Source organism: Kribbella sp. NBC_01245 (assembly GCF_036226525.1).
Classification (GTDB): domain Bacteria; phylum Actinomycetota; class Actinomycetes; order Propionibacteriales; family Kribbellaceae; genus Kribbella.
In genome coordinates, this window is the sequence record NZ_CP108487.1 from 6,698,498 (window position 1) to 6,756,168 (window position 57,671).

Consider the following 57,671-nt stretch of genomic DNA (forward strand, 5'->3'; position numbering starts at 1 on the left):
GACATGGGCATCGAGCTCACCCCGGCCGCGAAGGAACTCGCTGCCGACCGTGGCTTCGACCCGGTTCTGGGCGCTCGCCCGCTGCGTCGCGCGCTGCAGCGTGACGTGGAGGACGCGCTGGCCGAGCGGATTCTGTTCGGCGAGCTCAAGGCCGGTCAGATCGTGGTGGTCGACGTCGCTCCGGAAGGCACCAAGAGTGCCGACGGCGTGACCGAGTTCTTCACCTTCACCGGCACCCCGAAGCACCCGGCCCAGGACGCCGATCTGGCCCTGACCGAGCTCACGGGTGGCTCATCCACTGGAGTCCAGGACACCTGAGTCTGGGTTTTCAGTACGTCGAAGGGCCCCGCGCTTTCGTAGCGCGGGGCCCTTCGTGCGATCGCCATTGGGCGCGCTAGCGGGTTCCGGCCAGGTGGTGGCGAGGTTGTCCTGACCGGCCGATCCCTGTCGTCGGCTATCGACTGGCCCACGCACGGCATCGAGCACTGAGACCGCTCGCCGCTGCTCAGTCCTGAAGCCATCAAAGGGGCCGCAATTACGTAGCGGCACTACGCATACAAGTGAATGTATGGGCTCGCTGTATGAGTTGTATCTGTTACTCCACGTTGCGCTCGGACAAGGTTAGTGGCGTTCCGAGACGTGCTGGGGGTGACTCGGATTGGCCTCCAGATTGGCGTCTCTCCGCCCAACCTGGAGGTACACATGTCTGCAATCGGCAGACGCAGTCTGCTGGCCGTAGCGGCTATCACACTGCCTATGTTGATCCCGCTCTCGGCTATCGGCGGCGCGGCTGCGCCGAGGTCAGAGGCGGGGATCAAGATCATCAGCTCCGACATCTTCCCCAAGGGGCAGACCGGCCCCGCAGGCACGAAGGGAGGATTCGTCGTACTGGCGGACTCGTCCGCTGCCGATCGGCTACGGCTCAGTCTGGACGGCCAGGCGCTTCCTGAGCGCAACTTCTCGATACTGGGCAAGACCATCAGTACACGGTTCGAACTCACCCCCACTCCGGGCGTTCACAAGCTGTCACTGACTGTGGTCGACAAGGCTGGGCAGGCCGGTGAAACCGAGGAATACAGCTTCGCTGCCAGGGCCGTTCCAGTGCTGCCGACTGGCAAGTCTGCGGCTGCTGAAGCGCCGATCGTTGTCGGGGGCCGGTTCGTCGAAGCGGATGGCTCGCCTGCGGTGAATCTGCCAGTGGCGGTTCATATGGTGCTGGCTGCAGTCGGCAAGGAGCAGGCCCCGCTTGCCACGGCGACTACGCGAGCAGATGGCACGTGGGAGGCGCAGATCGTTGATCTCCCGGCCGACGTGGAGAAGCTGGCCACAGAAAACAATGGCGTTCTGAACCTTCAGGCGCGGGCTTCCGGGGTCGCCACGAATCCTTCCACCGGTCAGCCGCGGGCCATGTCGGGGGTCTCGGCGTTCAGTACCGGTACCGCCACGGCCGGTGCTGGGCTGACTGAGGCTGCCCTCAGAGCGCGGCAGTCTCCGGTAGTCAGCTCGCCGCTGTTGCCGGTGCTCGACGAGGCGGAGCTTCCGCCGACTCCAACTGGGCCTGATGCCGAGTCCGTCGAACAACGGAGCCCGCTGACCACACAGGAGAAGGAGTACTTTGAGCCGACGTACTTCGAGTTCAAGGCTGCCTACGGGGATGAAAAGCCAAGGCCACCGAGAATCCCCGCATCGTGAACGGGGTCGATTACACCAGCCTCCCGGTGGTTCCAGAGCCTGCGGCGCCAACGAGAACCGTCGCTGCCCCCGGTGACCAGTGCTATACCGTGCCTTCCCTTGTGACCCAACGGCCGCGGGCGGCCGCGGGGTACACCAAGGCGCTGGAAAGCCATGCTTACCAGGACGCATTCGGCACGGTTCTCTACATGAATCAGGCCAGCACCAACGTCACCTACGGCGTCAGCCAAAACGGTGGCAGCTCCTGGGCAGTGGGCGGTAGCAACAGTGTCGACAACAAGATTTCATGGGCAAGTGGCTTCGAGCTGCGCGGCCCGCACTTTTCGCGCGAGTAGAAGATTCCGATCATTTACGCGTGGCTCAACATCTACAAATGCGTATGGGACAAGGGCTTAAAGAAGCTGAAGTATCAGGAGAGCGCCATCGTGCCTGAGGGCGCCAGGATCCCCAATGGTGGCAAGAACGGAGAGCTTGGTGCCGATGTCTCCAGCGATGATGGCTGGTACGGCTACCGCGACGCGCCGTACAAGTTTGAAGTGGTGCGTACCACTAATTACGAGGCCTACCGTGAGAGGGCGCTCACATATAGTGGTGCCGTCAGTGTCTATGGCTTCTCGGTGGCAGCCACGACGATCAAGGCGGTCAGCCGCTCCCAGCGGATCGATGCCGGCAGTCAGAACTTGCGACATATGGTTTTCGGTCACTCGCCGATTAGCGGCGCCATGAAGGTCTTTTACAGCTACTGACGAGAGGCCAAAAATGCCTAAGCGACTCGTGCTCGTCGGAGCCGCTGTCCTGATCGCGGTGGCGGCGACGGTCTGGCTGGTGCTTCCGTCCGGCGGAGGTGTCGGAAGGGAACTCGCTGGTGGCGGTGATGCCCTTGAGACGGAAGGCAACGGGCATCGTATCGGGTTTCGCAGTGCCAAGACCGGTGAGGAGATCTACTTCCTGTCACCTGCTCCGGTCAATCTCGGCGATCGCGACATAGTTTTCAAGTCTGCCGCGCTCGCGACAGTACCTGCTGGGATCGAATTCGTAGATGCGCGCGTGTACAGGAGATCGGAGTTTGATGCGGTCCCGATCAACTGGTCATCGAGCATGGGTAGCCCGGGCAGCGATCCCCGGCGTAAGCGCTCGTCATCAATTGAGGGCGTTGAACTCAAAGCCGGGCAGACAATGGACGATGTGGTTCTGGTGCACGTTCGCGTGATCGGCTCGCAGCGGCCACTTGAGATGTCTGGCATCAGGTACACATACAAGTACCGTGATGGCGATAAAGAGTGGCAGCAGGTTGTGCCGGTGGATCTGTCCATCAAGGGCTAGGTCGCCATACAGAACGAGGGCGGTTCCGGAGTCAACCGGGCCGTCCTCGTACTGTGAAGTCGTCAGTGAGGCCGGTGCGCTTAGAGATGTCACCTTGATGGATCCGGCCTAACGGAGGTTCTTGCTCAGCCCTGGTAGCAGGTGGTGCAGGTGCCGCGGCGGCGGAAGTAGTACGCCGCGGTGGCCAGGCCGAGCGAGGCGCCCCACAGGGGGAACGGGAACACCAGGATCCACTTGACGTTCTCCCAGCCGCTGGCGCCTGCTTCCCAGGTCAGGTCGACCAGCGACGGGCTTGCGACCAGCAGCAGTACGGTGGCGATCGCGCCGGGGATGACCGCCGCCTTGATCGGAACCGGCCGCTTCGCCAGTACCGGCATCCAGCGCGGCCAAACCTCACCCCACGGCCGGATCAGGCCGAGCGTGACGAGGCCGGAGGTCAGCGCCACCAGGCCGAGGCCGAGCCCGAACAACCGGATGCCGGGGTCGGCGTCCAGCTCCTCGGCGGTGAAGCCGATCGGGTTCGGCAGCAGCCAGGTCATCCGCAGTAGCGCGTACGGCATCGGGCAGAGGACCGCGACGATGGTGGCCCAGAATCCCCAGCGTCGGGCGACCTCCGGCTGGGTCCAACGTGCGCCGGGCCGTCCGCAGGCCAGGCAGCGTTGCCACGCCTCGCGGGATCCACGGATGGCCAGGATCGCCCAGGCGGCGCCGAGCGCGAATACCGCGAAGACGAACAACGGCCGGGTGCCGAGCTTGGCGGGCACCCCGGCCATTCCCTCGGCCAACTGCCGGAAAGCGGCCCAGTCGAACAGGCCGATGGTCAGCTGCGCGATGACGATGGCCAGGGCGGCCGCACCGACGAGGAGCCGGGTGGCGCGTTGTCGCCAGGCGCCGACCAAGAGGAAGACGACGGCGGTGGGGATACCGAGCAGGACCAGCAGGTAGCCGGTGATGACCAGCACGGACATGTCGGAGGCGCCCAGACCGAACACGAACGCCTCGACCGCTGCGAAGACCAGCAACGGCCGGTACGCCGATGGGCTCCAGTCGTGCCGCCGGAATGCCAGTGCCGCGGGGACCCCGAGCCAGCCCAGCACGGCGAGTAGGCCCGCGCCCAGGTCGTTCGGCAGATGCGAGAGCAGTGACGGCATCGCGTCGGCCGAAGCGCCCAGCGGGTAGTCCCACCAGCCGAAGGCCCAGAAGGTGCCGAAGACGCCGAACAGCAGGGATATCCCGGCCACGACCAGGGGCAACCACCCGGATCCCGTGTCCGGGCGATGGACTTCCACCTGGCTCTGCGTGCTCGTCACGGTTGTTCCTCCCGCCTGGGCGGTTGCGACGACCTCAGCGTCGTGCTGGCTCAACCGGCCCTGCACTGCAACTCTCGCGGGATCGGGCCGGGGCGGGATCGGCCTTGCGAGGGGACTGCCTCACTCGTCCGGGTGAGTGACCGCTGACGGGAGGTCGAGGGGGCGCTCAGTGCGGGTACGGCGGAGGCGGGTGCGGGCGTGCTGGAGTTCGGCCGGCTCGGGTGGTCGGTCCGGCCGGTGGCGTTCGGCGAGCAGGCGGGCCGTGCAGGCGAGGATCCAGAGCAGGCCAACGCTGAGTGCGGCCGAGGGGCCTGGGCCGGACCAGCTGTCGATGCCGGCGGGCAGGCCGTTCTCCTGCCAAGCGAAGCCGGTGAAGACTAGGGCGCTACTGGCCGAGACGCCGAGCGGGACCCAGCGGCTGCGTAGGTACCAGGTGGCGATCGCGGCGGCGATACCGATCAGCCAGGTGATGCCGAGGAGCGGGTACTGCTCGATGCCGAGGCGCCAGACCTGGAGACCGAGGCGGCGGCTGTAGGTCCAGGGCAGCAACAACGTCCAGGCGGCGACGAGGGTGATGCCGATCAGGATCCAGTCGAGCCGGCGTCGGTCCGCGTGGTCGAGGCGCTGTCCCATTTCGGCGATCTGCTCGGGCACGTCCTGGTCGGGCAGCTCCGGCCGGTTGGCTTTGTCGTTGCCGCTGTTGCCGCTGTTGCCGCTGTTGCCGCTGTTGCCGCTGTTGGCTTTGCTGGCGGGCGTCATCGGGCCGCCTTTGGGGCGACGCGGATGACGTCGTCGCCGTACTCGAAGTAGAGGTTCGTCCCGATCTTGGTGACCCGGTCGGCCGCCTGCGGGAGGCCATCGCCGGGTCCGGCCATTACGGTCACCCGGCCGATCCCTTCGACCCGGTAGAGATGGCTGCCGTCGTACCCCCACAACCGGCCGTCGGGTCCGCCGAACCACGACCCGGCCGCCGACCAACGCTGCGGCGGGATCCGGTTTTCCACGGCCGACCAGATCGACCATTGCTCGAGGCCGGGACCACCGAACAGTTCGATTTGCCGGCCATCGGGTGTCAGCGAGATCAACCGGCCTTGCAGAACGATCCCCGCAGCTCCGGAACTGGTGAGACCAATGACCGGCTTGCTGGGCCTGTTCTCGCTGGACGTGACCGGCACCTGCTTGGTCCGGTTGGAAGGCCCGTAGAAGCCGTACCGGTCCTCACCCATCGGCGCCACGAACCGATCGCCGTACGCCGCTGCTGGCGCGTCTTGCCTCCCAGCAGAGGCTGGCACCGGGTCCTTGATCGTGCGGGCTGTTCGGGATCGCGGTGGCAGGTGCACTGCCGTGAAGCCGCGTGGTCCCGCAGTCTCGGACCGCTGCGCTGCACCCCACCACAAGCCGCCCTGGCCATCTGGAGAGACTCCCACCGCGTTCTGCGGGTATCGCATCCGCACGAGCTTCCCGGACGCGTCAAGCGCCAGCAGGCCCCGTAGCGCCAGCTCACGCGCACGCCCGGGCTTGCCGGCGATGTCGACTGGTGCCACCACTGTCGGGATATCCCGCACCCGACTCCCGCTGTACGTCGTACCGGTGGCTGGGCTGTGTGGGCCGGTGCAGCGTTCTGACGGAGGTGGTGCCGGCTTGTACCGGTCTGCGGCCTCTGCGGCTCGGGTGATCTCGAGGATCTGGTTTCCTCTGACCGAACGGCTTTCCAGCAGGACCGAGCCGTCGGGACGCGCCTCTAGGTCTTCCACCCGCTCGTTGACTTCGGGAACGACGCGAAGGACGCCGTCGGTCGTGAGCACCGCAGCCGGGATGGTCTTGTCACCGGCGATCCAGACGTTCCCTGCGGTGTCTACTGCGAAGGCCGACGCACCGATGCTTGAGCCGGCGAGGTCCGCACTGAGCGGACAGCCTTCGGGTGCGGTGCCCGTGAGCTGTTCGACGGGACTGCCTGGCCGCTGCACGGCAAGACCGTGGGTGCCCGTCCACCAGGCCGCCGTACCGTTCGGGGCCGAGGCGAGCCTGGTGTTGCGAGACCCGGGACCTAGATCCAGGGAGTAGCGGTCGAGGACCAGCCCGGGACGTAGAGCGGCCAGTGGGACTCGCCAGGTGCCGTCCGCGCCCCACATCACCACTGTGCCGTCAGCGCTGCGCTGTAGGCGGATCGTGCCGTTGCCCTGCGCTACCCGCTCCACGCCCGGGGTGACGTAGTAGCTGCCGTCGGCGTTCTGGTGTTGCAGGCTGAGGTCTGCGAACGGCAGATCGAGTGGGACTGCCAGTAGGGCCCAGCGTTCGTTGTTCTCGATTGGACCGGTCAGGAGCAGCAAGCGGCCGCCGGAGATCCCGATAAGCGTCGGCGGGCTGTAGCCGTGGCTGAGGCTAGTCCTGGGCAGTGCGAGGCCGTCGCGTACTGCGAAGACGGTTGAGGTATCGGAGCCGGTTCGGCCCATCAGCCAGACGCCGGGTTCGCCGTCGAGGCTCCACGCCATTGAGGTCAACGCGCTGGAGGTCCCGAGCGAGACGCGCAAGCCCATCGTGTCGCTGAAGAGCCCGCCTCGCAGATTCAGCAGGCGATGCGGAATGCCGTCACGGGCGTCGGGCTCGAAGGCCGGGCCTGTCGGCGATGGGGCTAGTAGGCCGGTAGTGGTGGCCACGACCGCTGCAAGCGCTACTGCCACGGCCTGGATCTGCCACCCGCTGCTGGCTCGTCGTACGGCTTGGACGAGGCTTGCGACGCCGAGGGCTGTCAGGGTTGCACCGAGGGCTAGAGCGAGCCAGGCGCCGATGCCCGGGCGGTAGCCGACGCCGTCGGGCAGACGTTGCGGGAGGCGCAGTACCGCCACGAAGAGGCCTGCGAGGGTTGTGAGGCCTGTGGCGGTTGCACCTGCCATCAGGATGCCGTGTTGGGCTCGACGGATTAGCGGCGAGCTAACGGTGGGTATGGCGGCCGCGATCGTCGCAAAGGCCGTGGCGGCGACTACGGCGGGCCAGCCGCCGGTGTAGGTCATCTCCCAGAGCTGGAACCGCGGCAGGCCCGCCTCGTCGCCGGCAGAACCTGTAGCCATCGGATCGACCAGCTCGCGCCAGGGGAGCACGGTGGTCAGCAGGAGCAGCCCACACGCGGTAGCGGCTAGTGGAGCCAGTCTGAGGACGTGTGAGGACTTGAGGGCGCTGAGGATCTTCTGGAGGTGCACGAAGGCCGCGTGCAGCTCTGCCTGGTTCAGCGGCTCGGGGTCTTCGTCGGGCTCGGGGTCCTTTGCGAGCAGGGGCGAGAGGTGGTCTTGGTGGCGAGCCCAGATGATCGCGGTGACGGTTGCGACGAGTCCGAGCGTCACGGTGCCGACGATCGCGGGGGAGGTGCCACAGCCGGTTCTGCCCTGCGTGACGAGCCCTGCCCAGGCAAGGACGGTCAGGATGCCGAGGACGATCGCTGCCCAGCCCCTGAGGCGCAGACGCTGCATACTCCGCTCGGGCAGCATCGTGTCCAGCAGAACTGCCGTGAGGATCATGAGCGGCAGCAGTCCGGCAATGAGTCGCCCGATGGTCGGATCCGACGACGCTCGCCACAGGTAGCAGCTGTTGGTTCCGGAGCCCGGAAGAAGTATTGCGACCATGAGCCCGACAGCGCAGGCCATGAGGATCCGTGGCTGCCAGACCGACTTCCTGTCCTGGTGACGTTGTCTGAGCGCCTCGAGCCGCAAGAGAGCGTCCGCCGCCTGCTGTTCGGTAGGCAGGTTCCGCAACGGCATGACTAGAACCTAACTCGTCAATCGCACTGCCGGTGGGGACACCGCCGTGGTGCGCCTCCGCGCTGGATAGGCTCACCAGCAGAGTCACCTGCCCGAGGAGATGGATGAACGTCGAACAGGCCTTCGCTGAGGTGTCCGCGCTCGCGGCCCGGCAGTCGGGGCTGGTGGCGATGGCCCAGGCGGAGCGTCTTGGCGTCGAGCGTGCCGCGCTGGACGATCTCGCCCAGGCGGGTCTGCTGACGCTGCTCGACTGGGAGGTCTACGAGGTCACCGGCTCGGCCTTGCCGCCGCGCTTCGGTTACCCGTACGCGGCCTGGCTGGCGTTGCGCCCGGCGGCGTTCGGGTGGGAGCGGGCGAAGGACCGCACCAAGGACGCGGTCATCTCGCACGAGTCGGCCTGCCGGCTGCTGGGACTGGGCGCACCGAGCATCGGCGGCATCACCTTCACCGCGGCGGACCCGCTGCCCGAGCCGCGGTCGACTCGCGTGGTGGTCGCCGTACTTCGGCCCGACGAGATCACCGTGCACGAGGGCCTGCCCGTCACCACGGCTCACCGCACGCTGCTCGACCTGACCCGCGATCACACCGACCACACCGAGCTGCGCCGGGTGCTGACCGACGCGGTCCGGCTCGACCTGGTGGACCTCGCCGCCTTGTACGCCGACCTGGTGCCGCTGAGCGAGAAGTACCGCTTCCCATCGGCTGGTCCCGATTTCGTCCGGTACTTCCTGCCCGAGCTCAACCTCGCCGACCTGTCCATTCGCAACCTCCGAGCCTTCGCCCGGCTGGTGCTACCCGACCAGGTCGAGCGAACGGCGGCAGCGCTCGAGCAGGCCCTACCCGGCGTCGACCGGGCCATCCTCGACGACGTCGCGGCCGAGCTGGCCGGGAAGGTGGGACCGGCATGACGGTGTCCGATTTCGAGCAGCTCTACTCGGCCGCGTCCCGGATGCTCGGCGCCCAGGGCTCACCGACCTGGCACGAAGACCGCTGGCCGGCCCAACGCCGAGTCACCTTCACCCAACTGGAAGCCGAACTAACCAAAGCCACCTTCCGCCCCGCCGATCCTCTGGTCCAGCCCGGCGATCCGGCTGCCGCTGGTGTTGGTGTTGGCGCTCAGGGTGGTGACCGCGTTGGCGATCCGAACCACGATGAGCCGGTACTCGTCGCTGATCCGGCCGACGTGGCCGATCCGGCGCTCGGCCTGGTGACGATGGGCGCGCGCTTCCCGGAGGCGCTGCTCTCGCTGGCGGCGTACGTGAGCGAAGACCCCGACGGCGTGGACGAGCCGCTGGTCCTGCCCGGCCTGCTGCACACCGCGATCACCGGCGCCGTCGACGAACTCGCCGCCCGGATCGCCCCCGGCCGCCCAACTGTTGCCATAGGCAACGAAGGCGCCGAGGCGGCCGACGCGCTACGCGAACTGGCGAACAGCCTGCGCACCGCACTAGGCCTCCCACCCGGCGTACCCCGCCGGATCCTGGTCAACGCACACCCCGTCGCCGCCGACGCCGCCGCACACGAACGCCTCGCCGCCTTCGCGAAAACCGCCGCGGACGCCGTACCGGCACCTGACGAACTCGGCGACGACTTCTCCGTCCGGTACGACGTAGCCGTCGCGGCAGCCGACCTACGCGCCCTCATCGCAGGCGAAGACGTCCCCGCCTGGCGCGAGCGCCAACCCGGAATCGACCCATCGCGCCATCTCGTCACGGCCTACCGCTGGGAAGGCGCCGACGGCCGCCCGGTCGACCTCGCCGACTGGGCCGCGGAACTACGCCAAGCCCTGGCGACCTCGGAAGCCCCCTGGCGCCCGTCCCCCGAGCACCCCCTCCCGACGGAATCGGCCGACCGCAGCTGGCTCCTCTACCCGAAACGCCAAGCCCTCGTCACCGCCGACCTCCTCGACGAACTGGCCGCTCGCCTAACCCCCGGCACCACCACCGGTCTAATCCACTTCACGTCCTACCCCCTCCACCACTACCTCACCCACACCCTCCGCACCCCCACCACGGAGCTCTAACTCCTCCGTTCATCGGTCCCTTGTGACGCGGCGTGTCGCGCATCATCGGTCCCTTGTGACCAAAGGCGAGGGCCTACCGCACTTTGCATTCATTCGTCGGAATCCGCCCTCAGCCGTCGCCTGCCTGTGTGGGGTCCGCTGAGCTGTGAGGGCGGATTCCGACGAATGAATGCAAAGTGGAGGGTGCCGGCCCGCCGTTGTGGGAGACCGTGCGTTGGTCACAAGGGACCGATGAATGCCGACACGCCGCGTCACAAGGGCCCGATGAACGGGATACAAGGGAGGCGGCGGCGTGGCGCGGTTGGGCGAGCGGGAGGGAGGGGTTAGCGGTCGAGGGTGCGGTCGGGGGGGTTGGGCGCGTTGCGGTGGGTACGGTCGGACTCGCCGGCACCCGGGCCAGTGGCGGTGGTTTGGGTGGGGGCGGCTGAGGGGGAGCCCGACTGGAGGAAGCGCGCCATGTCTCCGGCTTCCGGTGCCTGTTCTGGTGTTGGCTCGGTCTTCACGGAGTGGCCGGCTTCGGCGCTTTGGGTGGGTGCGACGGTTGTGATTGTGGTGGGGCGGCGGGTTACGGGTAGGACGGCGCCGTTGGCGCCTTGTTGGGTGGAGACGTTGGCGCCGGGGTGGGCTTCGCGGGCGGCGGCGAGGAGGGCCTTGGCGCTGTTCTCGCGGGTGTAGTTCTGCAGGACGCCCTTGAGTTCGCCGGCCGCCTCCCGACGGTTCGCGTAATCCCCGCGCAGATCCTGGATCGCGCCGGCCCATACCTCAACCCGCCCGGCCTGGTCATTCCGCAGACCTTGATCCGGTACGACGCTCGCCGCCCCCAGGCGCTCGGGGATTCGGTTGCCGTCGGCAAGGAACTGCCCGACACCACTCTCGGCGTTCACCAACACCGGTACGCCGTGCGCGGCCGCCTCGGCGCCCACCAACCCGTACCCCTCGATCTTGGACGGCATCACCGCCGCGTGCGCCCACCGGTAGTCGCCGAGAAGCTCCTGCTTGTCCGGCGTATACGGCAGCAAATGCACAACTCCGGGCCGTCCGACGATCTGGTCCGCACGTTGTTGCTCGGCCTGCAGCTGATCGGGTTTGACCCCGCGCACGCGCAGCTGGATCGGCACCCCGCGATCCGCGAGTTCCTTCGTGGTGGCGAGCAGATCGTCGTACCCCTTGATGGGATCGCCCACCCGGCCACTGAACAGCAGGTTGAAGTTCTCGCCCGAAGGCGGATCGCCCACCTCGCCCAGCGTTTCCACACCCGGCACCAGCTCGTGAAAGCTCGGCGGGACCCGCGCGCCATCGGCCATCTCGGCGCCGACGTTGGTGAGCAAGGGGCCGACGCCGACGACGATATCGGCGTTCTGTACGACGGCGGACTCGATCCGGTGCGACTCGATACCACGTTCGACTTGGCCCTGCACCTCGCCGTACTCGCGAGAGGGCATGTGCATCACGTGCGCCAGTTGGGCCGTGGGATACCAGCGGTTGCGGATCAGCATCGCCTGGTAACCCGAGAACCGGGCATGCCCGATGACCAGGTCGAACGAGCCGCGGTCGATCGGCATGCCGGGAATCTGGTCGGGCGTGCCGTTCGTGGCGACGTCGAGCAGTTGCACTCGCGCGGATTGGCCGTCGGGCGTGATCGAGACGATCTTCGCCTCGCCGTGCTCCTCGGTCTCGCCGACCGTGAGCAGGGTGACCTCCGCGTTCTCCAGACCGGCGAGGGCCTTGGTGAGATCACCACTCGCGACGGGCAGACCGCCGAGGCCCGCGCTCCGGCCGCTGGCGTGCGCGACGACCAGCACACGCTGCTTCGGCAGTTCGGGCCCGGACACCTGGACCGAGGTCGTCTGGCCGGTCCATTGCCAGGCGTCGGGGTCCCACTTGCCGGTGGCGACCTTCGTCCGGTCGAGCAGCGGATCGAGGAAGGCCCGGGCGACCGGCTCGGCCTCCGCGAGGGTCTTGAACGGCAGACCGGGCGTCGCGCCGGCGTACTTGGCGAAACCCTCGGTCCAGGCCGGGTTCGGCCGGTAGTACTTGTTCGGCGGGCGCAGCGGTTCGCCTTGGGAAATGCGCCAGCTGAACTCTTCGTGCAGCATCGCCTGGACGGTGCCGGCGTCCCATTCCTCGTTCGTCGCGATCATCATCACGTCGACCAGGTCCTGCACCCGGTACGGCAGGTCGCCGGTCTGGCAGGCCCATTGCCCCTGCGTACGCGGCAGGCAGTCGTCGCACTTGGTCTGCTCGGTCTTGACGCCCTGGGTGTACATGCCGGCGACCTTGTGCGCCAGCGTGTCCGTCAGCGAGATGACTCGCAGCCGCGGGTTCTCCCCGCTCGCACCGGTGGACATGATCTGCTCGGGGAACTTGATCAGCTCGGGCTCGGCCCACATCGGCCGGTCCCGCGGCGGCGCCAGATCGACGCTCACCTCACCGATCTCGCGCCCGCCGATGAAGGCCTTGTGCTTCAGCCGGGCGCCCGCGCCGTGCTGGAGCTCGCCGTCGTACTCCAGCTGGAAGGTCAGATGGTCGTCCAGGTCCAGCTCCAGCGCGCTGGTGTAGTTGCCGACCATCGTGTCCCGCGAGGCGCCCGGCATACCGACCATGTCGATATCGCTGGTGGAGCGGCCGTTCTCCCACCGCGCGAGCAGGGTCTGACCGCCCTTGACCATCCAGGCGTCGGGATTGGCCGTGAACTGGCGGGCCATCACCCGCTGCAGGACGAACTGCTGGAATTCCGCCTCCGAGCTGGTGCCGCGGCGCTCAGCGGTCTGGCGGACGCGCGCAGTCAGCTCGCGGTAGAACGCGGCGGCCTTCAGGGGATCACTGCTCATACCCGCTCGGTCCTCCCGACGATCTCCGCGGCGAGCGCGCGGACGGTCTCCTCACTCACCCGATCACCCGCGGGCACCGCGGCGAGCGCAAGGGCGAGGGCGCGCGCGGTCTCGGTCACCCGATCGCCGAGTACGACGGAGGTGAACGCGCGCTGGTTCCGGACGGACAGGCTCGACGGATTGAGCTCGGGCAGGAAGTACCCTGCGAACTCCGGGCCCTCCGGCGGGAACTCGTGGTGCTCCGCCAGCGGCACCAGGTCGTCGTACAGCCGCGCCAGATCGACGGCATCCCGCAGTACGGCGTCGGTGAGCGCGCCTCGCACCTCGCCGTGGTCGGTGTGGCTGCGCACGAGGTCGAGAATGGTCCGGTGCGGCGTCGTGACGGTCACGCCGCCGAGCACCATCACGTCCTCGGCCGGGAGCTCGGCCTGGTTGACCTCGATGGCTCGCGGAAACCGTCCGGTGGGCGTCGTCGGCGTCAGGAAGGTGGTGGTGGGAGCGGCGACCGCGCCCAGGCCGTGCAGCCGGGCAGCGGAGCCCTGGGAGAGTACGGCGTCCGCGGCCGGGCGTTCGGCGGCGAAGCGCGCGGGTTGCAGCGAGAGCCAGGCGGCGTACGGGTAAGCGAAGCGCGGAGCGAACGGGCTGGACGTGAGTTGGTGGACGTCCCAGTCGAGTTCGAAGAGGAGACCGACGCCGGCCAGACGTTCGAGCTCGGCCCGGTCTATACCAATCCGGGCCGCTTGTTCGCCGGTCACAAGGCCGGACTGCCCGGCCGCCAAAGAGGTGAGTTGCTGAAGCACCTCTAGTGGTCCGTGTTCGGGGTGGTTCACCGCTCACCGGCGCCCAGGCACGCACCTCGCTGCGTTGGAGAAGCAGCCACGATAAAGAGCATCGAGGCAGCTTCTCCGCCTTGCGATGCACGCACCTGGACACCGGTGAGCGGCAAACCACCCCGAACACGGACCACTGACATCGAACTCCCGTCTCGACCCCGCGGAATTGGCTCGGGAAACCCTACTCCGGCAAACGTTCAAGACACGCGGGCCGGCAGTGCCTACGTTCGCCGTATGAATGTTCGCTCGCAGCCGATGATCGCCGTGTCCGACGTACCGAGGAGCAGTGCGTGGTACCAGCTGGTCCTGGGGGTTTCGAGTGGTCATGGTGGGACGGAGTACGAACAGCTGCGGTCTGACGGTGTGCTGGTTCTGCAGCTGCATCGCCTCGAGACCGAGCATCACCACGGGACGATCCGGGATCCGGGCCTGCCGGTTGGGAACGGCGTTGCGCTCTGGTTCGAGGTGGACGATCTGGACGCCGCCGTGCGACGTGCCGAAAAGGCGGGAGTGCAGGTCGACAGGGCGCTTCATCACAATCCGATGGCAGATCACCGAGAGCTTTGGCTTCGTGACGCAGACGGCTATCTTGTGGTGCTCGCTGATCAGGTCGCTTGACCTGACCCTGTGACCGACCCTGGCAGGGACATTTCGGCGACTGGACGGCGTGGGAAGTTGCCATCTCCCGATTGCGGGATCACCCGTGGCGACTTGGCTCGTTGTAGGAGCGTGAGTGCGCATGGTGACCCCGGGCTGTCGTAGATGGGGCCGTTGATGGAATCATCTCTTCGCATGGACGCCCCGCGTCTGCCTATGACCCAGGAACCGGTCGTTGACGCCGGTTCCTTTGGCGTGCGGCAGGCAGGCGGGGTGCTCGAGCGCGCTCAACGGATAGCGGACACCCTGCGCGAGCAGGCCGAGCGGGAGAACGACGCCGCCCGGGAGAAGGCCGACCGGTTGATGGCGCAGGCGGAGCGGGTGCATCGCGATGCCGAGGCGGCCGCGGCGAAGGTCCGGGCCGACGCGGACGCGGACGCCGAGCACGTGCGTGCAGAGGTCGCGGCGGAGATCGCCCGGCTGCAGGCGGCGGCGGAAGCCGAGATCCAGCAGATTCGCGGCGAAGCCGAAACGTATTCCGACAACATGCGCGAAGAGGTCGCGACCAAGATCGCGCGGATGCAGACGACCGCGGACGCCGAAATCCAGCAGATTCGCGGCGAGGCCGACACCTACGCCGAGCAGGCCCGCGCCGAGGCGGACGCCTACTCCGGCGAGACCCGCCACGCCGCCGACACGTACGTCGAGCAGGTGCGCGCCGAGGTCACGGCCGAGATCGACCAGTTGCGAGCCGAGGTGATCGCGGAGGTCGCGAAGCTGCGGGCTGACGCGGACGCCGAGGTCAAGGCGCTTCGGGCGGAGGCAGCGGCCGAGGTCAAGCAGTTGCGGGCGGAGGCGACGGCCGAGGTCGAGGCGTTGCGGGCCGGCGTCGGGGCGGAGGCCGACCGGGTCAAGGGCGAGGCAGCGGCGGAGGCCGCGAAGGTCCGGAAGGACGCCGAGGCGGCCGCGAAGCAGTTGCAGCACGAGGCCCACGCGATGCGGGCCAAGGCCGCGCAGGACCGCGAGATGGCCAAGGAGACGGTCGAATCCGCGAGTCGCGAGGCGCAGGAGCTGGTCAAGGACGCAGGGGAGCAGGCCGCCCTGGTCTCGCAGGCGGCGCTCAACACCGAGGCCGAGTTGATCGCCCGGGCAGAGTCCGAGGGCGCGGAGCTCCGGGCCGCCGCGGAGCAGGAGGCCGAGACCGTTCGTGAGCGGTCCCGGATCGAGATCGCCGCGGCCCATGCCGAGATGGAGCGGTTGCGGGGCGAGTCGCTGGCGGAGGTGGACCGCCGGACCGCCGAGCTCGAGGAGACCGAGCGGGCCCGGCTGGCCGCGATCTCGGTCGAGGTCGAGCGGATCCGTGCCGAGGCGACCGCGGAGCTGGCCGAAAAACGAGCCGAGGCCCAAGCGGAGAACGAGCGGCTGATGGCCGACGCGAAGGCGCAGGCCAAGCTGGTGATCGACGAGGCCGAGGCCCAGCGTCGTACGGCGGCTGCCGAGGCACGTCGCATCGTCGACGAGGCGAACGAGAGTGCCGAGGGCCAGCTGGCCGCCGCCGCGGAGCAGGCCAAGGCCTCGCAAGAGGCGATCGAGAAGCTGCTGGTCTCGGCCGAGCAGGACGCCGAGGCCACCCGCGAGGAGGCCCGCACGCATGCCGGGGAGATCGTCCGCCAGCGCCGGGCACACCTGCGCCGCGTGGTCGGCCGCACCACCAGCCGGCTGAAGGACACCCAACTCGCCATCGCCGCGGAGAATGCCGAGCTGACCGCCCGGGCCGAGGCCGCGTTGACCGAGGCCCACGCCGAGGCGGAGACCGCGCTGACCGAGGCCCGCGATCACGCGGCCCGGATCAAGGCCGAGGCCGAGGCGATCACCGAGGGCGCGGCCGAGCGGGCCGAGGCCGCCGCGAAGGAGATCGTCGACCGCGCCAACCGCCGGCAGACCGAGGCGGAGTCCAGCGCCCGGGTGCTGCGCGAGCAGGCCGCGGACGATCTGGCCAAGGCGCAGCGGCAGTCCCATGACCTGTTGCGCAAGTCCCGGGCGGAGGCGATGCAGATCGAGGCACAGGCCCGTGCACACGCCGACGAACTTCGCGCCCAGGCCCGAAAACACCTCGCCGACGCCGAGGCGAGGGTCGCGACGCTGAACCAGCGACGCGACGAGATCACCAAGGAACTGACACAGTTGTCCGGTGTGATCGAGGCACTCGCTGTCCCTGGACTCCATCTTGGTGGTGGAATGTCGGGGCAAGAGGGTTCCACGGGGGAATGAAAGACGAGGACGTGACAGCCGGATCCTCGTCAGTGACAATGTGTGATCCACCCACCCACCGAAGTGAGCATCAGAAGACATGAGCAGTGAAGCGCCAACCCCCTTCCGTACCGTTCTGCGCGGCTACGAGCCGGCCCAGGTGGACCAGCACGTTCGTGAGCTGACCACCTCGCTGACCGCGCTGCAGCAGCAGTCCGAGCAGCTGCAGCGTCACGTCCAGGAGATGCAGGGCCGCCTGGACGCCGCGGAATCGGCCGTGGTCTCCGCCCAGGAGGACTCGCGCGATAAGTCGCCCACCTTTACCGAGTTCGGCGAGCGGGTCGCGAAGATCCTGTCCCTCGCCGACGACGAGGCTCGTGACCTCGTCACCCGTGCCCGTTCGGACTCCGAGGGCATCATCGCCGACGCCGAGGCGCACGCGAAGAAGGTCCGCAAGGAGGCCGAGCAGTACTCCCTGGACTGGAAGAGCGAGGTCGACGCCGAGGCCGCCCGCATCCTGGAGGAGGCCCGTACGCAGGCCGACGACATGCGCGACGAGGCCGAGCGCGACGCGACCGCCCGCCGCAGCGAGGCTCAGGCTCTGTACGAGCAGGAGCGCGCCAAGTCGGCCCAGGCCGCGGCCGCCTTCGAGACCACTCTGGCCGAGCGCCGGGGCAAGGTCGAGCAGGAGTTCGCAGCCCGGACGGCGCTGGCCGAGCAGCAGCTGGCGGCGGTCACCGACCGTGCGGCCCAGGTGCAGCGCGAGGCCGACCGTTCGCGTTCCGAGGCGGAGCGCCTGGCCCAGCAGCAGCTGGCCGACGCGAACCGTCAGGCTCAGGAGATCGTCGCCGCGGCCAAGGACAAGGCCGAGCGCATCCGGGGCGAGTCCGAGCGTGAGCTCGCCGCCGCGACCCAGCGTCGCGACAGCATCAACGCCCAGCTGACCAACGTCCGGCAGATGCTGGCCACGTTGTCCGGCACCCCGGCGTTGCCGCTCGACCTGCTCGACGACGAGCCGGCCGACGCGAGTGGCTCGAAGAAGAACTAACTGTTTTCGGCGGCCGCTCGATGAGCGGCCGCCCAGCTCACTGCGGTAGGCGGAAGCGGGAACGCGCCAAGGGCTCCACCAAACCGTCGGCCACCAGGCCGTCGAGGGCGCGCTCCCGCTGGGCCGCGTCCGGCCAGGCTTCGTCTAGGCGAGCCTTGCCGACCGGACCAGCCGAATCCCGGAGTACGGCGAGCAGCCGTCCCCGGGCCTGGCGATCCGTGCCGTCATAGGTCTGGCCCTTGCGGGGCGGCCCGTCATACGCGGGCCGCCCGGCCAGCGACCAGGCGCAGCGCTCGACGATCGGGCATTGGTCGCACTTCGGCGTGCGCGCGGTACAGATCAGCGCACCCAATTCCATCGTCGCGACCGCCCATTTCGCCGCATTCTCGAGCGGCATGGCCTCTTCGGCCCGGCGCAGATCCGCCGCGGTCGGGCTGATCGACGGCTGTGCGTCGCCGCCGAGGGCCCGCGCGAACACCCGTCGTACGTTGGTATCCACCACGGCATGCCGCTGGCCGAAGGCGAACGACGCGATCGCGGCCGCCGTGTACGTGCCGACTCCCGGCAGCGCGAGCAGCTTGGCGTGATCGCTCGGGACTTCGCCGCCATGGTTCTCCGTGATGGCCTTCGCCGCCGCATGCAGCCGCAGGGCTCGTCGCGGATAGCCGAGTCGTCCCCAGGCGCGGACGGCCTCTCCGGGCGGTTCCGCCGCGAGGTCCTTCGGGGTGGGCCAGCGGTCGAGCCAGATCTCGTACACCGGCAAGACCCGCGCGACCGGCGTCTGCTGCAACATGAACTCGCTGACCATCACCGCCCACGCGCCCGCGTCCGGCGTACGCCACGGCAGCACGCGCGCGTTTGCGTCGTACCAGGTCAGGATCTGGTCGTGGACGCTCGTGAGGGTTTGAGATGCGCTGGAGCGCGGCGAGTCGGGCATGGCGTCACGATCCTGCCATCTATCGTGCTGCCATGAGCAGCCTGCTCCGTCCGGTCGGGCATCTGCCGGCCAGCGTGTACTGGTTCCGCCGTGGGTTGCTGCTCGTCGCCCTCTTCGCCCTCGTCTTCGTTCTACTCCGCGTCATCGGGGGTGGCGGCGGTGGGGAAGACCCACAACAGGCCTCGATGACTCCCGGCGCTGGCTCCGGCACGAACACTCCGACGACAACCCCTTCGAGCGGTACGACGACCCCGGGCGAGGTGGCTCGGTGTGCCGGGTCGGACATCCGGATCGGCGTGGCGCCCGCGACGCGGACGATCCTGGCCGGAGGCACGCTGAACTTCGGGATCGTCATCGGCGCACTCAGTGGTTCGTGCAAGGCCGAGATCGACCCGACCCGGTTGACCTTGACGGTGATGTCGGGCAACGACCGGATCTGGACGAGCGCGCACTGCCAGAAGGCGGTCACCAAGGCCACGACCGTGCTGGCCGACAAGACGGACTACACGGGCAACATCCGCTGGGACGGCCGTCGCTCGGTCGCCGGCTGCACCCCGGGCCAGACGATCGCCAAGCCCGGGACCTACACAGCCCAAGCGGAGTACGACGGCCGCGCCTCGGCGATCCAGGCCTTCCGGATCAGCTAGTCCTTGCGCATGTGCAGCGGCCGTTCGAACCAGACTGCGGCCACTAGACCGACTACCAGCACGATTGCCGGCAGGTAGAGCGATTGAGCCATTGCAGTGCTGAAGCCGTCGTGGAGATTCTCAGGCAAGTGCATGCCAAAGCCTTCGGCTGCAAGCTCCGTAGTGCCTAGCTCGGTCGCAAGCCGCGACTCCATCAGCACGGCGATACCCGCGCTACCAAGCACTGCACCGACCTGCCGAGTGGTGTTGTAGACCCCGGCGCCTGCACCCGCCTGATGCATCGGGAGGTTCCTAGTCGCCGTACTGCCGATCGGTGCCCACATGAACCCGTTAGCGACGCCCAGGAGACCTATAGGCAGCAGTAGTTCCCAGACTTGTGCCTGCGGAGTCATGACCTGTGCAAGCCACACCAGCGACACCGGGAAGCAGGTCAGCCCAATGCCGGCCAAGTACCTCGGGTGGACCTTGTCGGTCAGCTTGCCCACGAACGGCGCAAGGGCTCCGGAGATGACGGCCATCGGCACCAGCAGCAACGCCGCCCGCGTCGGGCTCAAGCCGCGAACGGACTGCGCGTACAGCATCAACGGGAAGGTCATCGCGGTGATCGAGAAGCCGATCGTGGTGATGGCGATGTTGGCCAACGAGAAGTTCCGGTCGCGGAACAGGCTCAGCGGCAGCAACGGCTCGCGCGGATTGCGGCTCTGCCAGAACAGGAACAACGCGATCACGACCAGACCGGTGCTGATCAGGGCCCAGACCGAGATCGGCCCGGTGATCGTGCCCCAGTCGTACTTCTGGCCTTCCTGGATGCCGAAGACCAGGCAGAACAGGCCGACCGTGATCAGCGCGACGCCGAGCCAGTCGAAGCGATGCTCGTTCGTCGGCAGGTCCGGCACCAGCCGCATCGCCAGCACGAAGCCGATCACGCCGACCGGTGCGTTGATGAAGAAGATCCACTCCCAGCCGAGGCCGTCCACCAGCACCCCGCCGAGGATCGGGCCGACCAGCGTCGCGACACCGGCGACGGCGCCCCACAGGCTCATCGCCCGGCCGCGCTCGTCCGCCGGGAAGATCCGGGTGATCACGGCCATCGTCTGCGGCGTCATCATCGAGGCGCCGAAGCCCTGGAAGACCCTGGCCACGATCAGCATCTCGATCGAGTTGGTCAGCCCGCACCAGACCGACGCCGCGGTGAACACGACTAGGCCGGTCAGGTAGAGCTTCTTCGGCCCTACGCGATCCCCGAGGCGGCCGGTGATCAGCAGCGGCACGGCATACGCCAGCAGGTAGGCGCTGGTCACCCAGACCACGTTGCCGACGTCGGTGCCGAGGTCGACCAGGATGGCGGGGGTCGCCACCGACACGATGGTCGAGTCGACCAGGATCATGAAGAAGCCGAGCACCAGCGCCCAGAGCGCGGGCCACGGCCTCAGCTCGGGTTTGGCGGCTTCGGTATGGACGGCCATTCCCCGAACCTAGCTCTCGATCCGGGCGAATCCAGCAGCTGGTGGTTAGACGTAGCGCTCGAGGATGCTGGATTCGGCCAGCCGGGAGAGGCCTTCGCGAACCGTGCGGGCGCGGTTCTCGCCGACGCCGTCGACGGTCTGGAGGTCGTCGATACTGGCCGCGAGCAGCTTCTGCAGGTGGCCGAAGTGGTCGATCAGGCGGTCGATCACGGCACCCGGCAGGCGCGGGACCTTGGCGAGCAGGCGGTAGCCGCGCGGCGTGACGGCGGCGTCGAGTTGCTCGGCGCCACCCAGTTGCAGGGCTCGCGCGACCTGGCCGATATCGAGCAGGTCGGCCGCGCTGACCGCGTCGAGCTCGTCCAGTACGTCCTCGGCGGTCTTGGCCTTCTTGCCGGTCGCGGGCGGCAGGTAATCCCGGACGACGAGCTCGCGCTCGCCGGCCACACCGGCGACGAGCTCGTTGAGCTGCAGGGTGAGCAGGCGGCCGTCGCTACCGAGCTCGATCACGTAGCCGTCGATCTCGGCCGCGATCCGGCGGACCATCTCGAGCCGTTGCGCGACGGCGGCGACATCGCGGACGGTGACCAGGTCCTCGATCTCCAGCGCGGACAACGTGCCGGAGACCTCGTCCAGGCGGAGCTTGTAGCGCTCCAGCGTGGCGAGGGCCTGGTTCGCGCGGGACAGGATGGCGCCCGAGTCCTCCAGCACGTAGCGCTGGTCGTCGACGTACAGCGCGATGATGTGCATGGACTGGGATACCGAGATGACCGGGAAGCCGGTCTGCCGCGCGACCCGGTCCGCGGTTCGGTGCCGGGTGCCGGTCTCGTCGGTGTGGATCGACGGATCCGGCATCAGGTGCACGGCGGCCCGCAGCATCCGGCTGACGTCGCGGTCGAGGATGATCGCGCCATCCATCTTGCTGAGCTCGCGCAGACCGGTCGCGCTGAACTCCACGTCGATCTCGAATCCGCCGGTCGAAATCGAGTCGACGGTCTTGTCATGTCCGACCACCAGCAGCGCGCCCGTCCGGCCGCGCAGAATCCGCTCGAGGCCTTCGCGCAGCTCCGTTCCAGGGGCCACGGCCGCAAGGGTCGCTCGCATCCGGACGCCGGTGCTGTTCTTCTCCGAGGAGTTCGCCACGGTCACCGAGTCTATGCGGCCTGGCGCCGCGCTGTGACCGGCCCGCGCCCGTTCAGCCCGAATCATCTGCTTGTTTGCCGCTTGTTCTTGGTCCTGTGGTCGCTGTGTTGCCCCACGTGGGCAGGGGAATTCGCTGGCTGGGAGCCGCTCGACCATGTCACTGTCGCCGGGTGAATTCTCTTGCGAAAGAACTGCTGGCGGCGTACGACGACCAACTTCGTAGCGGGGGTTCTGCCGATACGCCGAGTGATGCGGACGGTCCGGTGCTGCGGATCGACTACCCGCAACGGGGCTTCGTGACCTATCGGTCTTTGGAGGGACTCGACGGGGAGGAGCTGGATGCGTTGATCGCTCGGCAGCGCGACTACTTCGGCGAGCGCGGCAAGTCGGTCGAATGGAAGACGCGTGGGCATGACCTGCCGGCGGATCTGCCCGAGCGGCTGATCGCGGCCGGGTTCGTACCGGAGGAGCTCGAGACCGTGATGATCGGCGAGAGCCAGGCCGTCGCGGATCGGCTCGCGTCGGTCGAGTTGCCGGCTGGTACGACGCTTCGCGCGGTGACCGAGCGGGCCGACCTCGATCGCATCGCGGCGATGGAGTCGGAGGTCTGGTCCGACGACTGGGGCTGGCTCGCCGAAGACCTGGACTCGAAGATCTCGGCCGACCCGACAGCGATCGACGTGTACGTCGTGGAGGCGGACGGGGTCGTCGTCTCAGCCGCGTGGGCGGTGCACCTTCCTGGCACGGACTTCACCGGGCTCTGGGGTGGTTCGACGCTGGCCGCGTGGCGGCGCAAGGGCATCTACCGCAACCTGGTCGCTCGACGCGCCCGCCGTGCCGTCGAACGAGGCCACCGCTACCTCCAGGTAGACGCCTCCGCCGACAGCGCCCCCATCCTCGAATCCCTCGGCTTCACCCCCGTCACCACCACCACGCCGTACATCTTCACGCCGTAGACCAACTTCTGCCGCGAGTGGTCACATCTGGTCCATCACGCCGACGCCTGCCGGACCGCCGCGCGGACCAGATGTGACCACTCGCGGCAGAGAACGGGTCAATAGGGCCCGATGAACGGTTAGGGGCAGCGGACTATTTGGCCGGCGTAGGAGAGGCCGCCGCCGAAGCCGAAGAGCAGGACCGGGGCGCCCTTGGGGATTTCGCGGCGTTCGACGAGTTTGGACCAGGCGATCGGGATGCTGGCGGCCGAAGTGTTGCCGGACTCGATCACGTCTCGCGCGATCACGGCGTTGACGGCGCCGAGGCGCTTGGCCAGGGGCTCGATGATGCGCAGGTTCGCCTGGTGCAGCACGACCGCGCCGAGGTCTTCCGGGGTGATGCCGCTCTTCTCGCAGACCTGCTTGGCGATCTTCGGCAGCTGGGTGGTGGTCCAGCGGAAGACGCTCTGGCCTTCCTGCGCGAACGTCCCGTCGCGGCCCTCGATCCGGACCGCGTCCGACATTTCCGGCACCGAACCCCAGACCACGGGTCCGACCTCAGGTTCCTCGCTGGCGACCAGCACCGCGGCACCGGCGCCATCGCCGATCAGGACGCAGGTGGTGCGGTCGGTCCAGTCCGTCCAGTCGCTGAGCTTCTCGACCCCGATCACCAGTGCCTTGGTCGCGGCACCCGCGCGGATCGCGTGATCGGCCGTCGCGATGGCGTGGCTGAACCCTGAGCAGGCGGTGTTCACGTCGAGTGCGGCCGGCGTACTCAGGCCGAGCCGGGCCGCGACCCGTGCGGCGACGTTCGGCGAGCGGTCGATCGCCGTACACGTGGCGACAACGACCATGTCGATCTCGGTGGCGTCGAGCCCGGAGTTGGCGAGGGCCTTCTCGGCGGCGCGGGCGGCCATCTCGTCGACCTGCTCATCCGGCGCGGCGATCCGGCGCTCGCGAATACCGACGCGACTCTGGATCCACTCGTCGTTGGTGTCCACCATCGTGGCCAGCTCGGCGTTGGTGAGCACCCGGTCGGGCTGATAGTGGCCGAGGGCAACAACTCTGGATCCGGTCATGTCGCACTGCCTTCCACTGGGTCGACTGGCAGTCTACTTGCCAGTACGCCCTGCTGGCGCGGCCTGTCTCATCCCCTGGCCGTGATCAATGGCACGCGCTCATCGGCTCACTCGCCGGCGCCGGAGCGGGGGTCAGCTGGTGATCCCGGCGGCTAGGAGGGCGCTGCGGATGTCGGCGGCGGAGAAGACCTTGAGGCCGTACTTGGCTTGGATGTCCATGGGTTTGAGGTCCTTGCCGCGGTTGGGGGTGTCGGCGGGGACGATGGCCTTGGTGAAGCCGAGGCGGGCGGCTTCGGCCAGGCGTTTTTCGAGGCCACCGACGCGGCGGACCTCGCCGGCCAGGCCGACTTCGCCGATCGCGATCAGGCCCGGGTGGATGGCCTTGTCCATCACCGACGAGGCGACCGCGATCGCGACGGCCAGGTCCGCGACCGGCTCGGTGATCTTCACCCCGCCAACGGTCGCGACGTACACCTCCATGTCGGACAGCTTGATCCCCGCGCGATTCCCGAGCACCGCGAGCACCATCGCGACTCGGCTCGACTCCAGCCCCGACGTCGTACGCCGTGGTTGCGGCGCTCCGGACGGCCCGACGAGTGCCTGCACCTCGGCCAGCAACGGGCGCCGACCCTCCATCATCACCGTCACGCACGTCCCAGGAACGGGCTCGGCATGACGGGATACGAAAAGCCCGGTCGGGTCGGTGACCTCGACGATCCCGGTGTCGACCATGTCGAAACAGCCGACCTCGTCCGACGGCCCGAACCGGTTCTTGGTCGCTCGCACCATCCGGAACCCGGAATGCCGGTCGCCGTCGAACGCGAGCACCACGTCCACCAAGTGCTCCAGCATCCGCGGGCCGGCGATCGCGCCTTCCTTGGTGACGTGCCCGACCAGCACGATCGCGATGTTCCGCTCTTTCGCGAGGCGGACCAGCGCGCCGGTCACCTCGCGGACCTGGGTCACCCCACCAGGCGCGCCATCGACCTCGGGATGCGCCATCGTCTGGACCGAGTCGACCACCAGGAACGTCGGCTGGACCGCGTCCACCTGGCCGATGACCGAGCCGAGGTCCGTCTCGGCGGCAAGGTACAACTCGTCGACCAGCGCGTCCGTCCGGCCGGCCCGGAGACGGACCTGGGCGGCCGACTCCTCACCGGAGACGTACAACGTGCGTTGGCCGCGACGGGCCGACTGGGCCGCGACCTCGAGCAGCAGCGTCGACTTGCCGACCCCCGGCTCGCCGGCCAGCAGGATGACCGCGCCCGGCACCACGCCACCACCGAGCACCCGGTCCAGCTCGCTGATACCGGTCGGGCGGGACTCGGCCTCGACCGCGCTGACCTGGCCGATCGGCATGGCCGGGTGGGACACCGCGCTCGCGACCACCCGGTTGGCCTTCGGCGCACCGATCTCCACCACCGTGCCCCAGGCCTGGCACTCGCCACAGCGGCCGATCCACTTCGCCGCCGTCCAGCCGCACTCCGTGCAGTGGAAGGGCGATCGCGTTGTTTTGGTCGCAGTCTTGGCCATGCCCGACAACCTAGAGGACGCCACCGACATTCTCCGGCAGCCCGTCGAGAAGCCCGAAAACTCAGTACTGACGGGTCCAGAGGTTGATCGCGTAGTCGACCTCGACGCCCGCGTGTTCGGCGATGATCCGCTCGGCCAGCTCCGGTTTGAACTCGATCCGGACGACCGCCTCGAAGTCCTCGCGCCGCTCGAACCGCCAGCCCATGTCGAGCGCGTGCCGTTGCCAGCCGCGCGACGACCAGAACCGCTCGACCTTGACCGGGTCGATCATCGGATAACCCTCGCGGAACCACCGGCCGAACGTCGACCGCCCGGCGTCATTGTCGATCACGAACGCCGTACCGCCGCGGCGCATCACGCGGTCGAGCTCGGCCAGACCCGGTTCGCATCCCGGGCCGAAGAAGTACGCCCAGCGCGCGTGCATCACGTCGATCGAGGCGTCCGGCACGGGTAGGGCCTGTGCGGTCGCCTGCCGTACGTCGACGTTGCCGAGGCCTGCCGTCCGGCGGCGGGCGGCCGCGGCGAGGGTCGCGTGCGGCTCGATCCCGATCACCTGACGAGCGGTCGTCGCAAAACGCGGCAGGTGGAATCCGGTGCCACAGCCGATGTCGAGCACGACGGCACCGGCCCAGTCGTGCAGTTCGCGCATCGTCGACTCGATCACGCCGCCGGGATCGACGGCCCGGTTCTCCACCTCATAGACGGCCGGGTGATGCCAGATGTTCGGGCTGGGGATCCCGCCCGAGCTGACGTCAGCCCGCACTGAAGGAAACTTCACGGCTGGAACCACGACGGCGGCTTCATCGTGATGAAGCCCTGCGAGGCCGGGAACTTGTCCGGCTTGGTCCCGATCTGCACCCAGTCATTGAGCGCATCGACCGCCGTGAGGATCTGCCCCGGGCTGAACTGGCAGTGGCCCTTACCGGAGGTCCAGGCGTTCGCGAGCCACTGCTGCGTCCCGGCGGTATCAACGGTCTGGTTGTAAGCCTGAGAACTCGCCGGCGCGATGAGCGCGTCAGTCCTGGTCCCGAGCAGTAGCACCGGCCGACTGATCAATCCGCTGAAGTCCGCGTACTTCTCGGCATATGGCCGGCCGGCGCCGGGCGCGATCCGCAGTGCGCCCATTCGCTCGACCGTGTCGTTGATGAGTTTGTCGCTCACGCCGACCGCGTGCAGGTGCTGGCGGTCCTTGGGGGAGACGCCGTAGTGATGGTCGAGGTTCTGCCCGACGGGACCACCGGCACGCCGCTCCAGGTCGGCGCGGGTCTCGGTCGCGAAACCCCAGACCCGGGTCCACCACTCGGCGCCCTTCGGAATACCCGCGAGGATGCGGATCAGCTCGAAGTTCCGCGGGCCGTCCGGTTCGCCGTACTGCTCGGTGAGAGTCGGTTGTACGTCTCGTTCGAAGTCGAGGTCGTCCCGCACGTCCGCCGGGGTGCCCCACTCGGACGGCCAGCCGTAGACCGCGTCGTAGGCCAGCGACAGCGCCAGCATCGCGTCGAACGTCCGCGACGTACCGGCGCCGACGGGACAACCCGCCAGCACGCCGTCGTACAGGTCGTTGCGCTCGAGCTCGCTCAAGGCGATCACCGAGCCCATCGAGAAGCCCGCCATCAAGGTCGTCTGCGGTTGCCCCACGACAGCCTTGAAGTACTCGAAGAGGGCGCGCATGTCGTCGATGCCCTCGGCAACGGCCCAGCCGTCCTGCCGGTACGCCGAACCGGCGACGGCATAACCGTTCTCCAGCATCAGGTCCTCGGCTTTGTCGCTGAGGAACGCCGACACCTCGCGGGGCGCGCCACGGGCCTCGGAGGTGTTGCGCAGGCCGTGCGCGTAGAGCACGAGCGTGCCGTTCCAGTCGGCCGGCACGCGGATCTCGTACGCCGCGCCGCCGAGCACGCCGTTCAAGTCCTGCGCGGGGCGCTTGTCCTGCCCGGGTTTGGTCGGGTCCGGGTTGCCGTCGTCACCGGTCAGCGTCGGCTGCGGCGCGGGGGCGACCGGCGGCGCGATCACCAGCGGATTGGCGAACGTACGCCCGAGGAGGAAGAGCAGGACCAGGACCAGCACGACCGCGATTCCGGGCACGACGACGCGCAGACGTGACATCGTCGCCTTCCCATCGGGCCCTAGGGGCGTTCGGGTCCATAAGTACTGCTCCAGCAGGTCCCGACGCCTCGCGCGAAAGACCGGCAACTCCGGGTGAACCGGTGCTGCCTATCAGTCATATCAAGTGGCCGGCTGGAACCGAAGCGAATGATATCCGCCCGTAATCCCCTCGGGCCAAACCGCGGGCGCGGCTTGTGGATAACCCGACATCAACCCATCATGACGCGGTTATGGCCGACGGTGGTTTGAGGGCGGTCACGGTCAGTACCGCGACCGGGATGAGCAGCAGGGCGCAGAGGCCCGCGAGCCAGTGGAAGCCGAGGGCGTCGAGGACGGGTCCGGCCCCGATAGCGGCGATCGAGGCGGACAAGCCCATGGTCAGATCGGACAGCCCCTGGGCCGAAGTGCGGATGTCGGCCGGCACGGATTCCGACATCAGGGCCGAGCCTGCGACCAGGCAGGCCGACCAGCCGAGGCCGAGCAGAACCAGGGCCGTCGCCGTCAGGCTATGAGCCGAATCGGGCGCGAGTGCCGCGACCAGCATGGCGGCGGCGAGGACGGCGAGTCCGATCCCGATCGTGCGGATCCGGCCGAGGTTGTCCGCGAGCCAGCCCATCACCGGGGACAGTGCGTACATACCTGCGACGTGCGCGCTGATCACGAATCCGACGATCGTGAGCGAGGCGCCGTGATGCCGCAGGTGGACCGATGTCATCGACATCACACCGACCATGACGGAATGAGCCGTCGCGATGGCGACCAGGCCGAGCCGGGCCGGCGGATTACTGAAGACCTGGCGGAAGGTGATGCCCAACGGCTGACGCGCCATCGGAACGGCCGCAGCCGTCGTAACCCGGTGCAGGCGGCGTAGGCCGAGCCAGACGACTACGAGGCTCAGAGCGAACGCTGCCACGGAGAAGATGTACGGCCCGGCCAAGGCGGTAATACCGACAGCTGTGCCGAGAGAGCCGCCCACGCCGGTGAGGTTCGGCCCGACGACTACACCGATCGTGGTGGCCCAGACCACGACCGAGAGGGCTCGAGCGAGATGCTTGGGATCAGCCGCGTCCGTGGCTGCGTACCGGGCCTGGAGGTTTGCAGCCGACCCGCTGCCGAAGAGGCATCCACCGAGGAGCAGTAGCGCCAGCGAGTCCGTCTGAGCCGCGACGATGCTCAGGACGGCTCCAGCCAGTGCGATGGCATAACCCGCACTCAGCGACGTACGGCGTCCTTTGGCGCGGGCAAGCCTTGCCATCGGTACGGCGAGTGCTGCGGCGCCAAGCGTCATTGAAGTGGCCGCGAATCCTGCCATCGACGTGGAGCCCGAGATGTTCTCTGCGAGTAGTCCGGAGACAGCGATTCCACTGGCCACTGCAACTCCACCGAGCACGTTGCTCACTACGAGCACCCGCACAGTCTGTTGCTGTAGCGAACCCGGCGTCAGTGCCGGCAGGTCGGGTGGAGGCATATGGGCAGTCACCCCGCCACCTTCTCACCGCCTCGCTTCCACGGCAGCAGGTTTAACCAGACACGAATCTCGTCACGGCAGGAAAGAACAGCTCCGGCACTTCCAGATGCCCGAAGTGCCCGGCATTCGCGAATTCGGTCAGCTTGGCGCCCGGAATCGCCTCGGCCATCTCCCGCGCCCAACGAGGACCACAGATGAAGTCGTACTCCCCAACGAGCACCAGTGTCGGTGCGGCGATGGCCGGCAGGTCCGGACGGATATCCCACGCGTCCGGCTGCCGATTCGCGTCGTACGTCAGGTCCAATGCGGTCATCCACTCGGTGAGCGATTCCTTGATCACCTCGAAGTCCGCGAAGTAGATGGGCAGGATGCCAGCCAGATAAGTGAGGAACGAGGCCTTGTCGGTGGGCGGCCGCTCGAAGGCCGCGAGCACGGCCGGCACGTTCGGATCACCGGCACGCCGTTTCGCCCACTCATCGGTCTGCAGCAGCCGCTCGGCAAGGAGGTCCGCCCCGGACGTCGGTGCTGCGTCGTACAGCACGAGACCGTTGAGCAGCTCCGGGTGGTCGTGCGCGAGCTGCAGTCCAACCATCCCGCCATGGGAATGACCTAGGAATGACACCTTCGGACCGAACTCGCGCGCGATCGCCGCTGCGAACGAGGCGTACCGCGGCATGGTGTACCGGCCGTCGGGCAGCAGGCCGGATTTCCCGGTGCCGACGGGTTCGACGTACACCGTCGTGAACTGCTCCTCCAGCACCGGCATGCGCAGGTACTCCCAGTGGATGCCCGGGCCACCCGAGTGCACCAGCAGGACCGGGCCTTCGCCGGCCACGTGGTAGCGCTGCAGGACCTCGTCAACGGTGATCTCGTGGCTGACCAACTCCGCCATGGCGGCTCCTTCGTCCGGAGGCTGAGTGCCTGCCGTCATGATGCCAGGGGCAACGAACTCCGGAGGGTGGACCTGACCTGGTAAGGAACTGGTCTGGATCGGTAGGGTCCACGGTGTACTTGCCGCGTTGTCGAAGCCTGACTGGAGTTCGGTATGTCCGACCTGATCGCGATCATTCCCGCACCGCGAGAGCTCGTCCGTGGCGAGGGGTATTGGACCTCCGCCGACCCGATCGGTGACGCCCTTCGCACGGTGGTGGAGAACCTGCCCGACGACGAGTACCGGATCGACGTCACGACCGACGGCGCCCGCTTGTCGGCCGGTTCGGACCAGGCGCTGCGGCATGCGGAGCAGACGTTCGCCCAGCTGGTCGGGCCGAACGGCGTGCCCGTGGTGAGCATCGCCGACGCCCCGCGGTTCGCCTGGCGCGGCATGATGCTGGACGTCGCCCGGCATTTCATGCCGAAGGAGTTCGTGCTGCGCATCATCGACGCGCTCGAGCTGCACCGAATGAACAGCCTGCACCTGCATCTCACCGACGACCAGGGCTGGCGCGTCCAGATCGACGCCTACCCGAAGCTGACCGAGGTCGGCGCCTGGCGGCCGGAGACGATGATCGGCAAGATGTCGCACGGCCAGACCGAGTTCGAGTACGACGGCACTCGGCACGGCGGCTTCTACACCAAGGACGACCTGCGCGAGATCGTCGCGTACGCCGAAGAGCGCGGGATCAACGTCGTACCGGAGATCGACCTGCCCGGCCATATGCAGGCGGCGATCGCGGCCTATCCCGAGCTCGGCAACAACCCGGACAACCCGATCGGCGTGCGTCAGGTCTGGGGCATCTCGGACGACGTGCTGAACGTCAACGACGCGACGGTCGACTTCGTTCGCACGGTGTTGCGCGAGGTGCTCGACATCTTCCCCGGCCCGTATATCCACCTCGGTGGTGACGAGTGCCCGGCCGACCAGTGGCGCGAGTCCGAGGCGGCGCAGGCGAAGCAGGCCGAGCTCGGGCTCACCGACGCGGCCCAGTTGCAGGGCTGGTTCACCGCGCAAGTGTCGTCGGTGCTCGCGGAGGACGGCCGCCGCCTGGTCGGCTGGGACGAGATGGTCGAGACCGACTGCCCGAAGGACGCCGTGATCATGGCCTGGCGTGGTGCCGACCGTGGCGAGATCGCGGCCAAGGCCGGGCACGACGTGGTGATGGCCCCGCACGAGTCGGTCTACTTCGACTACTACCAGGCCGACCCCGAGACCGAGCCGCTCGCCATCGGTCACTTCACGCCGCTGGAGAAGGTGTACGACTTCGAGGTGGTCCCGGCCGGGCTCACCGCCGAGGAAGCGGCCCGCATCATCGGCACCCAGTGCCAGGTCTGGACCGAGTACATGGAAGACGAGGACCGCGTCGGCTACATGCTCTTCCCCCGCATGTCCGCCTTCGCCGAAAAAGCCTGGGGCTCCCCGAAAACCCCCTTCCCCGACTTCCTCGCCCGCCTCCAAATCCACCTCCCCCGCCTAACCGCCCTAGGCCTAAACCACCGCCCCCTCGACTAACCTCACCCGGCTTACCTTCCTCGCAACCCTCTCGCGAGGTGCCTTGTCGTGTTTGCACGCGCGCGACACAACAAGGCATTTCGCGGAAGGGTTATCCGGCTCTACTGCCGCATCTGTGGGTCACCAACACCGCCAACGCCAACGACAGTCGGACGCGAAATGCGCCTCCTGTGGACAACCTTTCCGCGAGTGGTCATCCCTGAAGGGGTGGGGTTGTGCAAGGGGCTGGTGGGTGCGTGTTTTGTGGGGTTCCGGTCGGGTTTTGGGCAGCGTGGTGTGCGGCCGGGGTCAGGGCCGGCCGGAGGCCGCCCGGAGGGCTTGGTCTTGACGCTGGTCGTAGACCATCGCCAGCCTTGCTGTGACCGGAATGCCGGTATAGGGGTTGTGGGTCGGTTCTCCATCCCTTGTCTTGTGCAAGGGTCCGGCAGGTCGGGTTGCTCGACTGCCCTGTCATCCCTTCGCCCCGCAGGTCTTGGGGGCATGGAGTGGTTCGGCCCGCAGCGCGCGAGGTCAATCACGTACAACGACCGTGCCCTGGATCACCGGTTCGGGATCGGGAGGTCTGACCACTCAACGACCCTGCGTGCGCTGCGGTCGAGCTACTCATACCGGGTCCTGGCAGCGGGCCAGCGCACGGATCTCGTGGTCGCGCAGCCCGTAATAGACCAGGGTGAGTAGTTTGCGGGCCGCGGCGACCTTGGCGATGTTGGTACCGCGGCGTTGCTCGATGCGGTGCCGGTCGGCAGCGATCTTGGCCACGGTGGCGTGCTGCACGGCCTCCACCGCTGCCCACCGCACCAGCCGGGAGCCCTGCTTGCTGATGTGACCGCGGTGAACGGTCGTGTCGGACTCACGATGCCGCGGGGTCAACCCTGCCCAGCTGGCCAGCGCGGCGGCGTTGGCGAACCGGTGCACATCACCGATCTCGACCACGAACACGGCCGCGAACGTCGGCCCGACACCAGGCAACTGCTGAATCACCCGATACCCCTCATCACCGGCCAGCCGGGCCGCAATCAACGCCGCGAACCGGGCCTCTTCCCGATCAAGATGATCGATCAGATCCAGCAGCGACCCGACCCGGACCGCATACGCCGCCGGCAACCGGCACCCCGCCAGCCATTCGCGCCCGGCGACACCGAACAGGTCACTCACCCTCGCCCCGAGACCATTCTTGGCCAGCACCGCATGAACCTGCGCCTTCAACCCCGACCGGACCTTCACCAGCTTGGCCCGATACCGCACCAGCTCCCGCACCTCCCGCACCGGCGGCGGCGCGATCCACGCCTGCGGCAACCGCCCCATCCGCAACAAATCCGCCAGATCGAACGCGTCCCGGACATCGTTTTTCACCCGCCGGTACCTGAACCCTTTCACCCCCAGCGGATGCGCCAAATACACCTCCGCACCCGCCGCCCGCAGCTCGTCCACCGCCCAGTACCAGCCATACGTGGCCTCGACCACGACCCGCGGCACCGGACCCGCCAACCCGATCTGCTCGCGCAACACCTCACGGTCATTCACAATCCGGACCCACCCCAACGACTCACCAGACTCAGACTGACGAGCAATCACCGAACGCCGCCGATGCAGATCAATACCCACAACCTGCCGACCGTCGTACTCTGCACACATAAGGGGCCTCCTTCCCCACTCGTGCAAAACCTGCACACCGAGCATCACTCGGAAACCACGACGGGCGGGAGGCCCCGCCCCTTCATCGCATCACGTCATGACGCGACCACTCGCGGAAGAGTTGTCCCCAAAAGTCGTGAACGCTGTGCGGATTTGCGGACGCCCAGGTCCACGCGGTGGCCGTCTTCGTCCCGGCTGGGCCTGTTTCGCGATATCGCGTGGACCTGGCGGTCCGCGCGCGACCACCAGTGCAGGTCGACGGGCCGGCCAAACTCGGAGCGGATAGCCTGGCCGGCCGCCTCCCGCTTGCCACGCCTCGAACCGCTGCCGATCCGTGGGGGTGCGCACGCGGTAGCGTCGGGTGGGTCGAGGAACGGGGTGTGGGATGAGTGTGGTTGGGCCGTTGGATGCGATGTTTTTGGTGGGGGAGTCGCGGGAGCATCCGATGCACGTTGGTGGGTTGATGGTGTTCGACCTGCCGGAGGGGGCGGGGCGGGACCACTTGGCGCGGTTGTATCGGGAGATGGTGGATCCGGGGCTGGCGGTGAATCCGATGTTCGGGCGGCGGATGCGGCACAGCCTGGGCAATCTCGGGTATTGGTCGTGGCAGCAGGATGACGAGATCGATCTGGAGTACCACGTCCGGCTGTCGGCGCTGGCGCGTCCCGGCCGGGTGCGGGAGTTGTTCGAGCTGACGTCCCGGTTGCATGGGACCTTGCTCGATCGGCATCGGCCGTTGTGGGAGATGCACCTGATCGAAGGCGTGCAGGGACGGCGGTTCGCGGTCTACAGCAAGGTCCACCACGCCATGCTCGACGGCGTCAGCGCCCTTCGCTGGATGCAGGCGACGCTGACCGATGACCCTGCTCGCCGGCACATGCCCGCCACGTACGCGTTGCCCTCCCGTAAGAACGACGCGGCGCAAGCAGAAAGCCTGGTCAACGCCATCGCGAAGGCTGGTGGCGGTATCGGCCGGGCGTTGACCGATCTCGCCGGGCTAACGCCGACCGGCCTGCGCGGGTTGGCGCACACACTGCGAGCGGAACATGCGGCCGTCGCGTTCCAGGCACCGAAGACGATCTTCAACCGGCCGATCACCGGTGCCCGGCGATTCGCCGCACAGTCTCGGCCGATCGAGCGGCTCTCCGCCGTACGTGCGAGCACCGGCGCCACCCTCAACGACGTCATGCTCGCCATGTGCGCAGGGGCCCTGCGCAACTATCTGCTCGACCTCAATGCCCTTCCGGATAAGGCGTTGACGGCGATGGTGCCGGTCTCGATACGTGGTCCCGGCGACACGTCGGAGGGCGGGAACTCGCTGGCCACCCTGTGGTGTGACCTGGCCACCGACGAGCCCGACCCGGAACGGCGGATGCGCCGCGTCAGCGAGTCGACCAAGTACGCGAAGGGTGTGCTGTCACAGCTCACACCCCTTCAAAACTTGATGATCGGCGCCTTCGGCCTGGGTTCGGCGGGCCTCGGCGCGGTCATGCCCGGAGTGGCGGGACGGACTCCTCCGCCGTACAACCTGGTGATCTCGAACGTGCCCGGTCCGGTCGACGAAACCCTTTACTGGAACGGCGCTCGCCTCCGCGGGCTGTACCCGGCGTCGATCGTGCTGAATGGCCAAGCCCTCAACATCAGCGTGACCAGCTACGACCAGCAGTTGCACTTCGGCCTGGTCGGCTGCCGCCGGAGCGTCCCGCATCTCCAACGACTGCTGACACATCTCGAAACTTCGCTGACCGAGCTCGAACGGCTTTAGTTGCCTTCGGCAACACGTGGGGCAATGGCCGAAGCGAAGAAGACGGTGATGGCGCAGAGCACGATCGGCAGGATGAAGGCGATGTTCAACGGCATCCAGTGCGCCAGCCCACCGATCAGCGCCGGGCCGGCGAGCAACCCGACATACCCGAGACCGACGACTCGCGCCATCAATGCGCCCGACGCCCGCGTATCGAGATTCCCCGCGGCGGTGAAGAGCTGCGGTACGCCGCCCGCGAGGCCAAGCCCGAACAGCGCCCAGCCGATCAACGCGAGTGGCACGTACGGCGAGACCACCACGATGGTCAGACCGAAAGCCGCGAGCGCCGCGCCGTACCGGATGATCGCGACCGGGCCGACCAGCGCCGCCACGCGGTCGGTGGCGAACCGGCCGATCGTCATCGCGACGGCGAACGACCCGTACGCGAAGGCGGCCGTGCTGGTCGAGGTACCGAGAACGTCCTTGAACTGCAAGGCGGCCCAGTCGTTCGCGACGCCTTCCGCCAGCATCAGCGCGAAGGCCAGCCCGCCGAGCAGCCAGACCAGTCGCGCCGGGGGAGCGGACCGCGCGGGCTCATCCTCTTCGGGGAGCGCGTCGGGATGGGCGGGCTCGATGAGGTAGCGGGCGGCGATCAACGACACCACCACGCTGAGCGTCCCGCACAGACTGAGCGAGACGGCTGTCGGTACGCCGGTCCGGAGCGCGGCGGCTCCGATCACGGCCGCGATGGCTCCACCGATCGACCACATCGCGTGGAATGCGGCCATGATCGGCCGGGGATAGGCCCGTTCGACCACGACTGCCTGCGCGTTCATCCCGACATCGAGCGAGCCGTTACTGAAGCCGAACACCGCCAGCGCGAGGCCGAGCGTCCACCACGAATCCGCGAGCCCCGGGCCGAAGAGCGACAACCCCATCAACACCCCAGCTGCCGGGACCAACCGGCGTTGGCCAAAGCGGTCGTTGAGCGGCCCGGCCACCTGCATCCCCAGGAAGGCGGCACCACCCAGGATCAGCAGCAAGAGCCCGAGCGTGCTGTGCGTGATACCGGTTGCGTGCTCGACGTTCGGGATGTGCACGACCCACAGGCCGACGGCGAACCCGTTCAAGCCGAAGAACACCCAAGTCGCGACCCGCGCCGCCACCGGCCGTTCGGTCGTCGCGATAGCTGGCGGTGCAGCCGTCATCGGGTACTACCTTCCTCAGAGGTCGTGACGACGTGAACGCCGCGCTCGGCGAGGGCCGCGCGCTGCTCGGCGGGCGCGGACTCGTCAGTGATCAGTACGTCGGGCCGGTCCGCCGCGCAAACGAACGCGAGCGCCGTACGGTCCCATTTCGCGCCATCGGCCATCACGATCGAGCGATCCGAAACGGCGAAGGCCTGCTGCTTGACCTCGGCGTCTTCCAGATCGAACGCGGTCATCCCGGCGGTCAGGCTTAGGGCGCACGGACTGAGTACGGCGACGTCGAACCGCAGCGCGTTGAGCGACGCGAGGGTCAACGGACCGACCATGGCCAGCTCACCCCGGCGCGGCTCGCCACCGGGCAGGATCAGCCGGGCCCTCGGGGCGTCGATCAGCGCCTGGGCCGCGTGGAACGAGAGCGGCATGACCGTCACCAGCCGGCCGCGGAGCAGCCGGGCGATCTCGAGCGCCGTCGTGCCGCTGTCGAGCACGATGGTCTCGCCGTCGTGGATGAGGTCCACCGTCGCGGCCGCGATCGCCTTCTTGGCCTCGGTCGAGGCGGTCGAGCGGGCGCCGAACGGCGGCTCGACGCCGGCCGGTGATGCCGGTACGGCGCCGCCGTGAACGCGCCGGACGATGCCTTCCGCCGCGAGCAGATCCAGGTCGCGGCGAATCGTCATCTCGGAGGTGCCGATCGCCTCGGCCAGGTCGGTGACGCTCACCCGGCTGGCGGCGCGCACTTGCTCGACGATGATCCGTTGGCGTTCGGCACTCTTCACGCGGGAGAACCTAACAAGATCTTGCTCGGTCTCACAAGTTTGTTGTTCGAATGAACGTCCTGGGGTTGGGGTGGTTGGGCGTGGGGTGAGGTTGGGGGAAGGATTCTGGTGGTTGGGCGAAGGGTGGGTGGTTGGTGGGCACCCGTCCCCCTGAGTCTTGCGAATTGTCTGGTGGACCCGGGCCGCGTCAAGGGTTTCATCGGCTAGCGCCGACGCTAACGCGCCCTTGACCCGGCCCGGGTCCACCAAGTACGGCGGGCTAGCCAGGGGGACGGTTGAAGTCTGACCGATTGCGTCCGCTATTCCGTGCGCAGCTGGCAAGCGTTCCTTCTTCTTACGTACGGGCTGGCCATTTTTCGGCACCTCGCCGCCACAACTCACGACTTGCCGCCACATGCTCGCCCGTTTTGCGCCGGCGGTCCCCGACGCCCCGAAATCGTGGGTTATCCCTGAACTCCTGGGTTCGCGTACTAAATAACCGGCCCGGAACCCGGAATCTCAGACGTTAACCCCCGAGATTCCGGGTTAACCCCTCCGATCACGGGGGTTAACCCATAACCGCGGGGATTAACCCCTCCACCGGCAGGCGTCGCACGACACCGGCAGGCGCGCGCCGATATCGGGATGAGCTGCTCCCCATTCCGGGGGTCGGCATCCGGAATGGGGGGTCGACCCTCGAAATTTGGCGAGTCCACCTCCCATTCCGAGGGTCGACCCTCGGAATAGGGGCGTCGGCACGGGGCGCAGGCCGGGGTGACGGCGACGGCGGCGGCGATGACGATGGCGATGGCGGTGGCGGTGGGAGTGGCTGGCCATCGGCGAGGTGGGTTACCACCGCGGAATCCGAGGTGGTAACCACCCGCACGATGGCTACCGCTCACCGTGGCTATCACTCGCCAGGCGAATGCCGTCCGCAGCAGCCAGCCATTCCAGAACGGGAAGGCGCGACCATTCGTGAAAGGGAAGGCGGGTAGCAAACGGTCAGACTTCACCCGTCCCCCTGAATAGCCCGCCGTACTTGGTGGAGCCGGGTCGGGTCAAGGGCGCGTTAGCGTCACCGGCAGGTGATGAAGCCCTTGACGCGGCCCGGGTCCACCAGACAATTCGCAAGACTCAGGGGGACGGGTGCCCGCCAACACATCCCGTACGAAGAACCAACCCGCACACCTCAGAACCAACCCAGCCCAGGAACCAACCCAGCCCAGGAACCAACCCAGCCCAGGACCAACCCTGGCGCAAACCTCAGAGGCGAACGATTCCCGTAGGCGTCTGGAACACGGCGGCCACGAGCCCAGGCTGGCCGTTCGGCCCGACCCACGCCACGTCCAGGTCGTCCAGCAGATGGTCAGCCGGATGTCCGATCCACTCGGTCACGCGGGCCGGATCGCCGGCGATCTCGAGCGCGTTCAGCCGGATGTCCTTGCCGCCGATCGACGGGTGCTGGCCTTCGTCGTCCCACTTGATGAAGAACGGCAGTTGCGGGTCGGCCATCAGACCCTTGACGCCGATCTGCCGCCAGGTGATGTTCACGCCATCCGGACGATGCCGGTTACCCGGTACGGCCTCGCGGCCGAGGCGCTGCTCCATCCGGGCCATGTCGCGGACGCAGACGACCCAGCCGAGCCAGCCGCCGCCCATCTCCTTGCGGGCGCGCACGGCGTGGCCGAACGGCGCCTTGTCGGAGGCGGGGTGGTCGAGCACGTCGACGACCTCGATGTACCGGTCGTTCTCCAGCGGCAGCACGAAGTTGACCGTGCCGAATCGCGGGTGGATACCGCCGTCGACGAACTCGGCGCCGAGCAAGGCGGACAGGCGCTCGACCGTGGCATGGACACCGTCGGGTCCGGCGGCGTACGAGAGATGATCAAGTCGCATGCCGCCATTGTGGTCCCCGGCGTCGGCGCCCGCAGAATTAGGGTGTCATAACCTCGGTCGTCGCCGGGTGCTCCAGCAGTGGCCGGCCAGTGGCCAGGTAGTTGCGGCAGATGCCCTCGAGAATCGCGTACGCCGCGTCGCCCATGAGCGTCTGCAGCTCGACCCGGCTGGACTCGAAAACGGCCTCGACGCCGACGTGCGCCTCGGTGTTGCCGGTGCAGTACCAGTCGAGGTCCGCGCCACCCGGACCCCAGCCGCGCCGGTCGTACTCCCCGATCCCGACCTCCGTGTACGACGAACCGTCCGGGCGCTCGACCTCGCGGAAGGTGCGGCGGATCGGCAGCTGCCAGCACACGTCCGGCTTGGTCTCGACGAAGTGCACGCCCTTCTTCAGCGCGAGCCCGTGCAGCGCGCAACCGGCGCCGCCTTCGAAGCCCGGGCGGTTGAGGAAGATGCAGGCGCCGTCGAAGACGCGGGTCTTGCGGTCGCCGTCGTCATCGGTCTCGACCCAGCCGTTGGTCTTGCCTTCCTTGCGGAACTGCCAGTCCTCCTTGCCGAGCAGCTTCACCCAGGTCTTGACGCGCTTCTCGTCGTCATCGTCGGAGAAGTGGGCGCCCAGCGTGCAGCAGCCGTCGTTCGGACGGCCTTTGTAGATGCCCTGACAACCACCGCCGAAGATGCAGCTCCAGCGCGACGTCAGCCAGGTCAGGTCACAACGAAAGACCTGGTCGGCATCAGCGGGGTCGGTGAACTCGGCAAAGGCGCGGGGGAAATCGAGTGAAACCTCAGGCACCGGTTAAGCCTACGTCCATTCGGCGCCGATGCGGGTGCAGCGCGGAGCATCGGCTCGGCCGGTCCAGTAGCGTGAGGGCATGCGGCTCGGCGTACTCGACGTGGGTTCCAACACCGTCCACCTGCTCGTGGTGGACGCACATCGTGGTGCCGCGCCCTTGCCGGCGTACTCCCACAAGATCGAATTGAGGCTCGCCGAGCACCTCGATGCCCGGGGCATGATCGAGCCCGCCGGCGCCGACGGCCTGGTGTCGTTCGTCGCCGAGGCGGCCGAGCTCGCCGAGGACAAGGGCTGCGAATCGGTGTACGCCTTCGCCACTTCGGCCATCCGCGAGGCGCCGAACGGCGAGGAGGTGCTGGACCGGGTCCGCGCCGAGACCGGCGTACGGCTGGTGGTCCTCACCGGCGGGGACGAGGCGCGCCTGACGTTCCTCGCCGTACGACGCTGGTTCGGCTGGTCGTCGGGCCGGCTGGCCGTGTTCGACATCGGCGGTGGGTCGCTCGAGATCGCCGCCGGGTCAGACGAGTCCCCGACCGTGGCGGTGTCGGTTCCGCTCGGCGCCGGCCGGTTGACTCGTGAGGGGTTCAGTACCGACCAGCCGAGCAAGGACGAGGTCAGGGCACTGCGCAAGCGGATCCGGGCCGAGATGGCGGCGGTTGCGGGTGACGTGCTGCGTGCGGGGCGGCCGCAGCGTTCGGTCGCGACCAGTAAGACGTTCCGATCGCTCGCGCGGGTCTGCGGTGCCGCGCCCTCGGCCGACGGGCCGTATGTGCCGCGCACGCTGGCCCGCGCCGATCTCCGCGACTGGCTGCCGAAGCTGGTCGAGATGACGCCGGACGAGCGGGCCGACCTGCCCGGGGTCTCGCACGGCCGGTCCCATCAGCTCGTCGCCGGTGCGCTAGTGGCTGACGCGGTGATGGATCTGTTCGACATACCGGAGCTCGAGGTCTGTCCCTGGGCCCTGCGCGAAGGCGTGATCCTCGCACGCCTGGACCAGCTGTAAGAAAGAAGAGTTGTGAGCACGAGAAATCGCGGGCCCAAGATCGGCCTGTCCACCGCCTCGGTCTATCCCGAGTCGACCGCCAGCGGCTTCGAGCTGGCGTCCCGGCTCGGGTATGACGGGGTCGAGGTGATGGTCGGTATCGACCCGTTGAGTACCCAGATCGACGCGATCAAGCGGCTGGTGGACTACCACCAGCTGCCGGTGCTGGCGATCCACGCGCCCTGTCTGCTGATCACCCAGCGCGTCTGGGGCACGGACCCGTGGGGCAAACTCGAGCGCAGTGCCGAGGCCGCGACCGAGTTGGGCGCGGACGTAGTCGTCGTACATCCGCCTTTTCGCTGGCAGCGCGAGTACGCGAAGGGTTTTGTCGAGGGCGTGGCCCGGCTCGAGGCTGATACCGGTGTCGCTTTCGCGGTCGAGAACATGTACCCGTGGCGTGCGCCGGGCAAAGGCCTGCAAGCGTATGCGCCGAGCTGGGATCCGACCGAGCACTCGTATGCGCACACCACCCTCGACCTGTCGCATTCCTCGACCGCCGAGCAGGACTGCGTCGAGCTCGCGCACCGGATGGGCGACACCCTCACGCATATCCACCTGACCGACGGCACCGGTTCGGCCAAGGACGAGCACCTGGTCCCGGGCCGCGGCACCCAGCGCGCCGGGGATCTGCTCGCCATGCTGGCCAATCGCGATTTCCGCGGGCATATCGTGATCGAGATCAATACCCGCCGGTCGACCAGTCGCTCCGAGCGCGAGGTCGATCTGATCGAGTCGCTGGAGTTCACCCGCAAGCACTTCAGCCGCGGGCCGGTCGCGATCGATGGCCGTCGTACCGCCTCGTTCGCGGTCAGCTCCGACGGCGAGGTGTCGGAGCTCGAGACCTGATGGCCGGCCGACGTCCCGGTGGTCCGGACACGCGTGGGGAGATCCTCACGGCGGCCCGGGAATCCTTTGCCAGCAAGGGATTCGACCGTACGTCGATCCGCGGCGTGGCGCGTGATGCCAGGGTGGACGCGGCCCTGGTGCACCACTATTTCGACGGCAAGGAAGAGCTCTTCATCGCCGCGCTGGAGCTTCCGGTCGATCCGCGAGTGGTCGCCGCAACCCTGGTGCAGGGACCGATCGACGACCTCGGCGTTCGTATCCTCACCGCCTTCCTGGGGGTGTGGGAATCGGCCGACGGGCAGTCCCGGATGAAGGCGATGGTGCGCGGGGCGGTCACCAGCGACGAGGTGGCGAAGATGTTGCGCGAGGGCATCACCCGGATGATCCTCGGCCCGGTCGCGGCCCGACTCGGTACGCCCGATGCGGCCCAGCGGGTGGCCCTGGTCGCGAGTCAGATGATGGGCCTCGTGCTGGTCCGCTACGTGCTCGAGCTCGAACCAATCGCCTCCGCCAGCACGGAAGAGCTCATCGCCCGAGTCGCCCCCACCCTCCAGGCCTATCTCACCGACTGACCCCTTTTTGAGGTTGCCAAAGGGCGCACTCGGGTCTAAATTCATCACATGGTGAATAACGCGGTGATCGGTCGCGACGTGACAGTGGTGCGCGGTGATCGGGAGGTGCTGCACGGGATCGACTTCGGTCTCGCGGCCGGGGCGGTGACGGGTCTGCTCGGGCCGTCCGGCTGCGGTAAGACCACGCTGATCCGCGCCATCGTCGGCCTGCAGGCGAAGGTCACCGGCACGGTCGAGGTCCTCGGCCTGCCGGCGGGCAATCCCAAGCTACGTGGACGAATCGGCTACGTCACTCAAGAGCCCAGCGTGTACGGCGATCTGACCGTGACGGAGAATCTCCGGTTCTTCGCGGCCGTCCTCGGTGTCGGCGGCGATGACGTCGAGCGCGTGATCGAGGCCGTCGACCTGACCGATCACGCGGATGACCTGGTGGACAGGCTTTCCGGCGGCCAGCGGTCCCGGGCGTCGCTCGCCGCGGCCCTGCTGGGTAATCCCGAACTGCTCGTGCTGGACGAACCCACGGTCGGTCTCGACCCGGTGCTCCGGCGCGATCTTTGGGAGTTGTTCCATCGCCTCGCGGACGCCGGTTCGACGTTGCTGGTGTCGAGTCACGTGATGGACGAGGCCGTGCGTTGTGACCGGCTGCTGCTGATGCGCGATGGCGATCTGCTGGCCGATGAGACGCCGGAAGCCCTTCTGGAGAAGGCGAAATCCAGCGATATCGAGACCGCGTTCCTCACCTTGATCGAGCAGAAGGAAGGTGCCCGATGAACCCCCGTGTGACCTTCGCCGTCGCCGCCCGCGTCCTTGCCCAACTCCGCCGGGACCACCGCACGGTCGCGATGCTGGTCGTGATGCCGGCGCTGCTGGTGTCGTTGATGTGGTGGATGTACAGCGATTCGCCGGCCACCTTCGATCGGGTCGGCGGTCCGTTGCTGGCGGTCTTCCCGGCGATCATCATGTTCATCGTCACGTCGGTTTCCACGCTGCGCGAACGCTCCGGCGGTACCTTGCCGAGGCTGTTCACGATGCCGATGGGCAAACTCGACTTCCTGCTCGGGTATGCCCTGGCCTTCGCGTTGATCGCCATCGTGCAAGCGGCCGTGGTGGTCTCGATCGCCTTGTACGCCTTGGATCTGGACATCCGTGGCGACGCCTGGCAACTCGGCGTGGTCGCGGTCCTCGACGGCGTTCTCGGTACGGCTTTGGGCCTGTTCGCGAGCGCCTTCGCGTCGACCGAGTTCCAGGCGGTGCAGATGATGCCGGCGGTGATGATCCCGCAACTCCTGCTCTGCGGCCTACTCGTACCCCGCGACCACCTCCCCGGCGTACTCCACGCCATCTCCGACGTACTCCCGCTCTCCTACGCGGTAGACGCCGTCGGCGGAGTCACAACCGGCCAAGGCTTCGGCTACGGCGCCGGCACCGACGCCTTGGTCGTACTCGCCTTCATCCTCGCCGCCCTATCCCTAGGCGCCGCCACCCTCCGCCGCCGCACCCCCTAAACCCCCGGCCTCTCCCGCGAGGTGCCGTCCGCATTCCGAGTCCGACCGTCGCAGTGATATCCACACCCAACCTCCCCCGACCGGACGCGAATCGCGCCACCCGCGCGAACCTCCACCACGGTCGGACGCGGAATGCGCCACCTGGGCCAACTGCTGCCACGGTCGGACGCGGAATGCGCCACCTGGGCCAACTGCTGCCACGGTCGGACGCGAAATGCGGGTCGCCTGTGGAAACCGCTGCGACGGTCGGACGCGGAATGCGGGTCGCCTGTGGACGCCGAGCCCATGGCACCTAGGTCCGACCCGCACACGTCCGGGCCGATTTGTGCAAAACCCTCTCGCGAGGTGCCTTGTTGTGTTTGCACACGCGCGACGCAAGGAGGCACCTCGCGGGAGGGTTATCCCCAGATCGACTCGAGCGTGTGCACGCGGCGTCCGGCCGTGGCTGGGACGTCCACTGGTGGCGCTCCGCATTTTGCGTCCGACCGTGGGAAGGAGGGGAGGGCTCGCGGGACGGAAAGGTGGGGGAACGCGGGTTTTCCCTTGAGTGTGCGGAGGGTTACGGGGGGTATACCACGAGTGGTAGTGGTCCGATTTAGCGGACGGGGCTTCATCCACGTAACCTGCTAACACCCCTGGCATACGGGGCCGGGTGCCGAGAAGGAGGAACGCGTCGTGCTTCGCCAGGTCCTGCTGGGTGTTTCCCGCAGCCCCCAGATCAAGAAGGCCGTGTCGTCGATGCCGGTCTCGTCCGGCATCGTGGCCCGTTTTGTCGCCGGTGAGCAGACCGATCAGGCCGTGCTCTCGACCGAGAAGCTGGTCAGCGACGGGCTGTTCGTCACGCTCGACCGCCTCGGTGAGGACGTCACGGATCTCGCCGACGCCACCGCGACGACCGACGCCTACCTCGAGCTGCTGAGCCAGTTGTCCGAGGCCGGTCTGACCCAGCACGCCGAGGTTTCGGTGAAGCTGTCCGCGGTCGGCCAGGCGCTGCCCGGCGACGGCGAGAAGATCGCGCTGGAGAACGCGCGCACGATCTGCCACGCCGCCCGCAATGCCGGCACCACGGTCACGCTCGACATGGAAGACCACACCACGACCGACTCGACGCTGGAGATTCTGCGCGAGCTGCGACAGGACTTCCCCGAGACGGGCGCGGTGCTGCAGGCCTACCTGCGCCGGACCGAGGCCGACTGCCGTGATCTCGCTCACGCCGGTTCCCGGGTCCGCCTCTGCAAGGGTGCCTACAAGGAGCCCGAGTCGGTCGCGTTCCAGGCCAAGGCCGAGGTCGACAAGTCGTACGTGCGCTGCCTGCGGATCCTGATGAACGGCGACGGCTACCCGATGGTCGCCTCGCACGACCCGCGCCTGATCCGGATCGCCGGCTCGCTCGCGGACCGGGCCGGCCGGCAGAAGGACACCTTCGAGTACCAGATGCTGTACGGCATTCGCCCGGAGGAGCAGCGCCGTCTCTCCGCCGAGGGCAACAAGGTCCGCGTCTACATCCCGTACGGCGAGGACTGGTACGGCTACCTCGTCCGCCGCCTCGCCGAGCGCCCCGCGAACCTCCGCTTCTTCCTCCGCTCCCTGATCAGCAAGAAGTAGCCCGCACCCCAAGAAGAACCCCAAGACTTCGCGGGGTTTTTGCCTTCGTTCAGTGAGCGAACCGTCGCGTTCTGCGCCCGAACCGGTTAGCCTCGCCCGGCGAGCTGGTTCGGGGGAACCACGGGAGGCGCACGCGAATGTCCGGAACCGTACCGCCGCGGCCCGAAGCCCTTGAGGGCATGGCCGAGTTCGGATCACGCCTGCGCGAGTTGCGGGTCTGGTCCGGTGTGTCCTACCGCGAGCTGCATCGCCGCATAGTCAAGGCCCGTACGGCGCGTGGGGTCGCGGAGATCCCGGCGTACGACACGGTCTACCGATGCCTTCAGCCGGGGCGAAGCCGCCTGGACGTCGAGCTGGTCGTCGACGTCGTACGGGCGCTGCTGGCCGATGAGCCCGACGAGCAGGCCGTACTCGCTTGGCGGCAGGCCTACCAACTCGTCACCGGCGCCGCCTCCGACGCGGCCGTGGTGAACGTGACCGACCGCCTCCCCGATGACCTCGACGTCTTCACCGGCCGGGCCGACGTGCTGCACAGGCTCAAGCGGTCGGTCTTCGAAGGCGGCCGTGCGGAGCCCGTGGTCGTCGTGGTCGACGGGATGGCGGGTGTCGGCAAGACCCGGCTGATCGTGCACGCGGCCCATCTCCTGCCCGGTGTGGACCAAGTCCTCGCGGTCAACCTAAGGGGCTACGACCCGCGCGAGCCCGCCGAACCCGGCGCCGTACTGGACGCCTTCGTCCGTCTGCTCGGCGTTCGGGTCAACCGCTTGCCGGGCGTCGACCACACCGCCCGTACGGCGAAACTGGGCGAGCTCCTCAAGGGAAAGCGGTCCGTCCTCCTACTCGACAACGCCGCCTCTGCCGAGCAGGTCAAACCCCTGCTCCCCGGCGTACCCGGCAGCGTGGTGCTGATCACGAGCCGCCGACGCCTCGACCTACCAGGCGCCGAACGGCTGCAACTCGGCCCGTTCACCCCGGCCGAATCCGCCGAGCTGCTGAGCAAGTCGGTCAAACCCGCACGCCTCCAAGCAGATCCGGACACGGCCGAGCGCATCGCCGTACAGGTCGGCCAGTTGCCACTCGCACTCGCGCTGGTCGCCGGCCGGATCGAGGCCAGCCCGGACTGGAGCCTCACCGATCACCTCGAGCGCTTGGTCGAGCGGGGCCGGACGTTGCGCATGGACGACGCCGTCGAGATTGCGCTCGCCCAGTCGTACGCGAGCCTGTCGCCGGCGCATCGCACGCTGCTCCGGATGCTCGCGTTGCACCCGGGCGCCGACTTCGACACCTCGGCCGCCGCCGTACTCGCGGCTGCCGAAGAGGCCGAAACGTCAACCCTGCTTGGCGATTTGCTCGCCGGAAGTCTGTTGCAACAGCGTTCGCCCGGCCGGTTCGAGATGCACGACCTGGTCCGGGTCTATGCCGCGAAATGCGGGAGCGACGAGGATCCGGCGAGTGTGCGCAGGGCGGCGTTCACCCGGCTGGTGGACCATTACCGGGCGATGGCCGCCGTCGCGATGGCGGTCTACGCGCCACATGAGACGGACTGGCGGCCGCGGGTGATGCCGTCCGTCGTACCGCTGGTGGCGCCGGCCGATCGGGACGCGGCCTTGGCGTGGCTGGAGGCTGAGCGGGTCAACCTGGTCGCGTGTGGTTTGCGGGCCGCCGAGCAGGATCTGCCTGGGCATGCCGTCGACCTGTCGTGGATCCTCTATCGCTATCTCGACGACGCCGGGCATTACGCCGACGGCGAGGTCCTGCACGCGCACGCGGCCCGGGTCGCTCCGCGCGCCTCGCGGGGCAAAACGCTGAGCAGCCTCGGCGTCGTCTACTGGCGGCTCGGCAAGTTCGGTGAAGCCCGTGAGGTGTACGCCGAGGCGCTCACGATCGCGACCGCCAGCGGAGACCACCGCGAGCGGATCCGGGCCCTGATCAACCTCGGCCTGGTGCTCGAACGGGTCGGCGCCTACGCCGAATCCCTCGCGAACTACTTCCAGGCCATCGAGATCTCGACCATGATCGGATCCCGGCTCGCGACCGCCCACGCGTTGCACAACGTGGTCCATCTGGCCGAACGGCTCGGCCGGTACGACGAGGCGTACGACCGGGCGCAGGAGTGTCTGTCCATGCTGCGCGAGACCGGCGACCGGGTGACCGAAGGCCGGACCCTGAACAGCAGGGCCCTGGTCAACCTCAGCCTCGGCCGCCTCGACCAGGCCCGCGCGGATGCCGAAGAGGCGATCGCCATCGCCCGCGAGGTCGGCAACCGTACCGGCGAGGGTTATGCCCTGATCACCAGCGGCCGGGCCCTCGGCGCACTCGGCGCGATCGAACCCGCCCGCGCCCGGCTCGACCTGGCCCTGCTGATCGCCCGCGAAGTCGCCAACCGCGACGCCGAGGCCCTCGCCCTGAACGAGTCCGGCACCCTGCACAACCTGGCCGGATCACCCGCCGCCGGGTACGACCAGCACCGCGCGGCCCTCGCCATCGCGGAAGAACTCGGCGATCCGTACGAACGGGCCCGCAGCCACCTCGGCTCCGCCCGCGCCCTCGTCCGCCTCGGCAACGACCGCGCCGCCCAAGCCGAACTCCGCCTCGCCCTGGTCCTCTTCGACCGCCTCCAAACCCCCGAAGCCGACACCGTCGCCACCCACCTCGCCGCCCTCTCCGCCTGACGTTGTCTTCTTTTCGTTCATTCGTCGGAATCCGCCCTCTTCCCGCCGCGGCGCTGCACAGGTCCGCCTAGCTGAGAGGGCGAATTCCGACGAATGAACGAAAAGAAGGGGTTGACCGGATTCGATCGGGAAGTGGGACAGCGGGGGTGGCGTAGTGCCAGGTTCTGGGCACTGCCCAGTGAGAAGGAGTTCGGAAATGCGCATGCCTCTTAGGACACTTGGTATCGCGGCTACTTCGGCCGCCCTGCTGACGCTCGGTATCACGCCCGCGATGGCCGAGGACGGCCACATCTACGTGCATGTCGCCACGTTCCCGTCGGGTGGTGACTCAGGCGGCTCGTCGTACGCGGACCTCAACTTCACCGCCGACCGCTCGGTCACGTACAACAACTGGGTCATCAACGACACCTGCCCGGGTGACGGCTACCGCGTGATCGCGCGGGCCCGCGCGCAGCTCCGCAGCGGCGCGTACGCCAATGGCTCGTGGCACGAGGACGACGGCACCTGCGAGAGCGACGCGTGGGGCCCGTACGACGGCAAGGAGCTGAACACCAGCGGCGACATCATGCGCGCGGGTATCCAGGTCTGCGTCGACCTCGGCAGCAGCCTCAAGTGCGAGACGGAGTTCCGCGACAACCCGCACACGTAATACCGCGATCCACTGCCCCCACAGTGGCAGCCCGGCCGGCCTCGCCCCCACGAGCCGGCCGGCTGCCCTGGGTAACCGTCTCAGCGACACTCCGATCTTGTAATCGGACTGTGACAAACAGTTAGACTCCCCTCGGAACTGGGGAGGTCCGAGTGATGCTGGCAACTGAGGGGGCTCCGGGCCCGATTGGCGCCCGGACGGTCGACGAACTGAGCGCACGCCTTCGCGCCCTGCAGGCCTGGTCGGGAGTGTCCTACCGGGAGATCCATCGCCGAGTGGTTCGATCCCGGCAAGAGCGGAACGTTGCCGAGATCCCGGCGTACAACACGGTTTACCGCTGTCTGAGCCCCGGCCGTTGCCGGCTTGACGTGGAACTGGTCGTCGATATCGCCCGCGTGCTGCTCGACGACGAGGCCCGGGTGGCCGAGTGGCGGCAGGCGCATCAGGTGGTGAGCGGGCTCGCGGCCGACGCCTCCGTGGTCAGCGTCGAGGCCCTGCCGGACGACCCGGGCGCGTTCACCGGCCGTGCCGCCGAGCTGACGGCCGCCCTCGACAGCAGTACGGCGCGAGGCCTGCTGCTGGTGGAAGGAATGCCCGGCGTCGGCAAGACCACTCTGGCCGCACACCTCGCTCACCGGCTGATCGAGCGCGGACATGGCGGCGAGATCCAGTTCGCCGTGAACCTGCGCGGCCATGACCCGGACCGTCTGCCCGCCGATCCAGGCGCAGTCCTCGACGGATTCCTCCGCCGCCTCGGCGTGTCCGGCAGTCGCATCCACGGCCTCGACGTCTGCGGCCGCTCGGCCCTGTTCCGCCGGTTGATCGCGGGCAAGCAGGCGCTGATCCTGCTCGACAACGCCGCCTCCGAGGAGCAGGTCGAGCCTTTGCTCTCCTCTGGTCCGGACTGCTTCACGGTCGTGACCAGTCGTCGCCACCTCGCCGGTTTGCCCGAGGCCCGGCGGTTGCGGCTCGGCGTGTTCAGCCTGGCCGAGTCGCTGGCATTGCTCGCGCGTACGGCGGGCCGGGCCGTGGTCGACGCGGATCCCGGAACAGCGCGCCGTATCGCTGAACTGGCGGGCCACCTGCCACTCGCCCTCGCCGTACTGGCCAGCCGGATCAAGGCAACACCCGGCTGGTCGCTTCGGGATCACCTCGAGCGGCTGGTCGAGCACCGGGCCCGGTTGCGCCTCGACGACGGTGTGGCGCTCGCGCTCTCCTCGTCGTACGAGGCGATGGGGCCGGATAGTAGGCGGTTGCTGCGATTGCTGTCAGTGCATCCCGGCCGCGACTTCGACCAGCGGGCGGCGGCTGCGCTTGCGGGGGTCGAGCCGGACGAGGCCGCGCGGCTGTTGTCGGAGCTCGTGCGCGCAAGCCTGGTTCAGGATCGCGGGCAGGGGCGGTACGACCTGCACGACCTGATTCGCGTCCTGGCGTCGGACCGGGCGCAGGACGAAGAGGCTCCGGCCGTACGTCGTACCGCGCTCGACGGTCTCTTCGGGTACTACCGATCGGCGGTCGCATCGGCGGCCACCAGCTACGCGCCGCATGACTGGTTGCGTTGGGGTGACGCCGTTGGGATGGCCGAAAAGTTGCCCGCAGCAACGGATCCCGCGACGGCTCGTGCCTGGCTTGATCGCGAACGGCCCAACCTCGTCGCGACGGCTTTGGCTGCCGCCGACCACGGCCGGCCGGGGTACGTGACCGATATGTCGATGATGCTGCACTACTACCTCGACACCGCCGGGTTCTTCTGCGAGGCGGAGACATTGCATCGCGAGGCGGTGCGCTGCGCGATCGACGACGACACTCGCAGCCGCGCGTACAACGTATTGGGCTGTGTTTATTGGCGATTGGGCTGCTACGCAAACGGTCGGGACGCGTACGAGCGCGCGCTCGATCTGGCTCGCGGGGTCGGGAATCAGAAGGGCGTCGGCAGCGGCCTGTCGAACGTTGCCCTCGGCCACTACCGGCTCGGCCGGTATCGCGACGCGATCGAGCATCACCTGGGCGCGCTGTCGATTTTCGTTGCTATCGACAACAAACCTCGGCAGAGTACGACGCTTGCCGGGCTGGGGTGGAGTTCGCTTCGACTGGGCCGGTATTCCGAGGCGCTCGAGTATTTCCTGCGCAGCCTCGAGATCACTCGCGGTCTCGGCGATAACGGGACTTTCGAGGAGGCGTACGCGCTCGCCAATGCCGGCGCGGCGTACGAGCTGCTCGGGCGGCGGGCGGATGCCCGGACCCACTACGAGGCATCGCTCGCGTTGTCCCGGCAGCTCGGCTATCCCGGTGGGCAGAGCGACGCGCTGAACGGGTTGGGCCGGTTGTACCTGGCGGATGGACGGGTCGGTTGGGCCGTGCGTTGTCATCGCGAGGCGCTCGAGCTGTGCGACGGGATCGGCAATCGGCCGCTCACGATCGAGGTCCGCAACGATCTCGGCAAGGCCCTGCGGCAGGCGGGCCGACCGGATCTGGCGTTGGAGCAGTTCGAGCTCGCGCTGGATGAGGCGAAGGCGCTGGACGACCGGTTCGAGTTGGCCCGGGCGCACGCGGGTCTTGGCGCCGTACGGGCTCAGGAGTGTGCGTTTGAGGTCGCGGCGCAGTGCTGGCAGCGGGCGTTTGACCTGTTCGAGGCGCTGGACGCGCCGGAGGCGGTTGACGCACGTAAGGCGCTGGACGCTGTGGAGACGACGGCCGAGCTAAAAGGCGCCGAGCTGAACGACGGAAGTGGCCGCCGGGAATCACTCCCGACGGCCGCACCCTGAGTTCGGCTCGATCAGCAGAGGGTGCCGTCCGACACCTTGTGGTACAGCGACCAGCCGGTGAAGTTGCGCTCCACGCCGTCCTTCTCCTCGTACAGACGGAAGCGGACGCACTTGGTCTCGTCGTGGTCGTACTTGCAGACGCCCCAGCCGTCGGCGGCCGGAAGCGAGCCGCAGTACCGGTTCTTGCCGTAGTTCGTCTGCACGTGGACCCAGGCCTGCCAGCCGTTGGCATCCAGGTCGCGGATCCACTGGTCGTCGCTGTTCGGCACGAAACAGGTCTGCGCGAACGCGGAGGTCATGACCGGGTTACAGCCCGTCGGAGCGGCGGCCGTGACGAACTTGCCCGTGCTGGTCGCCGTCGCCTTGGGGGCTTCGTCGACGACCGGCGCGGCCGCTGCCAGGCCGGCACCGCTGATCGTGAGCACCGCGGTGGCGGCGACCATGGTGAACACGCGCCGAGTGGTGCCAAGAATCTTGCTCATACAGGAGGTCCTTCCAGGGCGGGGACTGTCTGACACCCCAAACCCTCGCGGTCCACCCCCTGACCTGACCCACTTCTCGATCAAACTCGACCACTACTCTGTTCGGTATGACAGGTCAGGTTGCAATTCTCGGTGCCGGTGTGATGGGGGAGACGCTGCTCTCCGGGCTGCTGCGGGCTGGGCGGCAACCGGGGGAGCTGCTGATCACCGAGCGCCGGGAGGAACGCGCCGCCGAGCTGCGCGAGCGGTACGGCGTGGACGTGGTGACGAACTCCGAGGCTGCCGCGAAGGCCGAGACCCTGGTGCTGGTGGTCAAGCCGCAGGACATGCCCGAGCTGCTCGCCGAGATCGCGCCCATGGTGCGTCCGGACCAGACCGTGGTGTCCCTGGCGGCGGGTATCACGACCGTCTTCATCGAGTCGCGGCTGCCCGCGGGCGTCGCCGTCGTCCGGGTCATGCCGAACACGCCAGCCCTGGTCGACGAGGGCATGGCCGCGATCTCCCGAGGCGCGCACTGCGATGAGAGCCACCTCGTGCTCGCCGAGGGGCTGCTCGCCGCGACCGGCAAGGTCGTCCGGGTGCCCGAGAAGCAGCAGGACGCCGTCACCGCGGTATCCGGTTCGGGTCCGGCGTACATCTTCTTTGTGGTCGAGGCGATGATCGAGGCGGGCGTGCACATGGGCCTGCCGCGTTCCACCGCGACCGAGTTGGTCGTCCAGACCGTTGTCGGTTCGGCCAAACTGCTGCGCGAGACGGGCGAACACCCGACCGTGCTCCGCGAGCGCGTCACCTCACCGGGCGGTACGACGGCCGCCGCCGTCCGCGAACTCGAGGACCACAAGGTCCGCGCCGCCTTCCTCTCCGCCATCGAAGCCGCCCGCAACCGCTCCCGCGCCCTCGCCGCCGAGTAGTTCCGCCTCCCCGAGCGGCCTGGGTGGCGTTCGCGAGCGGCAGAAGAAAGGGCTTGGGCCGGGCATGACGAAGACGTTGGACGCGGAGGTTGCGCGTCGGTGGGTTGCGGCGGGGGTGCCGAGTTGGGTTTATCGGTATGTGTTGCCCGCGGTCTGGCTGGCGGCGATGGTCGTGTCGGTCGCGTTCGACGACTCGAGGTGTTTGCAGGATGATCCGTGCCTCGCGGATGCGACCTTCTCGATCGCGTTGGTCGCCTGCCTCGGATCACTGGCGTTGTGGTGGTGGATGCCACGCGTGGCGGCAGCACTCGGCATCACTTTCGCCGTACTGGACGTCTGGTTCGACGATATTCCCGAGGCGCAGCTGGCCTGGGCGGCGTACGGCGTGCTCTGTCTGGCGTTATTGGTCTGGCTGACGTTCAGCCGGAATCGCCAGGTCACCCTGACGCGCGATCTAGCCCGCCGGCCGGTCGTACTGCCGCCGGCGGAACCAGTCGGGTTCACCTGGCGACTCGGCGCGATGGGCCTCGCGATCGTGGTGGCGGCCGTCTCGCTCGTCGTCATGAACCGGCAGGACGCCGAGGAGCGGGACCACCTGAGCCGGGCCGTCCAGCACTCCGCGAAGGTCGTCGCCGTACTCGATGAAGGCGAGATCGAGCTGGCCATCCCCGACGGCGCGAACCGGAAGATCACGCCGTACGAGACGTATGTCGTGGGCGAGCGAATCGCCGTACTGGTCGATCCCGACGACTCGAGTTGGTTCCGGCTCGTAGGGGAGCCCGCTGACAACACGTGGTGGTACACGGTCGCAGGTGGTGCCCTGCTGCTCGGCCTGCTGCTGGTCGGGACGGACCTTCGCAGGCGGCGAATCCGGCCGAGGCGGCGCGTTACGACGACCGGCCTACCGGTGCTGATCGCGCCGGACGCGGGGATGAGGTTCGCAGTGTTCGCGGCCGACGACCGGGACTTCGAGCACGTGCTGGCGTTCGTGGACGCGCTGCCCGATGACCCGGACCAGGCGGGCGAGCTGGACGCGGCGTACGACCTCCTCGATAAGGAAGAGGCCGAGTTCGTGCCCGCTACGGTACGGCGGACCTGGGCCGAAGGGTTGCGCAAGTACGAGGGAAACGCCTTGCTGGTAGGCGATCTGGTCGAAGGTTCGTGGGTCACACTGGTCATCGGCGACACCGTCATGCGCGCGTCCAGCCCGTTGCGGGCGGTCCGGGTCAGCCCGCTGGAGTTGCTGCCGGGATCACTCGGCCAGCGCTTCGAGCGGGAGGAGTTCGAGGGCCTCTCGACTGTTGACGAGTCTGAGGAGGAAGAGCCCGAGGCTGCCGAACCGGCTGAGGATGTCCCACCGCTGCCCTGGCACGTCCCGATCGAACCGGCGCCGTGGTGGACAAAGTTGTTGCTGGTGGCACCTTTCGTGATCGCGCCGGCGGTGCTCTGGGCCAATCCCGGTGACTGGTGGTTGGGCGTCCTCGCCCTTGGCGCGGGCGGCGGCGGGATCAACTTCGCGTGCCTCTATCTGTTGCACGGCGTGGTTTTCGAGGCGAACGCGATGGAGATCCGGTCGACCACTCAGGTTCATCGGGTGCCGTGGCAAGGCGTTAAGTCGATCGAGGTGGCGGGCGAGCAGATCACCTTCGAGACCGACGACGACTTCCACGTTGTGGGCGGTCTCGACGAGGAACGAACCACTCCGCAGTACGTCGCATCGGTGGCCGAGGCGCTTCGCGTCCGCTCCCAACCGACCACCTCCCAAACCCGCCTCGCATCCGGTGCCGCGATGATCGCCGCCTACGTCCTGCTTTGCGCTGCGACGTTTTTCCTCCGCTACTAGGATTTGCGGATGGACTTCTCCTTATGGCCGGCGTTGAGGCACGACTGGGACGGCATCCTCGAAGGCGCCGAGTATGCGGAACGCACCGGCTGGCACGGCGTCTGGTTCGCCGACCACTTCATGGACAACAACGACCAGCGGTCCGGGTCGATCCTGGAGTGCTTCTCGGTCCTCTCCGCCCTGGCCGTCCGCACCGAACGCGTCCGCCTGGGCTCGCTGGTCGCGGGCAACACCTACCGCCACCCGGCCGTCGTCGCGAACCAGGCGGCCGCCATCGATCAGCTCAGCCGCGGCCGGTTCGTGCTCGGTATCGGCGCGGGCTGGCAGGTCAACGAGCACGAGGCGTACGGCATCGAGCTGCCGCCGGTGAAGGAACTGCTCGCGCGATTCGACGAGGCCTGCCAGGTCTTCACCGCCTTGCTGACGCAGGAACGCGCCGATTTCGAGGGCAAGTTCTACCAGCTGTCGGACGCGCCGATGCACCCCAAACCGGCGAACCTGCCACTGCTGATCGGCGCCGCGGGGGAGAAGGTCGCCCTCGGCATCGTCGCCCGCTACGCCGACGAGTGGAACCACTGGGGTACGCCGGAAACGGCCGCCCACAAGGGAAAAGTCTTCCGCGAACACTGCGAGCGCATCGGCCGCGACCCCAGCACGGTACGACGCTCGACGCAGGCCTTGATCGAGATCATCGAACCGGGTGATACCGAGGCGAAACAGCGCCGCGACGATCTCCTGGCTCGCGTCCGTCACGTCGTGATGGGCAGCGCCGAGGAGGTCCGCGACGCCGTCGGCCGATACGCCGAAGCCGGCATCGACGAACTCATCATCCCCGACTCCGCCCTCGGCGACGGCCCCCGCCGCTTCGACGCCCTAGAACGCCTCCGCCAAGAAGCCTTCGCCTAACGAACCTTTTCATTCATTCGTCGGAATCCGCCCTCTGCCGTCCGCTGACCTGCACCTGTCCGCTGTGCTGAGAGGGCGGATTCCGACGAATGAATGAAAAGGTTCTGGGGACGGCCTAGTTGCCGGGATCGGGTGTGGTCCAAGCGCCGACGCCGCAGTACTTCTCGTACGGCTTGCCGGGGGCGCACCACTTCTGCCAGTCCTCCATGTTTCGGATGGTCACGGTGGGCGGAGGTGGTGTCGGTTGGATCGTGGTCGCCGTGGCGGTCTTGGTCGGCCGAGGTGTGGGCCGAGTCGACGCGGACGTCTTGGTCGGCGTTGGCTTCGTCGCCCTGATCACCGGTTTGGCCTCGGTACGACGCGGCGTGGTGGTCGCGCTCGGCTTGGCCGGTTTGGGCGCGGGCGTCTTGGCGACTCGCGTCGGCTTGGCCGTTGGCGTCGTACTCGGAGTCTGACTGGTCTCACTGGTGGTGCTGGTGATGGCCTGCGCGTCATTGCCGTCGCCGGTGTTCATCACGGCGACGATCCAGCCTGCGGCGACCAGGGTGAGCCCGACGGTCAACGCCGTTCTGACCACGGCCTTGCGCTCGGCACCGCCGTACAGCCCGACCGGGCCGCGGGTCGGTCGGCCTTCGCCGTCGACCCAGAACTCCCAGTCCGCGGGAGCCGGCGGCCAGCTCGGATGCGGCTGCCAGCCCTTCGGCGGCTCCCAGTTCCGGCGTGGTGGCACGGGCCAGTCAGGTGGGACTCTGAAGACCTTCACATCACTCTCCTCACCACATGTCAACCCGCGACAGCGCATAAGGTTACGTGAGGATCACAGTCAGGTCATATTCAGATCAGCGACCACCGGCCAGTGATCACTGGGCAGCCGCCCGTCGAACCGTTCGTAGGCGATCCGCGCGCCGACACAGCTGAGGCCTTTGCCGATCAGGATGTGGTCGATCCGGTCCCGGTCCTCGGCACCGGTGAACTCATGGTCGGTGCCGCCCGCATCGGCCGGAAGGGTCTGCCGCCAGCCAGCATTCGTCAACGCCTGCAGGGGTTCCGAGTCGGGCGTCGCGTTGAGATCGCCGAGCAGAACCCAGGGCAGATCGGGCTCAGCGGCGAGCCAGCGGTCGAGCAACAACGACGACTCGAGCCGTGCCGTCGCGCCCGCGTGGTCGTAATGCGTGTTCGCGATCCCCAGGGCCTTGCCGCTCTCGCGATGCCGCAATCGGACCAGGGTGGCGATCCGAGTGAGGTCCGCGTCCCATCCGACGGAACCCGGGCGTTCTGGTTCCACGGACAGCCAGCGCGTCGCGTGCGATTCCACTAGCCACTGCGAACGTCGTACCAACACAGTCGCGTGCTCGCCGGCCGCGTCGCCGTCGTCCCGTCCTGCACCGACTAGCTCGTACGCCGGGAGCGCCTCGCGCAAATACGCCAACTGATCCGGCAACACCTCCTGCAACCCGATCACGTCGGCGTCCAGCGCCTCGATCGCCGCGACGGTCGCCCCACGCCGTACCGGCCAAGAGTCGTCACCATCATCGGCCGACGAGTTCCGGATATTGAACGTCCCGACCCGCAATCCCATACCCCGATCCTGCCATCCCCTCCTGTGGTTGCGTTCATTCGTCGGAATCCGCCCTCTTGAGCTCAGCGCAGCTGTACAGGTAAGCGGCGGGCGAGGGCGGATTCCGACGAATGAACGCTAGAGGTGTGCGCCGAAGGACTTCCGGCGCACGGTTCATCCCTTCAACCGTTGAGGCCCATGGCTCGGAGGGCTGCCTGGAGACGGGGCTGGCCGGCCTCGGTGGCGCGGTCGCGGCCGGCGGCGAGGATGGCGTCGAGCCCGGAACGGTCCGAGGCGAGGTCGGCGAACTTCTTCTGCAGGGGCTCGATCACCGCCAGCACAGCCTCGGCGACATCGTTCTTCAACTGCCCGTACGACGAGTACGCGTCCGCCAGCGCGACCGCATCCCCGTCCGTGCAGGCCGCGAGGATCTCCAGCAGGTTCGTCACGCCGGGCTTCGCCTCGTAGTCGTGGCGGACCTCGTCCCCCGAATCCGTGACCGCCCGCATCACCTGACGGCGGATCACGTCCGGCGGATCGAGCAGCCGGATCGTACCGATGGCGTCATCCGGCGCCGACTTGTCCATCTTGGCCGTCGGGGTGGCGAGATCGCGGACGCGGGCGGCCTGTTTCGCCTTCTCCAATTGCGGTACGACGAACGTCTCGCCGTACTCGCGGTTGAACCGGACCGCGATATCCCGCGCGAGTTCGACGTGCTGGTCCTGGTCGCCGCCGACCGGCACCTTCTCCGCGCCGTACAGCAGGATGTCCGCCGCCATCAGACACGGATACGTGAAGAGCGAGGCGCGCGTCATCGGGCGGCCGTTGCCCTTCTCCTTGTACTGGATCATCCGCGACAGCTCAC

General features: G+C 68.0%; 49 protein-coding genes (2 of these 49 running past the window's edge). 26 read left to right on the forward strand and 23 right to left on the reverse strand.

The window, feature by feature from the left end; all coding sequences use genetic code 11:
- From OG394_RS30565 to OG394_RS30585, 5 genes are all read left to right on the forward strand, one after another.
- Positions 1 to 318: the end of an ATP-dependent Clp protease ATP-binding subunit gene (locus OG394_RS30565; RefSeq protein ID WP_328990617.1), read on the forward strand. 2,226 nt of this gene lie to the left of the window's left edge; 318 of the gene's 2,544 nt are visible here — the last part of the coding sequence; its start codon lies beyond the left edge, outside the window; its stop codon occupies positions 316 to 318.
- A gap of 384 nt (positions 319 to 702) precedes the next feature.
- Positions 703 to 1,692: a hypothetical protein gene (locus OG394_RS30570; protein ID WP_328990618.1), complete on the forward strand. Its 990-nt coding sequence runs from the start codon at positions 703 to 705 to the stop codon at positions 1,690 to 1,692.
- A 101-nt stretch (positions 1,693 to 1,793) separates the two neighbouring features.
- Positions 1,794 to 2,027 (forward strand): hypothetical protein, encoded by a 234-nt coding sequence (locus OG394_RS30575; protein ID WP_328990619.1) that lies wholly within the window; start codon positions 1,794 to 1,796, stop codon positions 2,025 to 2,027.
- Between the two features lie 90 nt (positions 2,028 to 2,117).
- Positions 2,118 to 2,438, forward strand: coding sequence for a hypothetical protein (locus tag OG394_RS30580; protein WP_328990620.1), 321 nt, complete (start codon positions 2,118 to 2,120; stop codon positions 2,436 to 2,438).
- 13 nt (positions 2,439 to 2,451) lie between these two features.
- Positions 2,452 to 3,015 carry a hypothetical protein gene (locus tag OG394_RS30585; RefSeq protein ID WP_328990621.1) on the forward strand — a complete coding sequence of 188 codons (564 nt, stop codon included), beginning with the start codon at positions 2,452 to 2,454 and terminating at the stop codon, positions 3,013 to 3,015.
- A 125-nt stretch (positions 3,016 to 3,140) separates the two neighbouring features.
- On the opposite strand, the gene OG394_RS30590 is transcribed toward OG394_RS30585, so the two are convergent.
- The 3 genes from OG394_RS30590 to OG394_RS30600 form a co-directional block, all read right to left on the reverse strand.
- Positions 3,141 to 4,325 (reverse strand): hypothetical protein, encoded by a 1,185-nt coding sequence (locus OG394_RS30590; protein ID WP_328990622.1) that lies wholly within the window; start codon positions 4,323 to 4,325, stop codon positions 3,141 to 3,143.
- Between the two features lie 120 nt (positions 4,326 to 4,445).
- Positions 4,446 to 5,084 (reverse strand): hypothetical protein, encoded by a 639-nt coding sequence (locus tag OG394_RS30595; protein WP_328990623.1) that lies wholly within the window; start codon positions 5,082 to 5,084, stop codon positions 4,446 to 4,448.
- Positions 5,081 to 8,077: a hypothetical protein gene (locus tag OG394_RS30600; protein ID WP_328990624.1), complete on the reverse strand. Its 2,997-nt coding sequence runs from the start codon at positions 8,075 to 8,077 to the stop codon at positions 5,081 to 5,083. The genes OG394_RS30595 and OG394_RS30600 overlap by 4 nt, the downstream gene beginning before the upstream one ends.
- Before the next feature lie 104 nt (positions 8,078 to 8,181).
- Here OG394_RS30600 and OG394_RS30605 point away from each other — a divergent pair, with 104 nt between their 5' ends.
- Together OG394_RS30605 and OG394_RS30610 are read left to right on the forward strand one after the other, a co-directional pair.
- A complete protein-coding gene (locus tag OG394_RS30605) occupies positions 8,182 to 8,985 on the forward strand; it encodes a type IV toxin-antitoxin system AbiEi family antitoxin domain-containing protein (RefSeq protein ID WP_328990625.1) in 804 nt (267 codons plus the stop codon).
- Positions 8,982 to 10,100, forward strand: coding sequence for a hypothetical protein (locus tag OG394_RS30610; protein ID WP_328990626.1), 1,119 nt, complete (start codon positions 8,982 to 8,984; stop codon positions 10,098 to 10,100). The genes OG394_RS30605 and OG394_RS30610 overlap by 4 nt, the downstream gene beginning before the upstream one ends.
- Positions 10,101 to 10,423: 323 nt before the next feature.
- Here the strand turns inward: OG394_RS30610 and OG394_RS30615 are convergent, their stop codons facing one another.
- Positions 10,424 to 12,931, reverse strand: coding sequence for a glycosyltransferase family 4 protein (locus OG394_RS30615; protein ID WP_328990627.1), 2,508 nt, complete (start codon positions 12,929 to 12,931; stop codon positions 10,424 to 10,426).
- Entirely contained in the window at positions 12,928 to 13,731 is an 804-nt protein-coding gene (locus OG394_RS30620) for a type IV toxin-antitoxin system AbiEi family antitoxin domain-containing protein (protein WP_328990628.1), read from the reverse strand. The genes OG394_RS30615 and OG394_RS30620 overlap by 4 nt, the downstream gene beginning before the upstream one ends.
- Positions 13,732 to 13,998: 267 nt before the next feature.
- On the opposite strand from OG394_RS30620, the gene OG394_RS30625 reads away from it, so the two are divergent.
- The 3 genes from OG394_RS30625 to OG394_RS30635 all read left to right on the forward strand — a co-directional run bounded on the left by OG394_RS30625 (position 13,999) and on the right by OG394_RS30635 (position 17,659).
- Complete coding sequence (locus OG394_RS30625; RefSeq protein ID WP_328990629.1) at positions 13,999 to 14,382, forward strand: VOC family protein; 384 nt, start codon at positions 13,999 to 14,001, stop codon at positions 14,380 to 14,382.
- Positions 14,383 to 14,577: 195 nt separating this feature from the next.
- Positions 14,578 to 16,632 carry a kinetoplast-associated-like protein gene (locus OG394_RS30630; RefSeq protein WP_328990630.1) on the forward strand — a complete coding sequence of 685 codons (2,055 nt, stop codon included), beginning with the start codon at positions 14,578 to 14,580 and terminating at the stop codon, positions 16,630 to 16,632.
- A gap of 79 nt (positions 16,633 to 16,711) precedes the next feature.
- A complete protein-coding gene (locus tag OG394_RS30635; protein WP_328990631.1) occupies positions 16,712 to 17,659 on the forward strand; it encodes a DivIVA domain-containing protein in 948 nt (315 codons plus the stop codon).
- Positions 17,660 to 17,696: 37 nt separating this feature from the next.
- Here OG394_RS30635 and OG394_RS30640 read toward each other — a convergent pair whose 3' ends face one another.
- Positions 17,697 to 18,596 carry an A/G-specific adenine glycosylase gene (locus OG394_RS30640; RefSeq protein ID WP_328990632.1) on the reverse strand — a complete coding sequence of 300 codons (900 nt, stop codon included), beginning with the start codon at positions 18,594 to 18,596 and terminating at the stop codon, positions 17,697 to 17,699.
- 32 nt (positions 18,597 to 18,628) lie between these two features.
- Here OG394_RS30640 and OG394_RS30645 point away from each other — a divergent pair, with 32 nt between their 5' ends.
- Complete coding sequence (locus tag OG394_RS30645) at positions 18,629 to 19,243, forward strand: hypothetical protein (protein WP_328990633.1); 615 nt, start codon at positions 18,629 to 18,631, stop codon at positions 19,241 to 19,243.
- Here the strand turns inward: OG394_RS30645 and OG394_RS30650 are convergent.
- Both OG394_RS30650 and disA read right to left on the reverse strand, forming a co-directional pair.
- Positions 19,240 to 20,709 carry a DHA2 family efflux MFS transporter permease subunit gene (locus OG394_RS30650; RefSeq protein ID WP_328990635.1) on the reverse strand — a complete coding sequence of 490 codons (1,470 nt, stop codon included), beginning with the start codon at positions 20,707 to 20,709 and terminating at the stop codon, positions 19,240 to 19,242. The genes OG394_RS30645 and OG394_RS30650 overlap by 4 nt on opposite strands.
- Positions 20,710 to 20,754: 45 nt before the next feature.
- Positions 20,755 to 21,849, reverse strand: coding sequence for a DNA integrity scanning diadenylate cyclase DisA (disA, locus tag OG394_RS30655; protein ID WP_328990636.1), 1,095 nt, complete (start codon positions 21,847 to 21,849; stop codon positions 20,755 to 20,757).
- A gap of 170 nt (positions 21,850 to 22,019) precedes the next feature.
- On the opposite strand from disA, the gene OG394_RS30660 reads away from it, so the two are divergent.
- Positions 22,020 to 22,805, forward strand: a complete 786-nt coding sequence (locus OG394_RS30660; RefSeq protein WP_328990637.1) for a GNAT family N-acetyltransferase — start codon at positions 22,020 to 22,022, stop codon at positions 22,803 to 22,805.
- 119 nt (positions 22,806 to 22,924) lie between these two features.
- Here OG394_RS30660 and OG394_RS30665 read toward each other — a convergent pair whose 3' ends face one another.
- The 6 genes from OG394_RS30665 to OG394_RS30690 all read right to left on the reverse strand — a co-directional run bounded on the left by OG394_RS30665 (position 22,925) and on the right by OG394_RS30690 (position 29,862).
- Positions 22,925 to 23,863, reverse strand: a complete 939-nt coding sequence (locus OG394_RS30665) for a beta-ketoacyl-ACP synthase III (RefSeq protein ID WP_328990638.1) — start codon at positions 23,861 to 23,863, stop codon at positions 22,925 to 22,927.
- A 132-nt stretch (positions 23,864 to 23,995) separates the two neighbouring features.
- The gene (gene radA / locus OG394_RS30670; protein ID WP_328990639.1) at positions 23,996 to 25,396 is read right to left on the reverse strand and encodes a DNA repair protein RadA; all 1,401 of its coding nucleotides are present in this window, start codon (positions 25,394 to 25,396) and stop codon (positions 23,996 to 23,998) included.
- A gap of 61 nt (positions 25,397 to 25,457) precedes the next feature.
- Positions 25,458 to 26,174, reverse strand: a complete 717-nt coding sequence (locus tag OG394_RS30675; protein ID WP_328990640.1) for a class I SAM-dependent methyltransferase — start codon at positions 26,172 to 26,174, stop codon at positions 25,458 to 25,460.
- A complete protein-coding gene (locus OG394_RS30680; protein WP_328990642.1) occupies positions 26,171 to 27,502 on the reverse strand; it encodes a hypothetical protein in 1,332 nt (443 codons plus the stop codon). Before OG394_RS30680 ends, OG394_RS30675 begins: the two co-directional genes overlap by 4 nt.
- A gap of 217 nt (positions 27,503 to 27,719) precedes the next feature.
- On the reverse strand, positions 27,720 to 28,982 hold the full coding sequence (locus OG394_RS30685; RefSeq protein ID WP_328990643.1) for an MFS transporter: 1,263 nt from the start codon (positions 28,980 to 28,982) through the stop codon (positions 27,720 to 27,722).
- Between the two features lie 40 nt (positions 28,983 to 29,022).
- Positions 29,023 to 29,862 (reverse strand): alpha/beta fold hydrolase, encoded by an 840-nt coding sequence (locus tag OG394_RS30690; protein WP_328990644.1) that lies wholly within the window; start codon positions 29,860 to 29,862, stop codon positions 29,023 to 29,025.
- A gap of 153 nt (positions 29,863 to 30,015) precedes the next feature.
- Between OG394_RS30690 and OG394_RS30695 the strand changes: the two genes are divergently transcribed.
- Positions 30,016 to 31,419 carry a beta-N-acetylhexosaminidase gene (locus OG394_RS30695; protein ID WP_328990645.1) on the forward strand — a complete coding sequence of 468 codons (1,404 nt, stop codon included), beginning with the start codon at positions 30,016 to 30,018 and terminating at the stop codon, positions 31,417 to 31,419.
- 603 nt (positions 31,420 to 32,022) lie between these two features.
- Here the strand turns inward: OG394_RS30695 and OG394_RS30700 are convergent.
- Complete coding sequence (locus OG394_RS30700; RefSeq protein ID WP_328989881.1) at positions 32,023 to 33,099, reverse strand: IS110 family transposase; 1,077 nt, start codon at positions 33,097 to 33,099, stop codon at positions 32,023 to 32,025.
- A 340-nt stretch (positions 33,100 to 33,439) separates the two neighbouring features.
- Between OG394_RS30700 and OG394_RS30705 the strand changes: the two genes are divergently transcribed.
- On the forward strand, positions 33,440 to 34,819 hold the full coding sequence (locus tag OG394_RS30705) for a WS/DGAT/MGAT family O-acyltransferase (protein WP_328990646.1): 1,380 nt from the start codon (positions 33,440 to 33,442) through the stop codon (positions 34,817 to 34,819).
- Here OG394_RS30705 and OG394_RS30710 read toward each other — a convergent pair.
- From OG394_RS30710 to OG394_RS30725, 4 genes are all read right to left on the reverse strand, one after another.
- Positions 34,816 to 36,006 carry an MFS transporter gene (locus OG394_RS30710; RefSeq protein WP_328990647.1) on the reverse strand — a complete coding sequence of 397 codons (1,191 nt, stop codon included), beginning with the start codon at positions 36,004 to 36,006 and terminating at the stop codon, positions 34,816 to 34,818. The two genes, OG394_RS30705 and OG394_RS30710, sit on opposite strands and share 4 nt — an antisense overlap.
- Positions 36,003 to 36,782 (reverse strand): DeoR/GlpR family DNA-binding transcription regulator, encoded by a 780-nt coding sequence (locus tag OG394_RS30715; RefSeq protein ID WP_328990648.1) that lies wholly within the window; start codon positions 36,780 to 36,782, stop codon positions 36,003 to 36,005. Before OG394_RS30715 ends, OG394_RS30710 begins: the two co-directional genes overlap by 4 nt.
- A 1,242-nt stretch (positions 36,783 to 38,024) precedes the next feature.
- Positions 38,025 to 38,657, reverse strand: a complete 633-nt coding sequence (locus OG394_RS30720) for a VOC family protein (RefSeq protein ID WP_328990649.1) — start codon at positions 38,655 to 38,657, stop codon at positions 38,025 to 38,027.
- A gap of 37 nt (positions 38,658 to 38,694) precedes the next feature.
- Positions 38,695 to 39,450, reverse strand: coding sequence for a hypothetical protein (locus OG394_RS30725; protein WP_328990650.1), 756 nt, complete (start codon positions 39,448 to 39,450; stop codon positions 38,695 to 38,697).
- A gap of 79 nt (positions 39,451 to 39,529) precedes the next feature.
- On the opposite strand from OG394_RS30725, the gene OG394_RS30730 reads away from it, so the two are divergent.
- From OG394_RS30730 to OG394_RS30770, 9 genes are all read left to right on the forward strand, one after another.
- On the forward strand, positions 39,530 to 40,453 hold the full coding sequence (locus OG394_RS30730; protein WP_328990651.1) for a Ppx/GppA phosphatase family protein: 924 nt from the start codon (positions 39,530 to 39,532) through the stop codon (positions 40,451 to 40,453).
- A gap of 12 nt (positions 40,454 to 40,465) precedes the next feature.
- Positions 40,466 to 41,338 (forward strand): sugar phosphate isomerase/epimerase family protein, encoded by an 873-nt coding sequence (locus OG394_RS30735; RefSeq protein ID WP_328990652.1) that lies wholly within the window; start codon positions 40,466 to 40,468, stop codon positions 41,336 to 41,338.
- Positions 41,338 to 41,910: a TetR/AcrR family transcriptional regulator gene (locus OG394_RS30740; RefSeq protein WP_328990653.1), complete on the forward strand. Its 573-nt coding sequence runs from the start codon at positions 41,338 to 41,340 to the stop codon at positions 41,908 to 41,910. Before OG394_RS30735 ends, OG394_RS30740 begins: the two co-directional genes overlap by 1 nt.
- Before the next feature lie 48 nt (positions 41,911 to 41,958).
- Positions 41,959 to 42,681: an ABC transporter ATP-binding protein gene (locus OG394_RS30745; protein WP_328990654.1), complete on the forward strand. Its 723-nt coding sequence runs from the start codon at positions 41,959 to 41,961 to the stop codon at positions 42,679 to 42,681.
- Positions 42,678 to 43,415 (forward strand): ABC transporter permease, encoded by a 738-nt coding sequence (locus OG394_RS30750; protein ID WP_328990655.1) that lies wholly within the window; start codon positions 42,678 to 42,680, stop codon positions 43,413 to 43,415. The genes OG394_RS30745 and OG394_RS30750 overlap by 4 nt, the downstream gene beginning before the upstream one ends.
- 675 nt (positions 43,416 to 44,090) lie before the next feature.
- Complete coding sequence (locus OG394_RS30755; protein WP_328990656.1) at positions 44,091 to 45,020, forward strand: proline dehydrogenase family protein; 930 nt, start codon at positions 44,091 to 44,093, stop codon at positions 45,018 to 45,020.
- 137 nt (positions 45,021 to 45,157) lie between these two features.
- Complete coding sequence (locus OG394_RS30760; RefSeq protein WP_328990657.1) at positions 45,158 to 47,692, forward strand: tetratricopeptide repeat protein; 2,535 nt, start codon at positions 45,158 to 45,160, stop codon at positions 47,690 to 47,692.
- Positions 47,693 to 47,888: 196 nt separating this feature from the next.
- Positions 47,889 to 48,341 (forward strand): hypothetical protein, encoded by a 453-nt coding sequence (locus tag OG394_RS30765; RefSeq protein ID WP_328990658.1) that lies wholly within the window; start codon positions 47,889 to 47,891, stop codon positions 48,339 to 48,341.
- Positions 48,342 to 48,496: 155 nt separating this feature from the next.
- Positions 48,497 to 51,106: a tetratricopeptide repeat protein gene (locus OG394_RS30770; protein ID WP_328990659.1), complete on the forward strand. Its 2,610-nt coding sequence runs from the start codon at positions 48,497 to 48,499 to the stop codon at positions 51,104 to 51,106.
- An 11-nt stretch (positions 51,107 to 51,117) separates the two neighbouring features.
- Here the strand turns inward: OG394_RS30770 and OG394_RS30775 are convergent, their stop codons facing one another.
- Positions 51,118 to 51,588: a hypothetical protein gene (locus tag OG394_RS30775; RefSeq protein ID WP_328990660.1), complete on the reverse strand. Its 471-nt coding sequence runs from the start codon at positions 51,586 to 51,588 to the stop codon at positions 51,118 to 51,120.
- Positions 51,589 to 51,695: 107 nt separating this feature from the next.
- On the opposite strand from OG394_RS30775, the gene proC reads away from it, so the two are divergent.
- From proC to OG394_RS30790, 3 genes are all read left to right on the forward strand, one after another.
- Positions 51,696 to 52,499, forward strand: coding sequence for a pyrroline-5-carboxylate reductase (gene proC / locus OG394_RS30780; protein WP_328990661.1), 804 nt, complete (start codon positions 51,696 to 51,698; stop codon positions 52,497 to 52,499).
- A gap of 64 nt (positions 52,500 to 52,563) precedes the next feature.
- Positions 52,564 to 54,342 (forward strand): hypothetical protein, encoded by a 1,779-nt coding sequence (locus OG394_RS30785; protein WP_328990662.1) that lies wholly within the window; start codon positions 52,564 to 52,566, stop codon positions 54,340 to 54,342.
- A gap of 9 nt (positions 54,343 to 54,351) precedes the next feature.
- Entirely contained in the window at positions 54,352 to 55,248 is an 897-nt protein-coding gene (locus tag OG394_RS30790; RefSeq protein WP_328990663.1) for a TIGR03560 family F420-dependent LLM class oxidoreductase, read from the forward strand.
- A gap of 115 nt (positions 55,249 to 55,363) precedes the next feature.
- On the opposite strand, the gene OG394_RS30795 is transcribed toward OG394_RS30790, so the two are convergent.
- From OG394_RS30795 to trpS, 3 genes are all read right to left on the reverse strand, one after another.
- Positions 55,364 to 56,011 carry a hypothetical protein gene (locus OG394_RS30795; protein WP_328990664.1) on the reverse strand — a complete coding sequence of 216 codons (648 nt, stop codon included), beginning with the start codon at positions 56,009 to 56,011 and terminating at the stop codon, positions 55,364 to 55,366.
- Positions 56,012 to 56,071: 60 nt separating this feature from the next.
- Entirely contained in the window at positions 56,072 to 56,827 is a 756-nt protein-coding gene (locus OG394_RS30800) for an endonuclease/exonuclease/phosphatase family protein (protein WP_328990665.1), read from the reverse strand.
- Positions 56,828 to 56,988: 161 nt separating this feature from the next.
- A protein-coding gene (trpS, locus tag OG394_RS30805) for a tryptophan--tRNA ligase (protein ID WP_328990666.1) crosses the window boundary here: on the reverse strand, positions 56,989 to 57,671 show its 3' portion. 286 nt of this gene lie beyond the right edge of the window; the window shows 683 of its 969 coding nt (coding positions 287-969); its start codon lies off the right edge, out of view; its stop codon occupies positions 56,989 to 56,991.

What these genes read in the sequence shown, in the direction of transcription:
- OG394_RS30585 (WP_328990621.1), top strand. Translation starts at nt 2,452, where the DNA reads ATGCCTAAGCGACTCGTGCTCGTCGGAGCCGCTGTCCTGATCGCGGTG.
- OG394_RS30710 (WP_328990647.1), bottom strand. Translation starts at nt 36,006, where the DNA reads ATGACGGCTGCACCGCCAGCTATCGCGACGACCGAACGGCCGGTGGCG.
- OG394_RS30650 (WP_328990635.1), bottom strand. Translation starts at nt 20,709, where the DNA reads ATGGCCGTCCATACCGAAGCCGCCAAACCCGAGCTGAGGCCGTGGCCC.
- OG394_RS30790 (WP_328990663.1), top strand. Translation starts at nt 54,352, where the DNA reads ATGGACTTCTCCTTATGGCCGGCGTTGAGGCACGACTGGGACGGCATC.
- OG394_RS30600 (WP_328990624.1), bottom strand. Translation starts at nt 8,077, where the DNA reads ATGCCGTTGCGGAACCTGCCTACCGAACAGCAGGCGGCGGACGCTCTC.
- OG394_RS30720 (WP_328990649.1), bottom strand. Translation starts at nt 38,657, where the DNA reads ATGCGACTTGATCATCTCTCGTACGCCGCCGGACCCGACGGTGTCCAT.
- OG394_RS30765 (WP_328990658.1), top strand. Translation starts at nt 47,889, where the DNA reads ATGCGCATGCCTCTTAGGACACTTGGTATCGCGGCTACTTCGGCCGCC.
- OG394_RS30645 (WP_328990633.1), top strand. Translation starts at nt 18,629, where the DNA reads ATGAGCAGCCTGCTCCGTCCGGTCGGGCATCTGCCGGCCAGCGTGTAC.
- OG394_RS30760 (WP_328990657.1), top strand. Translation starts at nt 45,158, where the DNA reads ATGTCCGGAACCGTACCGCCGCGGCCCGAAGCCCTTGAGGGCATGGCC.
- OG394_RS30635 (WP_328990631.1), top strand. Translation starts at nt 16,712, where the DNA reads ATGAGCAGTGAAGCGCCAACCCCCTTCCGTACCGTTCTGCGCGGCTAC.
- radA (WP_328990639.1), bottom strand. Translation starts at nt 25,396, where the DNA reads ATGGCCAAGACTGCGACCAAAACAACGCGATCGCCCTTCCACTGCACG.
- proC (WP_328990661.1), top strand. Translation starts at nt 51,696, where the DNA reads ATGACAGGTCAGGTTGCAATTCTCGGTGCCGGTGTGATGGGGGAGACG.
- OG394_RS30595 (WP_328990623.1), bottom strand. Translation starts at nt 5,084, where the DNA reads ATGACGCCCGCCAGCAAAGCCAACAGCGGCAACAGCGGCAACAGCGGC.
- OG394_RS30570 (WP_328990618.1), top strand. Translation starts at nt 703, where the DNA reads ATGTCTGCAATCGGCAGACGCAGTCTGCTGGCCGTAGCGGCTATCACA.
- OG394_RS30740 (WP_328990653.1), top strand. Translation starts at nt 41,338, where the DNA reads ATGGCCGGCCGACGTCCCGGTGGTCCGGACACGCGTGGGGAGATCCTC.
- OG394_RS30800 (WP_328990665.1), bottom strand. Translation starts at nt 56,827, where the DNA reads ATGGGATTGCGGGTCGGGACGTTCAATATCCGGAACTCGTCGGCCGAT.
- OG394_RS30775 (WP_328990660.1), bottom strand. Translation starts at nt 51,588, where the DNA reads ATGAGCAAGATTCTTGGCACCACTCGGCGCGTGTTCACCATGGTCGCC.
- OG394_RS30785 (WP_328990662.1), top strand. Translation starts at nt 52,564, where the DNA reads ATGACGAAGACGTTGGACGCGGAGGTTGCGCGTCGGTGGGTTGCGGCG.
- OG394_RS30750 (WP_328990655.1), top strand. Translation starts at nt 42,678, where the DNA reads ATGAACCCCCGTGTGACCTTCGCCGTCGCCGCCCGCGTCCTTGCCCAA.
- OG394_RS30695 (WP_328990645.1), top strand. Translation starts at nt 30,016, where the DNA reads ATGTCCGACCTGATCGCGATCATTCCCGCACCGCGAGAGCTCGTCCGT.
- OG394_RS30770 (WP_328990659.1), top strand. Translation starts at nt 48,497, where the DNA reads ATGCTGGCAACTGAGGGGGCTCCGGGCCCGATTGGCGCCCGGACGGTC.
- OG394_RS30625 (WP_328990629.1), top strand. Translation starts at nt 13,999, where the DNA reads ATGAATGTTCGCTCGCAGCCGATGATCGCCGTGTCCGACGTACCGAGG.
- OG394_RS30690 (WP_328990644.1), bottom strand. Translation starts at nt 29,862, where the DNA reads ATGGCGGAGTTGGTCAGCCACGAGATCACCGTTGACGAGGTCCTGCAG.
- OG394_RS30705 (WP_328990646.1), top strand. Translation starts at nt 33,440, where the DNA reads ATGAGTGTGGTTGGGCCGTTGGATGCGATGTTTTTGGTGGGGGAGTCG.
- OG394_RS30630 (WP_328990630.1), top strand. Translation starts at nt 14,578, where the DNA reads ATGACCCAGGAACCGGTCGTTGACGCCGGTTCCTTTGGCGTGCGGCAG.
- OG394_RS30700 (WP_328989881.1), bottom strand. Translation starts at nt 33,099, where the DNA reads ATGCTCGGTGTGCAGGTTTTGCACGAGTGGGGAAGGAGGCCCCTTATG.
- OG394_RS30610 (WP_328990626.1), top strand. Translation starts at nt 8,982, where the DNA reads ATGACGGTGTCCGATTTCGAGCAGCTCTACTCGGCCGCGTCCCGGATG.
- OG394_RS30605 (WP_328990625.1), top strand. Translation starts at nt 8,182, where the DNA reads ATGAACGTCGAACAGGCCTTCGCTGAGGTGTCCGCGCTCGCGGCCCGG.
- OG394_RS30680 (WP_328990642.1), bottom strand. Translation starts at nt 27,502, where the DNA reads ATGTCACGTCTGCGCGTCGTCGTGCCCGGAATCGCGGTCGTGCTGGTC.
- OG394_RS30665 (WP_328990638.1), bottom strand. Translation starts at nt 23,863, where the DNA reads ATGACCGGATCCAGAGTTGTTGCCCTCGGCCACTATCAGCCCGACCGG.
- OG394_RS30640 (WP_328990632.1), bottom strand. Translation starts at nt 18,596, where the DNA reads ATGCCCGACTCGCCGCGCTCCAGCGCATCTCAAACCCTCACGAGCGTC.
- OG394_RS30615 (WP_328990627.1), bottom strand. Translation starts at nt 12,931, where the DNA reads ATGAGCAGTGATCCCCTGAAGGCCGCCGCGTTCTACCGCGAGCTGACT.
- OG394_RS30745 (WP_328990654.1), top strand. Translation starts at nt 41,959, where the DNA reads ATGGTGAATAACGCGGTGATCGGTCGCGACGTGACAGTGGTGCGCGGT.
- OG394_RS30730 (WP_328990651.1), top strand. Translation starts at nt 39,530, where the DNA reads ATGCGGCTCGGCGTACTCGACGTGGGTTCCAACACCGTCCACCTGCTC.